This is a genomic window from Rhodobacteraceae bacterium LMO-JJ12, from assembly GCA_021555075.1.
Lineage (GTDB): Bacteria > Pseudomonadota > Alphaproteobacteria > Rhodobacterales > Rhodobacteraceae > JAKGBX01.
In genome coordinates this window covers 1-57,671 of the sequence record JAKGBX010000004.1, presented here as the reverse complement: position 1 = coordinate 57,671, position 57,671 = coordinate 1, and the positions used below count along the sequence as shown (strand labels likewise).

The following is a 57,671-nucleotide window of genomic DNA, read 5'->3' as shown; positions in this document are numbered from 1 at the left end:
CCTGAGAGGCCACCAGCGCCATAGCGCCAAGCAACATTGCACGGATCATCATTTTCGGAACACTCCAAGGGCGGCATCACGCCGCCACAAATCAAAGGCAATAGTACCTTCGGCGGCGATATTGTCGATTTCCATGACTTCGGCAAGCGGTATTTTTTGGCCTCCGGCGCCCTCCCGCCGATGGAACATAAAGCCACCGGCCGCATTGATTTTCCATAACCTCAGCATAAGATGGATCGAATGAAATATCTCCCCCACATCACCCTTCTCGCCACACTTGCTTTCGCAATCTCGCCTTTGCTCTCCACCGGCTTCAACGGGTTCGAACCGGCCCAATTCCCCATCCCCCAAGACGACCCGCCGGTGCAGCCCGCAGGATATGCGTTCTCGATCTGGGGGCTAATCTATCTCTGGCTGATCGCCTCCGCTGCCTTCGGGCTTTTGCGCCGCGCCACCTCCCCCGGCTGGCAGACCATGCGCCCGGCCCTCATCCTGAGCCTCGCCACCGGCGCGTTCTGGATTCCGCTGGCCCAAACCTCGGTGATCTGGGCCACGGTGCTGATCTTCTTCATGCTGGCCACTGCGCTCGCGGCGTTGCTCATGGCAGGCAGCCAAGATCGTCTCTGGCTGCGCGAACCCATTGGGCTCTACGCGGGTTGGCTCACCGCCGCCTCTTCGGTTTCCATCGGGTTGCTGTTGGCGGGTTTTGGCTTCATCGGCCCAACCATCGCCGCGCTGATCGCCCTCGCACTCGCGCTCGTGATCGCCCTCACGGTCATAGCCGTGCGCCCTGATACGTTGGGTTATTCGGCAGGTGTCGTTTGGGCGCTGGTCGGTGTGATCATCTCCAACCTCTCACCCACCAACTGGCCGGTTCTGGGGCTGGCGGCGATCGGGGCAATCGCTCTGATCGCCCTAACCTCGCGCCCGACGCGTTAACGTTTCTCTCATTACTGCGTCCCGGCGCACGCCGCATTAACCCATTCACGCAACACCACGCCGGATTCGTTAACCATTTCGACGGCAGCCACCCGACAGCCGAATGTCAGCCGGAAGTCACCCCACGAAATTCCGCCCCATCCCACCGCACGTTAACCTTAACCAATTCACCCGGCAGGTGTGTTCATCGCCCCCGTCGCCCCCGACCGCGCCGCGCCAAACCCCACCATCCGGCCCGCCGCCTCATCGTAAAGCTTCCAGCCATAACAACTGATTGCCTCACGAATCCCAATCTCGCGACTCTTCAGCAAATCGCCGGCATCCACATAGCATTGCTTGAGATTATAGCAGGGAATATTGGCGTTGAGATGATGCAGATCGTGATAGGCAATGTTCAACGTCAACCAATCGAAAACCTTACCAAACCGCAATACAGACGTGCCCTTCAACGCGCCCTTTTCATAGGTATATTCCGGCTTTCGCCCCCAATAAACCTGCTCGAAATTATGCACCACATAAGGGATGATCGCGCCAAAAGTCGCTCCGACATAGATCGACCCAAGAAGCACAACAACCCCGCTCCACCCGGCAATTCCATAGAGCGCGGCAGCATATCCAAGCACCATCGCGTCATGCAGAACAACCCACCAAACACCTGTTTTAAAACCATTTCTCGGAAACCGACGAAGGATCAGGTAGAGCACAAACGGCCCCACCACTAACAACGTGAAAGGGCTGCGATAAAACCGGTACCAAAGCCTGCGCAAGAGCGGCGCGCGGCGATATTCCTCGACCGTCATGATGTCGATTTCAAAGGCTTCGCGATGATCCAGATCACCGACATGCGCATGGTGCAGATTGTGATTGTACCGCGTCGCCACATATGGGCTCAGAGAGATCGGCGAAAGCACCTCGCCCAACACATCATTGCCCTTTCGCGAGGCGAAAAACGCCCGGTGCATACAGTCATGCTGGATCATGTAAATCCGGATGCCAAACAACCCCGCCAGCACCGTCAAAGGAACCACCCACCAGGTCGCCGCATAGCTGATGGCCAAAGACAGGCTCACCCCATAGCCCAGTATCGTCACCAGCAAAACGCGCCATGCCACATCATTGCGCTTGCTGGTATAACCTCTTGTAAACTTTCTTATGTCCATAATCCAAATGTCCCGCGACGACCCAGGACACCTCGATAAATAAGAAGGTTTCCCCCCCGGCCGACGTGGAAAGGGTAACGTGATGCAGATTCAAAAAAAAGTATTTATTGCTGACTGTTCCGGGAGGATGTGAACCTCCCTCATCAACACCTCAGTCGCGTCTGCCCTGTATGTGCTTGCGCAGTTTGGACGGCCCGGCCTTCTTCTTTCCCTTGTAAGGGTTGCGCGCGGATTGTGAGCGCATGGTCAACCGGATTGGCGTTCCCGGCATGTCAAAGTCGGTCCGTAAGCCATTGACAAGATAGCGCGTATAGCTGTCGGGCATCTTTTCGGGATGCGAACACATCACCACAAAACCGGGCGGGCGCGTCTTCACTTGCGTCATATAACGCAGCTTGATCCGCTTGCCTTGCGGCGCGGGCGGCGGATGCGCCTCCAGCATACCCGTCAGCCAACGGTTCAACTGCGCCGTGGTGATCCGCCGGTTCCAAACCTCATAGGCGCGCATCACCGCCTCTTGCAGCCGATCAAGCCCACGTCCGGTCTTGGCAGAAACCGTGACCAACGGTGCGCCGCGAAGCTGCGGCAGAAGTCGCTCAAAGGATTCCTTCAAATCCTTGAGTTTCTGTTGTTTTTCGTCCTCGATGTCCCATTTATTGACGGCCACGACCACCGCGCGCCCCTCGCGCTCGGCCAGATCCGCAATCCGTAAATCCTGCTGTTCAAACGGGATCGCGGCATCCAGAAGAACCACCACCACTTCGGCAAATTTCACCGCCCGAAGACCATCGGATACGCTGAGTTTTTCCAGCTTCTCCTGCACCTTGGCCTTCTTGCGCATGCCCGCCGTGTCAAACACCCGCACGGGCACGCCATCCCAATCCAGCGAGAGCGAAATCGCATCCCGTGTGATCCCCGGCTCAGGCCCGGTCAACAGGCGATCATCGCCCAGTATCCGATTGATAAGCGTGGATTTTCCCGCATTGGGGCGCCCGACCACAGCAATCTGCATTGGCCGTGCTTTGGTCGGCTTGCGCCCCCCGTCCTCTTCCGCGTCGTCGTCCGAAACATCCACTTCGGTTTCCGGCGTCTGCTCGGCGGCCCGTTCTTCAAAAGCATCCGCAAGTGGCATAAGCATGGCGTAAAGATCGTTTAGCCCTTCGCCATGCTCAGCAGACAAGCGGATCGGCTCCCCAAGCCCCAGCCCATAGGCCTCATAGAGCCCGGCGTCCGCCGCCGCACCCTCGGCCTTGTTCGCCGCCAAAATCACATGTGCGCTGCGTTTGCGCAGGATGTCGGCAAACACTTCATCGGCAGGCGTCACACCCACGCGCGCGTCAACCATGAACAGACAGATATCGGCCATATCCACCGCCCGCTCGGTCAGCCTGCGCATCCGCCCCTGAAGCGAGTCGTCGGTCGCCTCTTCCAATCCTGCTGTGTCAATCACCGTGAATTTCAGATCGCCCAACCGCGCCGCACCTTCGCGCAGATCCCGCGTTACCCCCGGTTGATCATCGACAAGCGCAAGCCGCTTGCCAACCAATCGGTTGAACAACGTGGATTTGCCCACATTCGGGCGCCCCACAATGGCGAGGGTGAATGACATTTCAAAGCTCCAGCGCAGCAGTCAGGCCGCCGCGATACAACAGTCTTTGCTCAACGGAAAGCGTAAAGCTCGCCCTTGGTCGAGACCACATACATCACACCGCCTGCAAAAACCGGGTTTGTCGTCGCCCCGCCGGGAATTTTCCCGGTCCCGATCAACGCGCCCGAACTGGGTTCGAACTTGCGAATACCCCCGTCATTGGACACCACGATCAGCTTGCCACCGGCCAGTACCGGGCCGTAATGGGCAAAGATTTCCTTTTGCCGCCGCGGGCGGTCCTTGACGAAGAAGGGCAATTTTGCGCCCCACACGCGGCTTCCATCTTCGGCATCAAGCCGCACCAGTTCATTGCGGTCCGACACCAGAAAGATCGAATTGCCAGCAACCCAGACAGGATTGAGCGCGCCTTCATTGGCGGTCCAGAGCCGCTCGCCGGTGCTGGCCTTCATCTTCACCAACCGCCCCGAATGACTTCCGACATACACATCTTGCCCAACGATCACAGGGTCACCCGTAATGTCCGAAACGCGCGTGCGTGCCAATGCAAACCGCTGTCCCGAAATCACCGCGTCCCAGACACGCAAGCCACCGCTGCGGAAGGCCGCCTGAACCTCGCCCGACCCAAATCCAAAGATCGCCACCTGATCGTTGACCGCAGGTGCGGGCGCACCCAGCACATTGTTGCGGCTCGCCGTGGCATCCAATTGCCAGCGGATACGCCCGGTATCGGCCTCAACAGCCCAGGCAGTGTTGTCACCTGCCGACAAGAAGACCAACCCGTCGCGCACCGTCGGCGGCCCCGAGGCCGTAGCCCCCAGTTTTTGTTGCCATTTCTGCGCACCGGTCGCGGCGTCCAGCGCCGTCAGAACACCAAAACCCGACGTTACGAACAGGGTGCCGTCGCCATAGGCCAACCCGCCACCCGTTGCATCCCTGGCGCGGTCCCTCTCGGGCAACAGATCAACACTCCAGACCGGGGTGCCGGTTGTCGCCGTCGCGCTGACCTTGGCCTGCGCATCAAGCGTGAAGATACGCCCGTTCGCCACCACCGGATCGGAGGTGATGCGCTGGCGGGCCCCTTCGCCCGCGCCGATCTTGGCGCTCCACAGCATTTGCATCGTGCCGGAATAGGCCGGGTGGTCGACCCGTGTCTGCGGCGTGCCATGGCGTTGAGTCCAGTTGGCGTTTGTCACCATCTTGGGCAACGTGACAGGCAATGTGCGATTTTCCGGCGTGACTTCCGGGGCGTTCGCTTCACTGTCGCTCATGATTGCGCGCAGGTCTTCGCGTTGTCCGGGTAAGATTACCTCGCGTTCGCCGCAAGCCGCGAGAAACGTCACAAGCCCCAGCCCGATCGCCCATCCGCTCTGTTTCACATCGATTGCCCGCATCATGGCCTCACCCTTGTGTCTTTTCCCAGCGTTCATCCGGTGGCTTTCCCGGCGTTTGTCGCCGTTATTCGCCGCTCTTCGCGGGGTCTTCGGGTTCCACACCCAATGCCACAATCAACTGAGACGCCCGCTGACGCAAGCCCGCGGTCGCGCCAGCATCACTCGCGATGGCCTGCAAACGCGCGGCAGCAGCTTCTGCATCACCGGTTTCGATATCGACAAGCGCCAACTGTTCCTCGGCCAGAAGCCGAATGGCCGAGCCTGGCCCGATCAGCGCTTCATACCCGCTTCTGCGTTCATCCACAGACAGCGCGTCACCCTGAATAGCCAGCAGCTTGAACGCCGCCAGTTGGCGATAGATCAACGGCAAATCAGCGTTACCCTCAACTTTCCTAAGCTGTTCAACGGCTGCATCGAACTCACCCGAATTGACTTGTTCGCTCGCCTCCAGCATCGCCACGATGGCCTGCGCTCCAGAGCTTTCGGGTGCGACTTTCGCCAATGCGCTCGCCCGCTCCAGCGGATCGTCCTGACGCAACGCCGCGATCATCGCGTCGCCCGTCGCTTCGGCTGCATTGCGCGCCTGCGCCTTGCGAAACTCGTTGAACGCGGCTCCCCCCACCAGAACCAGCACAGCCAGCACAAATATCCAACCGTAACGCTTCATCAGCGTAAACAGTCGGTCGCGACGCACCTCTTCGGTGACTTCTTCAATGAAACTGTCGGTATCGCTCACCCTGGGCGCCCCTCACTTTGGATTTGCCCCCTCTTAACGCGTGTCCCGCGCTCTGCCAAGGCCCGCCGAACGACGCGCTCACCGTTGTCGCTATACCAATTTGTAGCGGCACAGTCACACCTGCTCCGCGCATGGTAGGCAGCCTTGCACTTATTGCCCTCTCAACCTAAACTGAACCGATGAGTTCAGTTTGCCCATTGCCCACGGATTTCTTCGGGTTTTCACCTTTCCAAACGGAAGAATAACGCACCCTGGAGATCAGGACTTGCAACTTACACAGCGCAGTCTAATTGCGTGGGAATGCCACATTGGCACATAATCAGCGCGATACCGGCGCAAAAAGGACCCTATATGCGACTTCTGCCGATCATCACCGCCGTTCTGGTCAGCGTCTTTCTCTATTTTCTGATTATTGAACGCGACACATTGCTCGCACTGGCCCGTGGTGAAGATGCTGCATCGCTTGAAACGGCTGTTACAAACAACGCGTCTTCCGCTCAGGAAGTCGCCGCTGGCAAGGCCCACTCCGGCCCGGCGGAAGTCGGCGTGGTCGCGATCCATTCGCGTGCCTCGGTCATCGACAGCGCGGTCATCCTGCGCGGCCAGACCGAAGCCGCGCGTCAAGTCGATGTGCGGGCAGAAACTACGGGTCTGGTAATCTCCGAGCCGTTGCGCAAAGGCGCGTTCGTAGAAGAGGGACAGGTGCTTTGTCGTCTCGATCCGGGCACGCGCGCCTCTACCTTCGCTGAAACACGCGCCCGCCTGCTCGAATCCGAAGCTCGCGTGCCCGAAGCCGAAGCCCAATTGCCGCGCGCCGAAGCACAGCTTGAAAACGCCAAGGCCCAGCTTGAAACCGCATACGCCCAACGCGAAGAAGCCGAGATCAATTACAACGCCGCGCTAAAACTCGCGGAAGGCGGCTATGCCTCGGATAGCCGCGTCGCGTCTGCCAAGGCTGCGATGCGCGCAGCCGAGGCCGGCATCAGTTCTGCCAAAGCCAGCGTCAAATCGGCAGAAGCCGGGGTCAAAACCGCGCAATCGGGCGTGCTCAGCGTCAAGGCGGGCATTCAATCCGCCGAGGCTGCCGTTGCCACCGTCGAAAAGGAAATTTCACGGCTGGAAATCACGGCCCCATTCGAAGGGCTGCTGGAAAGCGATGCCGCCGAACTCGGCGCGCTTTTGCAACCCGGCGCGATCTGCGCCACGGTGATTCAGCTCGATCCGATAAAACTTGTAGCCTACGTGCCCGAGACCGAGATCGACCGCATCTCGGTGGGGTCTCTGGCGGGCGCACGGCTAACCAGCGGGCAGGAGTTGCGCGGGCGTGTCAGTTTCCTGTCGCGTTCCGCCGATCCGCTGACCCGCACGTTCCGCGTTGAAATCGCGGTGCCCAACCCCGGCCTTGATGTGCGCGATGGCCAAACTGTAGAGATCGTGATCGCTTCGGATGGTGCAAACGCGCATCTCGTTCCGCAATCGGCGCTTACACTCAATGATGATGGTGTATTGGGCATTCGGGTGGTCGATTCCGAAAATCAGGCGCTATTCCAGCCAATCACCCTTGTGCGCGACACGGCTGATGGGGTCTGGATCTCCGACTTGCCTGATGAAGCGGATATCATCGTGATCGGTCAGGAATATGTGGTCGATGGTGTTCCGGTGCGTGCCGCCTACGAGGAAGCCGCGAAATGACTGGTCTTGTCGACTGGGCCGCCGCGCGCGCGCGCATGGTCATGGCCTTTATCGTGCTCTCCCTGCTGGCGGGCGCATTCGCCTATATGACCCTCCCGAAAGAGGGCGAACCCGACATTCAGATCCCCGGCCTCTTCATCTCGGTCCCCTTCCCCGGCATTTCTGCCGCTGACAGCGAGACATTGTTGGTCAAGGTGATGGAAACCGAACTGGCCGATCTCGACGGGCTCGACCGGATGGTGGCCACGGCAGCAGAAAACTATGCGGGAATTTTCCTCGAATTCGAATTCGGCTGGGACAAGACGGCCACAATGGCTGACGTGCGCGAAGCGATGAACACCGCCGAAGGCAAGTTTCCCGAAGGGTACGAAAAATACTCGATCAACGAGATCAACTTTTCCGAATTCCCGGTACTGATCGTCAACCTTACCGGCGCAGTTCCCGAGCGCACGATGAACCGCATCGCCAAGGATTTGCAGGACAGACTGGAAGCGCTCGACGCGGTGTTGGAAGCCGGAATCGTCGGAAACCGCGACGAGATGCTTGAAGTGGTCATCGACCCGCTACGTCTTGAATCTTATAACGTAACCGCGGGCGAGTTGATCAACGTGGTGCGCAACAATAACCAACTGATCCCGGCTGGCGAAGTGGAAACCGCCACGGGCTCGTTTTCGGTAAAGATCCCATCAAGTTTTGATGAACCGCAGGATGTTTATTCCCTACCGGTCAAGACCAATGGCGACAGGGTGGTTACGCTGGGCGATCTGGCTGACATCCGGCTCACCTTTGAAGACCGCAAATCCACCGCCCGCTTCAATGGCGCCAACACCGTCGCCCTGCAAGTGGTCAAGCGCAAGGGCTTCAACCTTCTGGACATGGCCGAAGAGGTACGCAACACGGTGGCCAAAGCCAACACTGCCTGGCCCGAAGAGTTGCGCGCCGCGATCAAGCTTGGCACTTCGAACGATCAATCCAACGTCGTCGGCTCAATGATCGACCAGCTTGAAGGTTCGGTCCTGACAGCCATCGCTCTGGTCATGATTGTCGTGCTCGCCGCACTGGGCATCCGCCCCGCTCTGCTGGTTGGATTTGCGATTCCCACGTCATTCCTGCTCTGCTTTGTTCTGCTGGCCATCATGGGGGTGAGCGTCTCCAACATCGTGATGTTCGGGCTGATTCTTGCTGTCGGGATGCTGGTCGATGGGGCCATCGTCGTCGTCGAATATGCCGACAAGCGGATCACCGATGGGGTCGGCCCGATGCACGCCTATGTCGAAGCCGCCAAGCGCATGTTCTGGCCGGTGGTTTCCTCCACGGCTACGACACTCTGCGCCTTCCTGCCCATGTTGTTCTGGCCCGGTGTGCCGGGGCAGTTCATGGGCATGTTGCCGGTCACGCTGATCTTCGTCTTGTCGGCCTCTCTGATCGTGGCGCTGATCTATCTGCCGGTGATGGGGGGCGTGTCTGGCCGGATGACGCGCAAGTTCAGCAACAGTTCCGACTGGCTGCGCAGCCATGCGCACTGGTCCATACGGTTCGCCCTGGTCCCGCCAGCGCTTTACCTGGTCTATCTTGGCGCGCGACAGACCCTTAACCCCGGGCATCTCTTTGGCGGCACACCGCCGGGCGACGGTCTTATGGCCTACCTGCCTGGCATCGCAATTTTCCTGCTGGGTTCGATGCTCAGCTCGATCACGGTCGGCGCAGCCAAGTTCGCGCGCCGCAAGCCGCCAAGGGACAAGCGCAATCGCACTGCTTTCGGCATGTTGATCAAATTCATCGCGGGCAATCCGATCATGCCGATCATTACGGTCGTGGCGGTGGTGCTTGTGGTGGTGCAGGTTTTCACCTATTTCGGCGAGAACAACAAAGGCACCGAATTCTTCGTCGAATCCGAGCCCGAACAGGCCATTGTCTATGTTCGCGCCCGTGGCAATCTGTCGATCGAGCAGAAAGACGCTTTGGTGCGCGCCGCAGAAGACGTTGTTCTGGCGCATCCAGGGGTCAGGAATGCGTTTGCCTTCTCGGGCGAAAGCGGGCTCAATAACAACACCGGCGGCGCGCAGCCCCCGAAAGACACAATCGGGCAGGTTCAGCTCGAAACCATCGCGTGGAATGACCGCCCGGATACCAAGGCCCCTTGGTTCACTATTCCATTCCTTGGCTACACGGTCATGAGCAATATCAAGTCGCCCGCATTTGATGGTGATGTCATCATTGATGAGCTGACTGCCCAATTGGAGCAGATCCCCGGTATCAAAGTCGAGATACTGGCCCAGGCCCGTGGCCCGGCCTCGGCCAAACCGGTGCATCTGCGCCTCAAGGGTGACAATTGGGAAACGCTTACCGCCTCGGTTGACACAGTGCGGGCGAAGTTCGATGCAACCCCCGGCCTGACGCTGGTGGAAGACACCTTGCCCCTGCCTCGAATTGACTGGCAGATCAATGTCGACGTCAAGAATGCCGGGCGCTACGGCGCCGATGTCGCCACTGTGGGCGGCATGGTTCAACTGGTCACGCGCGGCATCCTGCTCGATACGATGCGCGTCGACAGTTCGGATGAAGAGATTGAAATCCGTGTCCGTCTGCCCGAGGCGGATCGCGTCCTTTCCACTCTCGACAGCTTGAAATTGCGCACTACCCAAGGGCTCGTGCCGCTCAGCAATTTCATCACCCGCGAGCCTGTGCGTGGATTAGCCGAAATCAATCGCACGGATCAGACCCGCTATTTCGACGTCAAAGCCGGGGTTGAAAGTTATCGCTCCTTTATTCAGCTCACGCTCCCCGCCGACATGGCCGAGGGCGCGGGCTTTGATCAGGAAATCCAAGAGCAGAAAGATGCCGCCGCCGCCCTTGCCGCCCAATCCGGTAGCGCGGTGGAACTGCCAGAAAGATATACAATCAAGCTGGGGTTTGGCTCCGAACTGACAGCACAGGAGATCAAGCAGGGGGCGCAGTATGACGTCGCACTGAATGTCACAACCCCCGGTTTCCTCGGGCTTGGCAAAGCCACCGAGACCACTCGCTATTTCGACTTCCAGTCTGATGGCGATCTGGCACGCGCCGGAAATCTGCAAGCCCTGATCGATGCAGGCGCGACAATCGGGACAACTCCGATGACCGCAAACGAACGGATCGCTACGCTCACCGAATGGCTCAAGAGCGCGCCACTGCCCGCAGATGTGACGTGGGAATGGACAGGGGATCAGGACGATCAGGCAGAATCCCAAGCGTTCCTGCAAACCGCTTTCGCCGGTGCCTTGGCGCTGATGTTCATCATCCTTCTGGCGCAGTTCAACAGCGTCTACAATTCGGTGCTGGTGTTGCTCGCGGTGGTGCTTTCAACCACCGGCGTGCTGATTGGCATGATCGTCATGGATCAGACGTTCTCGATCATCATGACCGGCACGGGCATCGTGGCCTTGGCCGGGATCGTGGTGAACAACAACATCGTGCTGATCGACACCTACCAGGAGTATTCCGGCTACATGCCGCGGATCGAGGCGATCATCCGCACCGCCGAAGACCGCATCCGCCCGGTGCTTCTCACCACGATCACCACTATGGCAGGGCTTGCCCCGATGATGTTTGGCGTCAGCCTCGACTTCTTCGCCGGTGGCTATTCGATCAACAGCCCAACTGCGCTGTGGTGGAAACAACTGGCTACAGCGGTGGTTTTCGGGCTCGGCATCGCCACCGTCCTGACGCTGGTGTTCACGCCGTCGATGCTGGCCCTGCGGGTCTGGTTCTCCACTTATGTCGGCTGGCTCGCCCGGCTACTCAAGGTTCTCTCGATGGGCCGCGCCAGCAAGGCCGCCCAAGACTGGGCGCTGCGACGCGCCGCCCGCCGCATCCGCGCGCCCGAACTTCTGTGGCCCGAAGATTGGGATGCCGACACACAGGCGTTCCAGCCGGAAGAAGACGAAGACGACGCCCTTGGTCTCGACGACCTCAAAGGCATTCTCGCGCGCACGGGAAAACTCGCGCCTGTCGCTGCCCCGGATGCCTCGACAACCACTGCGCCGCCTGTCTCTGAAGCCGACGAGCAAGAACCAGACGAGACAGACGAAGAAAGCCCCGATCCCGCTGACAAAGGCGACGACACGATGCGAGCAGCCGAGTAACAAGTAACCGCTCGGCTGTCCCCGCTCTCTGTTGCCCGCCCCGCTCAGCCGCCCGGCGTCATCGTATAATGAACAAAGGCCGATTTCTTTGCGATCCGGTCATAAAGCCTGCGCGCTATCGCGTTATCCTCAGCAGTCAACCAATAGATCGAAACGGCGCCGTTCTCTGTGGCGTGCCGCTCGACATACTCAACCATGGCACGCCCAGCCCCGGTGCCGCGCACTTCGGGATCGACATATAGATCGTTGAGATAGATTTTCGGCTCCGCCGCCCAAAACCAATGATGATAGAGGAAATTCACAATCCCGACGGCACGCCCATCAACCTCGGCAATCGCCGAATGCATTCCATGCGCACCATTCATGATCCAGCCCCAGCTTGACTCAAACACCTCCGGCGGGCGTGTGGTCTCGTAAAACGCAAGATACCGCTCCCACATCCGGGCCCATTCCGCCTTGTCACCGGGCATCACCGGCCGCACGTTCACGACGCTCATGTCAAGCCGCCTCCTCGCGCTCGCTCGCCTGTCTCTGCCATAGACTGGCGTACCGCCCTGCACGCGACAGCAAGTCACCGTGGCTGCCTTCCTCAACAATCCTGCCGTTTTCCAACACGATGATCCGGTCGGCATCGGCAATGGTCGACAGCCGATGCGCGATGGTAATCACTGTGCGCCCTTGCCCGGCCCGCGCCAGCGCACCCTGGATCTCTTGTTCGGTCTCGGTATCAAGTGCGCTCGTCGCTTCGTCCAACAACAATATCGGCGGGTTCTTCAACAGCGTGCGCGCAATCCCCACCCGTTGCTTTTCCCCCCCCGAAAGCTTCAGCCCACGCTCGCCCACCGTCGTCTCATAGCCTTCGGGCAAAGCCTCGATAAACTCATGGATCTGCGCCGCCTTGGCCGCCGCCACGATTTCCTCTTCGCTCGCCCCAGCGCGACCATAGGCGATGTTGTAGCGGATCGTATCGTTGAACAACACGGTATCCTGCGGCACCACACCAATCGCATCATGCAGGCTGGCTTGGGTCACATCGCGCACGTCCTGCCCGTCAATCTCAAGAGAACCACTCTGCACATCATAAAACCGGAACAATAGCCGCCCGATAGTCGATTTTCCCGACCCGGACGAGCCAACAATCGCCAAGGTCTGCCCGGCGGGCACCTCCAGCGACACACCCTTCAAAATGGGGCGTGCCGGATCATAGCCAAAATGCACATCGTCAAGCCTCACCGTGCCGCCCCTTACCTGCAGCGCCACCGCACCCGGCTTGTCGGCAACTTCGGTGGGCTGTTCCAACAGATCAAACATCTGCCCCATATCAACCAGAGATTGGCGGATCTCGCGATACACCGTGCCAAGGAAATTCAGCGGCATGGTAATCTGGATCATGTAGGCGTTGACCATCACGAAATCGCCCACAGTCAGCGCCCCGCGTTCAACCCCGATCGCTGCCATCACCATCACCACCACCAAACCGCCAGTGATCAGAAACGCCTGACCAAAGTTGAGGAAAGCCAGCGAATAAGCGGTCTTAAGCGCCGCCGCCGCATAGCGCGCCATCGCGCCATCATAGCGCTGCGCCTCAAGCTCCTCGGCACCGAAATACTTGACCGTTTCAAAGTTGAGCAGGGAATCGATAGCCTTCTGGTTGGCATCGGTATCCTGATCGTTCATTTCGCGCCGCAGCTTCACGCGCCACTCAGTCACCTTGAAAGTAAACCAGACATAAAGAGCAATGGTTAGTGCCACGACCGCGAGATACCACACGTCAAACAGGAAAAAGAGCACACCTGCGATCATCACTAGTTCAAGGATCAGCGGCCCCACGCTGAACAACATAAAGCGCAACAGAAACTCCACACCCTTGACGCCCCGCTCGATGATCCGGCTCAATCCACCGGTCTTGCGCGTGATATGATAGCGCATCGAAAGCGCGTGGATGTGACGAAATGTTTCGAGCGCGAGTTGTCGCAGCGCCCGCTGCCCCACGGCGGCAAAAATTGCGTCGCGCAACTGTTGAAACCCGTTGGTCATCAAGCGCGCCATGCCATAGGCCACGGTCAGCCCCACAGCCCCAAGCGCCAGCTCGCTGATACCCTCTCCGGCCAGAGTGTCGACGGCCCATTTATAGAGTACCGGCGTTCCGACCGCGATCAGCTTGGACGCCACAAGCGCCAGCATCGCCAACAAGACGCGCCGCTTTACCCAAGGGTGCTCCTGCGGCCAGAGATAGGGCGCAACGCGCCGGATCGTTCGCCAGCCAGAGCGGCGCTCGTCTCTCGGATCATCATCCATGTCTGGGCTGGCGTGATGCATGCGCCTCGTGTCCTTTACGTGTTCAAGACCACGTAGATAGGCCGCTCGGCGCGCGAATGCCACCCACCACATGTGTCAAAACAGGCTTCAAAGCCGGAACACATGCCCGTCACGCGGATCGGCGCGCCCTTGCGCCAGATCGCACCAGACCTGCATCGCCGGTTCCAGCCTGTCCTGCACCCGCAGATCAAGCCAGCTTTCCACATCTGCTGCAATCCGTTTCCAGGCCGCAGTGATCTGTTTCTCGATCACTCCCGGTCCCCATTCTTCGCGTCGCTTGGCCACCTGCGATGGCGCGAAAAAGAATTGTGGCTTCGGCCCCGGCAGGTTGGCGGGTGGGTTGAACTTGTCCCAATGGCTGGTTCCGACCGCCGCAGAATGTTGCAACTGATCCGTCAGATACCCATGCAACCGCGCCTTCACATCTGCATTGCCTGACATGTCGACGTAAACTGTCGGCACCCGGGCCAACTTGTCGATCTCGTCATAACTCAACACCTCGTCACAAGCCCCCAAAGCCTCGACGAACCCGCGATTTCGCTCTGAAGTCAGCCCGACAATGCGGTAAGGTCGCACAGCAGGTTCGGCCAGAAACTTGCACAGGCCTAGCCCGGTTTTCGACGACGCGCTCCCGATCACGATCTGCTCGGCTCCGAACCAGTCGTTGTCGGCCAGCCAATCAAACAACAGATAGGACGTCGCGAGCAACGGCTGCAACAACGCTCTGAGATAGTCTTCCTCGGGCGTGCCTTCACGAACACCGACATAGGTGTTGTAGATTAGCGGCAAATCGGCCCGGTGCACGCTCTGATCCAGAAATGTGCCGTCAGGTGTCGCTTTTGGCGCGATCACCAACTCCTCCGCCATCGGATAGAAACCGTAGAATCGTGCACCCTCTGACAGCTCGGCGTTGCGGCTCTCGACCACTTTCGCCACGCCCCAGACAGGCACGATCCCCTGCCCCTCCTGACCCGAAGGAAAGAACCGCCAATATCCGATAACAAACCCGACCGCGGCGTAGGTGACATTGTTTGCAGTGAGCGCAAAGCTTTCCAGCTTCAGCCGCACCTCCCCTTCGGCCAATACCCGCGACGGCACGTCCTCCAACGTCACCTTGGTGATATCACTCTGATCAACAAGTATCCGTCTTGCCATCACAGCTTTCCTTCCCATTTACACACGCGCATTTACTACGGCAACAAGCGCACACACCGCGCAACACCACTTCGCGTGACGTTTCGTCGCCTCGAAACTCCAGCTGGCGTCAGCTTACTCGCGTGGAATATCGAAAACCTGGCCCGGATAAATCAGATCCGGGTTACGAATACGGTCCTTGTTGGCTTGATAGAGCCGCACGTAAAGGATTCCCTCACCATAGTTTTCACGCGCAATGGCCCAGAGCGTATTGCCCGGCTGAACCGTAATCGCGCTCACCTGTCCGGCTTCGGCCACCACGGCTTGCGCTTCGCGTTTGAATGGCGTCTCAACCCGGCTGGTTACCTGCCCCGCATCGTCAATCTCATCAACCCGCAGGGTATAGATCCCCGTATCCACATCCGGCAGATCGGTCCTCCAGCCGCCATCCGCCGAGATCCGCGATGTGGTGATCGCCTTGTTGTCGATATAGACGCGCACGAATCCGGTGCCGCGCGCGCGCCCGCTCAGTTGCACCTCGCCATCCTCGGAATAGGTAATGGTATCAAGCGCCACCGCGCTCATTACCTCGGGCGGCGCCTCCGTCTGCTGCACCACGCGCATGCCCTCTTGTCCGGCCAACAACACCATCGGTGCGCGCGGCGGGTCCGGTGTCTCGACTGGCACTTGCGAATCCTCAGCAAGCACCGGCACTGCGATGGGGGATTCTTGCGACGGTGTTACCTGTGATTGGCTTGTTATCACGTCTTCGGCGACCTGATGGATACTCGGCGCAGCTTCCGGTTCAACAACATCCTGAACCGCAATCTCTACCGTGCCAGCCTCTTTCGTTTCCGGCAACTTTGGCTCATCGGCTTGCACAGGATCTTTCTGCATGGCCGCCAGATCGGCAGACTGATCCGTTTGCCCACGATCGTCAGTCTGAGTGGCCACCTGTTCTGCGTCCTGATCCAAGGATACTTCCCCGGCCTCTTGTGCAGTTACGGGAGTCTCTACCGGAACCGACGACAACACCTCTTGCGGATCGGCTGCCGCACTCGTCTCAGCCACCGGAGCGGGAGCCAGAATAGCATCCTCCAACGCATAGAGCCGCCCGCCCTCCGGCAGGGCCACCCATAACCTGATCATCTGCGGCACCTGTGCAATGGGCAGACTGAGAAACTGCACGAAACTGCCATCGCTCGTCGCCGTCACACGGCCAATCTCCTGCCCATCAAGCTCGGTCACGATCTCCGTGTTCGGCTCTCCCCGCCCTGCAATTGTGGCGCTGCCATCCGGCTCCACCCTGACCAGATCAATGCGTGGCGGCATCGGCGTAGTCGGGACAGGTGCATCGTCGGTTTGCTCCAAAGGTGTTGATGCCTGCGCAAGCGGAGCCTCGTCTTGGGCGGCTTCATCTGTTGCAGGATCTGTTGCAGGTTCGGAAGGGTCCTGTGCAATCTGCCCTGCCTCAACCTCAGTGTTCCGGGGAACAGTCTCATCCTTCAAGGGGTCTACCGGGGCGGGCGTGTCAGAAGCTTGCGTGATAGGCGCTTCTTCAGAACTCTCGCCGTCACTTGCTCCGGGTTGCGCCGTTTGATCTTGCGGCGCGTCCTGCTGTTCTGACACGTCCTGCACCACCACGACCGTGTCATCTGCCTTGTCAGGTGCCTTGTCAGGCGGCGTTTCTATCGCATCTCCTGTTTGCGTGCTTGGCGTCAACGCGCCGGTAGGCGTCTGCGTCACGTCGGGCGTGAACACACCTGAAAACCACGCGACCCCAACAGCCACCGCTATCGCTCCGGCTCCGGCCAAAACCGCGCCTCGCGCCCCCATCAGACCGGTCCGTTCGCTCATCTTATCCCTTCCCCTCCGCACACAGAAGTTCCAGCACGGTTGAGCCTGTTTATCAACAAGGATAACACGGGTCAAAACCCTCTCTTGCCCCTCGGGAGCTTTAACACGATGACCGCATCACCCAGCCAGCCTTCCATCTGCGTCTACTGCGGCTCGCGCGCCGGTGCACGCCCCTCCTATATGGAGACAGCCACGCGCCTGGGAACGGCACTTGCAGGTGAAGGTTGGCGGCTGGTCTATGGCGCAGGCGATATCGGGCTGATGGGTGCCGTGGCGCGTTCAGCTCAATTGGCGGGCGGCAAAACCTTCGGCGTCATTCCGGTGCATCTGATGCAGCTTGAGGTCGGCAAGCGCGACCTGACGCAATTTGTCATCACCGAGAACATGCACGAGCGCAAGAAGGTGATGTTCATGAATTCCGACGCCATCGTCATGCTGCCTGGTGGTGCCGGCTCGCTTGATGAATTCTTCGAAGCGCTCACTTGGCGACAACTCGGATTGCACGCCAAACCCATTTTCCTATTGAACACAGAAGATTACTGGGAGCCCCTCATCAAGCTGCTGGATCATGTCATCGATGAAGGTTTCGCAGAAAGCTCCCTAAAGAGTTTCATTCACGTCGCGCCTAGCGTGGAAAGCCTGATAGAAAAATTGCACGAAACCTTAACCTGACAGCTGTGGCCCCAGACTTCAAAGCGCCGGATCCAGCTCTTCCTTGAGCATTTCCTCAACCTTGTCGAGCGGGTGGTTCGTCAGATCCTTGTCGAGCTCCGCAACCACCCGATCCTGCACCTCTTTGTGCAATTCCTTGCGCAACGCGCCAAGCACGTTGGGTCCTGCTACCAACACAATGCGATCAAACGCGCCCTTATGCGCAAACTCATAGAGCCGGGCGGCAAGATCGTTTGCAAAACGTTCCTTGGCCAACTCGTGCCAATCGGTGTCATCCATCGCCGAGAACTGATTGACCCCGGTATCAGGCTTGCGCCCGGGCCGGTTGGCGGATTGCTCCCTGTCAGATGGATTATCCTGTTCGTCTTTGCGAACAACGTTCAAATCGGGATCTTGCGCATCAAGGTCATTGCGCAAGAAAAGCGCCTTTTCGCTGTTGGCGATCAACACCCAAGTGCCTTTTGTCAAAATAGCCATTCATTCGCCTTTCCGATCTGTGCCTGTATCAATCTCATCTTGCTTCGTGACACGCGTTACGCCTGCCGGACGCTCATTCGATCGTTTTTCCTCGTCTCGCGTCGCAACTTTGCGCGCCAAGTCGCCACCCGACCTGCCTTGCTGGCTGATCGCTGTTTGATCGCCCAGAATCTTCTCGCTATCGCGGCTCTTGTCCTTGGAACGTTTTCGTTCTGCCATGATATCTCTCCTTTCAAAGCAGCTTAACGAACAAACGCAGCGCCCGCCGGTGATGTTCCAAGTGCGTCAAAAGAAAACGCCCCCCGATGAGTATCGGAGGGCGCAGAAACTCTTTTTTGGTTTGCGGAAAGGCTCAGAGGCGCGAAGCCACGTTTTCCCAGTTCACCAGCTTGTTGAGGAAGTTATCCAGATAAGCCGGACGCTTGTTGCGGAAGTCGATGTAATAGGAATGCTCCCACACGTCACAACCCAGAAGCGCGGTTTGCCCAAAGCAGAGCGGGTTAACGCCATTCTCTGTCTTGGTCACCTTCAGGCTGCCATCCGTGTCTTTCACCAACCAGCACCAGCCAGAACCGAACTGCCCGGCACCCGCAGCAGCAAATTGCGATTTGAATTCATCGACAGAACCGAAGCTCTCGGTAATTGCCTTGTCCAACTCACCCGGCATCTTGCTCGCGCCCGGTCCCATCATCTCCCAGAACTGGTTGTGGTTCCAAAGCTGGCTGATGTTGTTGAAAATCCCGCTTTGCGCCACCGCACCCTTGTCATAAGTGCCGGTGATGATTTCTTCGAGGCTCTTGCCCGCCCATTCCGTGCCTTCAATCAGCTTGTTGCCGTTGTCGACATAGGCCTTGTGGTGCAGGTCGTGGTGATACTCCATCGTCTCGGCGCTCATGCCATCTGCGGCCAGTGCGTCATGCGCGTAAGGAAGATCAGGAAGTTCGAAAGCCATGGGTCAGCCCCTTCTTGTTCATGTTAATCTATTAACCTCATGTGGGGGACAACCCGGTGAAAGGTCAAGAGGGCCGCGCAGATTTCCGGGTAAAACACTCAAGGTTTACCGCTGACAGCAATCTATCCCAAGGCCTGTCCTTTACTGGACGGCCCACCGAGTATCCATGCACCGACAGGTTACACTCAAGCGTGCAAGCCCACCTCGCTGCCCGGCGCGGCGGCTACGCTCAGAACATCAAAGGCGTATTGCGCGACGGAACGGAAACAGACAACGCGGAACCGGTCTGCACCTTCCATCCACAAAGCCGCCGGAACCTGCGCCATGCGCGAGCGTCGGATCATGCCCATCCCAAACGCGTCCGTCGAGAGATCCACGGGAAACAGCTTGGCCAGCACATCACGCGCCTGCGCGCCGCTTACGTCAAAAACTGCGCGCGCATCCGATACGTTGACCGCCAATGTATGCGTCCCGCTCAGCGCCTCGTTTAGCGCTGCAATCTCCGTATCTGCCGCGTCATACGGCAGAACCAACAAAAGCTCGTCCGGTGACATCCAGATCAACGTCTTGCCGCCACCCTGCACCACTTTGCGTTGCCCCGGCACGGCTAGACCACACTGTTTTTTCAAGACCTTCGCGAAACCCTTATCGCTTAACCTGCCGCGAATGGTGATCATCCCCACCGGCCCAGCCTCCTCAACAAGGGCAATCCCGTCAAACCGGGCCCCGGGCAGCGCACTGACAACCTCAGACATTCTGCTTCTCCCCTTCCTTGTCATAAAACACCGGATCAACAATCCGCGCCTCATAGGTCGTCCCGTCGGTGCCAGGGAAACTCAGAACCTCACCCATGCGATCAGGCCCATGCAACACCAGCCCCATTGCGATGCCCTTGTCCAACGTTGGACTGTAATAGGTCGAGGTAACGCGACCCTGCACATTGCGCTGACCGTTGAGGTTTTCACCTGCCCCCACCGCATAGGCCCCATCAGGCAGAACCGCACCATCCAACGTTTCAAGTCCGACAAGCTTCCAACGGTCAGGGTCGGCCATGTGACTGCGTGTTTGTGCGCGTTTCCCGAGATAGTCGTCTTTTTTCTTCGACAGCGCCCAGTGCAGCCCGAGATCCTGTGGGATCACAGTGCCATCGGTTTCATCCCCGATCATTATAAAACCCTTCTCAGCCCGCATCACATGCAGGGCCTCCGTTCCATAAGGTGTCACGCCAAACTCATTACCGGCCGCCAGCAACTTGTCCCAAATGGCGCGACCATGGCTGGCGGGCACGGCAATTTCGTAGCTCAACTCACCAGAGAACGAAATCCTGAATGCTCTCGCCTTGACGCGGCTTAGCGTCACATCCTTCCAGGTCATGAAAGGCAACGCCTCGGCGCTCAAATCATCCTCGCTCAGCTTTTCCAAGACTTTCCGGGCATTTGGACCGACCACCGCGATCTGCGCCCATTGCTCGGTCACGTTGGCGACATAGACTTGCCAATCCCACCACTCGGTTTGCAACCATTCTTCCATATGGCCGTGAATACGTTCAGCGCCCCCCGTTGTGGTGTGGCACAGGAAGGTATCCTCATCCAGCCGCGCCACCACGCCGTCATCCATCAGAAAGCCGTTTTCACTGCACATCAGCCCATAGCGGCATTTGCCCGGTTTCAACGTGCTCATCATATTGGTGTAGAGCATGTCGAGAAACTTGCCCGCATCCGGCCCCTTTACGATCAGCTTACCCAGCGTCGAAGCATCAAGCAGCCCGAGACTCGACCGGGTCTGATTGATTTCCCGGCTCACTGCGTCGCCATGGCTTTCCCCGGTTTTGGGATAGCAATAAGGCCGTCGCCATTGGCCCACCGGCTCCCAATGCGCCCCGGCCTCCACATGCCAGTCATGCATCGGCGTGCGTCTGAGCGGCTGGAAGGTTTCGGCGCGCGCCTCGCCGGCAATCGCGCCAAACGAGATCGGCGTATAGGGAGGGCGGAAAGTGGTGGTGCCGACCGCTGGGATCGGCGCATTCAATGCCCCGGCCAACGTGGCCAATCCATTGACATTACTCAGCTTCCCTTGATCCGTCGCCATGCCCAGCGTCGTATACCGCTTGGTGTGTTCGACGCTCTCATACCCTTCGCGCGCTGCCAGTTGCACATCACTGACCTTCACATCGTTCTGATAATCCAGCCAGGCCTTGGCGCGCAGCTTGGGTCCTGCCCCATGTGGCATCAACCAGACAGGTTCCATGGGAGCCTCGTCACTTCTCTCCGCCTGAGGTGTAGCAGCGCGCTTCGACTTATGCCCTGTCTGCGCCGCGGCCCGTTCCCCCGCCTGGCTTGCATCGGCAAGGATCGCCCCCAGCGACATCTCGCCATTGGCAGCCCCTGCGGCCAGAACGAACCCGGCGCCATCCGCTCCCAGCGGCGGCTTATCCCCATCCGGGCGGAAATTCGCCTGTTGCTCGTCCCACCTCAGCTTGCCACCGCAATGTGACCACAGATGCACCACTGGCGACCATCCGCCCGACATCGCCACCACGTCACAGGCAATTTCCTCTTCCACCGCGCCTTCGCCGGCCTGCGAACAGATTGCCACACCGGTCACGCGCTTGTTGCCCAGCACCTTGGAAATTGCCTTGCCGCATTCGACGCGAACACCCAAGTCGCGCGCCATATCGGCCAACGCCCCGCCACCATTGTTGCGGGCATCAATCACGACCGGCACAGCCAAACCGGCATTTTTAACGGCAATCGCAGTGCGATAGGCGTCGTCATTGTTGGTAACAACCACCACACGGTCGCCCGGGCTAATACCGTAATCGACAATATAATCGCGCAATGCACCGGCCAGCATCACGCCAGGAATATCATTCCCGGCAAAGCTCAGCGGGCGCTCGATGGCGCCGGTGGCGGTGATGATCCGCCCCGCCCTGATCCGCCAAAGCCGATGCCTCGGCCCGGCCTCCTCGGGGCAATGATCGCGCAACCGCTCATAACCCAGCACATAGCCATGGTCATAAACTCCTGCCCCCATCATCCGGTTGCGCAGCGTCACGTTGGGCATTGTTTTCAGCTCTGAAACAATTCCCTCCACAAACTTCTCCACAGGCGCATGGTCAACCTTGCCGCCATCCACCGGCGCGCGCCCGCCCCAATGCGCAGTCTGCTCCATCAACAGCACTTTGGCCCCGGCCCGCCCGGCCAACTTCGCGGCCTGCAACCCGGCCACACCACCGCCGATCACCACCACGTCAAAGAATGCGTAGTAATGCTCATAGGTATCGACATCGCGCTCTTTGGGCACCCGGCCCAGCCCCGCCGAATGCCGCACGATCGGCTCGTAAAGATGTTTCCAGGCAAACCGCGGAAACATGAAGGTCTTGTAGTAAAACCCCGCAGGAAGGAAGCGCGCGACCGCGTTGTTGATTGCGCCCACATCAAACTCCAGGCTCGGCCAATGGTTCTGGCTCGTGGCGGTCAGCCCATCGAATATCTCGGTGGTCGTTGCGCGCTGGTTCGGCTCAAATCGACCGCCCTCACCCAGATTGACCAGCGCATTGGGCTCTTCGGCCCCGCTCGCCACCACGCCACGCGGGCGGTGGTATTTGAACGACCGGCCCATCATCATCTGGTCATTGGCGAGCAAAGCCGCCGCCAGGGTATCACCCTCATACCCGACCATCTGCTTGCCGTTAAAACGGAAAGAAACCTGTTTCGAGCGGTCAATCAGCCGCCCACCCGTGGCAAGGCGTGTGCTCATGCGAACTCCCTCCATGACCATCCCGGACGTTTGGCCGAAATCTTGTCGCGTAACTCTTTAGGCGGCTCGAAGGTCTGCGCGCTATAAGCCCCAAACACCTCCAGCGTCGCGGTGCAGCGCGCAAGATGGAACCACTTGCCACAGCCATTCACGTGCCGCCAACGCTCGAAATGCACACCCTTGGGGTTTTCCTTGGCAAACAGGTAATCATGGAAATCCTCATCCGAAGATCCCGGCCCAAACCGCTTGATATGCGCTTCGCCACCCGCATGAAATTCGGTTTCTTCCGCTGTCACCCCACAGCAGGGGCAGTCAAGGATCAGCATGACAAGATGCTCCTCTGATTGGACTTCCCATGAACACCCTCGCGGGTATTCAGGCACAAAAAATGGGCAGGCGCCAAATGGCACCCGCCTGAAAGCATGTGATTGTGGATTGATCCGGGGTTAGTCGACCGCCGTTGCGGGTGCGACCGGCGCACCTGTTTGCCCCGAGACATCCGGCGCGCCGCCGCCCCCAAAGAAGCTGAACAGCGCCAGAAGCCCGATAACGACAAGCAGCAAAAGCAATAGCCCGAGGCCGCCTGACGTGCCGCCCATTTCGGGTTTCCGGGCGTTGGTTTCATAGTCGAAGTTTGACATGGTGTATCCTCCTTTCGAGAACACACCCATGCTGCGCCACCCCGCCCCGTCCGTCCAATATGAGCGGAAATCCCCGGTCGATCCACGCTGAAACCCGCGCTTTTCTGCACCTGCAATCGGCCAAGCCCTGCCGAATAATGAGTTTCTTCAACTTTCATAGGCGTATTCCTGAAGCGATCCATCTTGGCCACATCACCCAACACCGCGTTCAATGCGCCACTCCCGCCGCAACGCTTTCATCGATAAACCGTCCCTCGTGGAACCGGTTCAACCCAAATGCGTCGCAGAGCGGTGACTGCCCCTTGGCAATCAGCTCAGCAAAGCCCCAGCCCGAGCCGGGAATCGCCTTGAACCCGCCCGTGCCCCATCCACAGTTGATGAATACGCCATCCACCGGCGCTTTCGACAGGATCGGTGAGCGGTCCCCAGTTACATCAACAATCCCACCCCATTGGCGCAGCATCTTGAGACGGCTGATCATCGGGAAAGTCTCAACCAACGCGCGCACCGTTTCCTCGACATGATGAAAACTGCCTCGCTGGGTATAGTTGTTATAGCCATCCGTGCCGCCACCGATCACCATCTCACCCTTGTCCGACTGGCTCATATAGCCATGCACCGTGTTGGCCATTACCACCACGTCCATGCAGGGCTTGATCGGCTCACTCACCAGAGCCTGCAACGCCACGGATTCAAGCGGCAGGCGAAACCCTGCCTTCTCGGCCAGAACCCCGGCGTGACCCGCCACAACCATGGCCAGCTTGTCGCAATCAATCGCGCCCTTGGTGGTATCAACGCCAACCACCTTGTGACCCTCACGGCGCACGCCGGTGACTTCGCATTGCTGAATAATATCCATGCCCATGTCCGAACATGCCCGCGCATAGCCCCAGGCCACGGCGTCATGCCGCCCGGTACCACCACGCGCCTGCCAGAGCGCGCCCAGAACCGGATAGCGCGGCCCATCAATCGAAATGATCGGCACGATCTCCTTCACCCGCTCAGGCCCGACAAACTCGGTCACGACCCCTTGCAGCATATTGGCATGCGCTGTGCGCTTGTAGCCGCGCACCTCATGTTCGGTCTGAGCCAGCATCAGCACCCCACGCGGGCTGAACATCACGTTATAGTTCAGATCCTGCGACATCGTCTCATAGAGCGAGCGCGCTTTCTCATAGATCGCGGCCGAGGGGTCTTGAAGATAATTCGACCGAATGATTGTAGTATTGCGCCCGGTATTGCCGCCCCCCAGCCATCCCTTTTCGATGATCGCCACATTGGTGATGCCGAAATTCTTGCCCAGATAAAACGCCGTGGCCAGCCCGTGACCGCCTGCGCCCACGATGATGACATCATATTTTTTCTTCGGTGTGGGCGAGCGCCAGGCGCGCTCCCATCCGCTGTGAAAACGTGCCGCTTCTCGCGCCACGGCAAAAGCTGAATACCGTCTCATCGGACCCCCGATTCCATGGGTGGATTCCCTTGATCAGATTACTGCCTCCTGTGCCGGAATTCACCCCGCCTCCATCCGTCATAATGCAATACGATTGCGACATCTGTGCAGTTCCTCACCATTTGCCCTTCCATGCATGACCGCGGGCCATTACATGACCCTGAACTCGACGACAAAGTGGGATGTTCGATGGTTTTCTGGATTACTGCCGCTGCCCTGGCCATTGCTGTGGCCACCATTCTTGTTCTGACGCTCCTGCGCACCAAGACCGCCGAAGCGCACCCGGCAGAATACGACCTGCGCGTCTATCGCGACCAACTCAGCGAAGTCGAGCGCGATCTCGCCCGTGGCATCATCGCCCAGGACGACGCCGAGCGCATCCGTGCCGAAGTGGGTCGCCGCATTCTGGCCGCAGATACCCAGTTGAAAAAGGCGATGGTCGGCACCTCTCAACCCCGCACCGCCACCATAACCCTATCGGCGATCGTGGTCCTGGGGCTTGTGGGGGGCACTGCACTCCTCTACCCGCTCTTGGGCAATCCCGGTGCGCGTGACACGCCCCTAACGGCACGTATCGAAGCGTCCGATCAGATGCGCGCCGAGCGCCCATCCCAGGCTGAAGCCGAAACGCAGTTCCCAACACAGCCCTCGACAGCACCGGAGCCGAGATTTGCCGACTTGATGGAAAAACTCCGCAAGACCGTGGCCGACCGCCCCGATGATCTTCAGGGCCAACAACTTCTGGCGCGCAACGAAGCGTCGATTGGAAACTACAAGGCCTCCTATGCTGCGCAATCCGCGGTAATCCGCATTAAGGGCGACTCGGCCACCGCCGCAGATTATGCAACCCTGGCTGAAATGATGATCCGCGCCACCGATGGCTACGTCTCACCCGAGGCAGAAGACGCTCTGAGACAGACACTGACACGCGATCCTCGCTTTCCCCCCGCGCGCTATTTCACTGCCCTCATGCACGCTCAAAATGATCGCCCCGACATTGCCTTTCGCCTGATGGAACAGCTGCTGTCAGACAGCACACCTGACGCGCCCTGGGTGCCCGCCATCCGTGCCCAGATCGAAGAACTCGCCTGGCGCGCTGGCGTGCGCTACAGCCTACCCGAAGCGGTCGGCACACCCGCTGGCCCCTCCGCCGACGACTTGGCCGCCGCCGACGATATGTCGCCCGAAGAGCGCCAGGAAATGATCCAGGGCATGGTCGACGGTCTGGCCGAACGGTTGAACAGCGAAGGTGGCACAGCCGAAGAATGGGCGCGCCTGATTTCATCGCAATCCACTCTTGGCAACCGCGATGCTGCTCAGGCTGCCTTGGCTCAGGCAGAACAGGCACTCGGCGATGACGCCGCCGCGATGGCCACGCTTCGCGCCGCCGCTGTGGCGGCTGGCCTGAGCGAATGATCTTCGAGGATTCTGTCGAGTTCGCCACCTCCCTGCCCGCCATCGGCGCACTGGCCGGTCTCGATCTTGGGGAAAAGACCATCGGCATCGCGGTGTCCGATGGGCTGCGCTCCGTTGCGACCCCTCTCGAAACCATCCGCCGCCGCAAATTCTCGCTCGATGCCGCCCGTCTGATCGAGATCGTGACGGATCGCACCCTCACCGGGCTCGTGCTTGGTCTGCCGCGCAATATGGACGGTTCCGAAGGTCCGCGCTGCCAATCCACCCGGGCATTTGCGCGCAACCTCACACGTCTCACCGATCTGCCGATCAGCTTCTGGGACGAACGCCTCTCCACTGTCGCCGCCGAACGCGCGCTCCTAGAGGCGGATACGTCACGAAAGCGTCGCGCCGAGGTGATCGATCATGTCGCCGCCTCATATATCCTGCAAGGGCTGCTGGACCGACTGGGACACATGAAAAATGAATGATGACATCTGGAGCCGTAACGAAATCGAAAGTCCCTGCGTCAATATCTGCGTCATCCACCCCGAAGCACGTATTTGCATCGGCTGTCACCGGACCGGCGAGGAAATAACCTGTTGGTCACGCCTTAGCCCCGAAGCGCGCCGCACAATCATGGCCGACCTGCCGTCACGCGGCACGCGTCTGCAGCAACGCCGCGGTGGCCGTGCCGCCCGTCTCAAGCAAAGCTGATCGACGCGCGATGTTCTGACGAAGGGCCTGCTCTTCATTTTTCCCAAAATACTCATCTTTCGCCTCTTCAGACCGCACCGCATCAGCCGGTTGCGTGCCAAGCCCCTTATCGCCACGTGGTGTTTGGAGACGCACGCCGCAAAAAGGGGCACTTCAACAAAGATTTTCTACCCCCAGAGCGTCTTGCGCAACATGTTCAACGCCACCAGCGTCAGGAACACCGCAAAGATCCGCTTCAGAGGTTTCGGGTCCATCGCATGGGCCAGCTTGACGCCCACAGGCGCCGTGATCATCGTCATGGTGACAACAATGGCAAACGCGACAAGGTTCACTGCGCCTATGGTCAGCGGTGGGCGCACAGCCGGATCGACCCGCAGAAACAGAAACCCGATCACCGAGGGCACCGCAATAATCACGCCAAACCCCGCCGCCGTTGCCACCGCCCGATGAATCGGTGTGCCGTACAGGCTCATGACGGGAACACCAAAACTCCCTCCCCCGATTCCCATTAGCACCGACATAAAGCCAAGCGCCGGAGACATAGCCGCCCGCGCCACCCCCTTGGGCATTTCTTCGCCCAGCCGCCAATATTGTCGCCCAAAAGCCAGATAGAACGCGACGATCAAGCCCAGCACGCCGAAGATGGCCTGCAACGTCGATGACCGAAGGCTTGACGCTACCAGCATGCCCAATATCGCGCCCACCACAATTCCCGGAGCCCAGCCGCGCAGGATCGACCATTCCACCGCGCCCTTCTTGTTGTGGCTCAAGACGGATCGCACCGAAGTGACAATGATCGTTGCCAGAGATGTCGCCAGACAGATCTGCATCAGTTGGGGGCCGTCATATCCAAGCGTTTGAAACGCATAAAAAAACGCTGGCACCAATACGATCCCGCCACCAACCCCCAAAAGCCCCGCGAGAACCCCGGCAATCCCTCCGATCACCACCAGCAACCCCGCCATGGCGACGAGTAACGAGATCTCCGACATGTTCAATTCCCCTTGGTCTTGCCCACCCACTCAGCATTCCTTGCGGGCAAAGGCAAGCCATTGCAAGCTCATGCGGCGCCACGCATGCCGGTGATCTGCTCCAACGCGGCTTCCACCAATTCTGGCCCGGCCCCATTTCGATGCGCCCCTTCCGACAATACCCGACGCCATGCCCGCGCGCCCGGTCGCCCTGAGAAAAGCCCGAGCATGTGCCGCGTCACCTGCGCCAGCTTCCCCCCCTGCGCCAAATGTGCCTCGATATAAGGCAGCATCTTACGCGCCACCTCGACCGGATCGGCCGGGGGCGTCTTGATCCCGAATATCTCGGCATCTGCCCGGGCAAGTATATCCGCAGGTTGATGATATGCCGCCCTGCCAATCATTACCCCGTCCATTCCCTTGTCCAGAAACACCTTGGCTTGGTCCAGCGTCTCTATCCCGCCATTGACCGACAGGTGCAGCTCTGGAAAGCGCGCCTTTATCGCCAGCACCAGGTCATAGTCCAGCGGCGGAACATCGCGGTTTTCCTTGGGGCTTAGCCCCTCAAGCCACGCCTTGCGCGCATGGATTGCAAAGCGGTTCACACCCACCGCCGCAACCCTTTCGATGAAATCAGGCAACACCGTGGACGGGACTTGGTCGTCCACGCCGATGCGGCATTTCACGGTGATCTCAACATCAACTGCGTCGCGCATCGCGTCACAACAGCGCGCCACCAGATCGGGATCGCGCATCAACACTGCACCAAAGGTCCCCGATTGCACCCGGTCACTGGGGCAGCCCACATTGAGGTTGATCTCGCCATACCCCGCCCGCTCCGCCATTCGTGCGGCTTGTGCCAACTCACCGGGGTCCGATCCGCCCAATTGCAGTGCCAAAGGTTGTTCTTCTTGCGAAAACCCCAACAGATGCACCGCACCGCCCCTTACCAGAGCCGCAGCCGTCACCATTTCCGAATAGAGCAATACCTCGCGGCTCAACAACCGATGCAGAAAGCGGCAATGCCTATCCGTCCAATCCATCATGGGTGCCACGGAAAGCCGCGCTGCCCGCCGGATGCGCGTGTTCACTTGTTTTGTTCGCTCCGCGTGCTCAGACATATTTTCCGTTTTCCTCGATTTCGGCGCTGTTTGCCCTCTTTATAGCCGGTGCTGCAATACGTTGTTGCACCAGACCCAAAATGTTGCACCGCTTTTTGGCCAATATCCCCCACCGCCGGACCAGACATCACCGCCACGGCCTTGTCCACCGCACCCACCGCAAGGTCTAGCCGCTGATCGGAACATGCAATGAGATGCGACCCGCTCTCCATCATGTCTGACTGAGCGCGACTGGCGACAGACCAGCCGAGAGCGATCCACGCCAGAGTGCAGGCTGCGATCCACCTAGTCCACACATGGGCCAATGCTCAGTCCGCAAGTCAGCTCTGTTTGCGCAGCGCTCTTGCTGTCGCTTCCAATCCGTCACCCATCGCGCGGTAATAGGCAGCATACTCGGCAACGCGCGCGCGCGCGCCTTTCTCCGACGCAGGAATATCTTTCAGGGACTCTTCGATTTCAGCAGCTGCACGACGAACACGCGTCACTGACGCCTCAACCATGTTGGCGAACGCACTTTCAACCATCTGGAAATAATCCTGCCGGTCGCCCGGCTTGGCCACGCGCTTGATCAACTGCTGGCTTTCAAGCAATCGCACGCTTGAACTGACGCTACCCCGGCTGACCTGCAAGGCATCTGCAAGCTGCCCGAAGGAGACCCGCTCTCCATCATAAAGCAACATGGCCAGAACCCGGCCCGCTATACGTGGCACCCCCTCGGATTGCGCAATCACGCCAATCTTCTCGATGAAGTCCGCTCGTGCCGACTCTGCGGCGGCTGTCCTTTTGACCTTGTTCACCCAACGTCTCCTACGTGGTACGGTGTTGACAAGACAGTTTTCAACCCCGCACCCGTCCAGTACGTTCAGCAATACTTGAACGGCATATATGCGAGCATGGCATGAGCAAGACCACATTTTCAACCAAGGGACTGACCAAGGTCTATGGTGAAGGTCGCTCGGCCGTTCATGCCCTGAGAGGTGTCGATCTGGATATTCCCGAGGGCGAGATCGTGGTGTTGCTCGGCCCTTCCGGCAGCGGCAAATCCACCTTGCTGAACATTATTGGCGGACTCGACCGCGCCTCCGAGGGAGAGGCCTACTTTCAGGACCAGAACCTCAGCGGAATGACCGACAAACAACTGACCCGCTACCGGCGCGATCACGTTGGCTTCGTGTTTCAATTCTACAACCTGATGCCCAGCCTCACCGCGCGCGAAAACGTCGAGCTTGTTACCGAGATCGCCCGCGATCCGATGGATCCCGACGAAGCCCTCGCAATGGTCGGCCTGCGCGAGCGGGTTGATCATTTCCCCGCGCAGCTCTCGGGCGGCGAACAACAGCGCGTGGCCATCGCGCGCGCCGTCGCCAAGAATCCTACGGTGCTGTTTTGCGACGAACCCACCGGCGCACTTGACAGCAAGACCGGGCGCGCAGTGCTCAATGTGCTGAAAAACGTCAACGAGAAGCTGGGCGCCACGGTCCTGATCGTCACCCACGCCGCCAGCCAGGCAGGCATGGCTGATCGGGTGATTCACTTCGCCGATGGCAACATCCGCAAAGTCGTGGTGAACAAGAACAAGCTGACACCAGAGGAGATCGACTGGTGAGCCCGCTCGATCGCAAACTTCTGCGCGACCTGTGGCACATGAAGGGCCAGGCAAGCGCAATCGGCATGGTCATCGCCGTCGGTGTGGCGATGCTGGTCATGATGACCGGGCTGGTGACCTCACTGAGCGAAACCAAGGCCACCTATTACGAACGCTACCGCCTGGCCGATGTCTTTGCACCAGTCACGCGCGCACCGAACCATCTTGCCACGCGCCTGGCAGCCATCAACGGGGTCAGCGCAGTCGAGCCCCGCGTCGTCGGCGGCGCGCTGATCGACCTGCCCGGCCGGGATTTACCGGTGCAGGCCCAGGCGGTGTCCCTGCCCGATCTGCGCACACCGCGCCTTAACGATGTTTTTCTCACCGACGGGCGGATAATCGACAGCGACCATAGCGACGAAATCCTGCTGTTACAGTCGTTTGCACGGGTTCATGGCCTCAAGCCGGGCGACAGGATCGAAGCCACGATGAACGGCGCGCGGCGCAGCTTTCGCATTGTCGGCCTGGCCCAAAGCCCCGAGTTTCTCTATACGACCGCCCCGGGCGAGCTCATGCCCGACGACGCGCGTTTCGGTGTGATCTGGATGAGCCGCTCGGCGCTTGCCGCGGCCTATGACATGAAAGGCGCCTTTAACGAGGCGCTGCTGTCTCTGTCGCGCGACGCGAACGAGGCGGCAGTACAAGGTGCCGTCGACCGTATCCTTGACCCCTTCGGCGGTACCGGCGCCTATCCTTTGGCCGACCTGATGTCCAACCGGTTCATCACCGAAGAGATCAACGGGCTTGAGGTATCCGCCGCCGTGGTGCCCCCGATCTTCCTCGCGGTGGCGGCCTTCCTGCTCTACATCGTCATCAACCGCATGGTACAGTCCGAGCGCGAAGAAATCGGCCTGATGAAGGGCTTCGGCTACACCAACGCCGAGGTTGGCTCCCATTACTTCAAGATGGTGCTGGCAATTGCCATCGGCGGCGCTTTGTTGGGGTGCCTCTTGGGCATAGCCGGGGGGCGGGCGCTGATCGAAGTCTATACGGCCTACTACAAGTTTCCTTTCCTGGTGTTTCAGCTCGATCCTGCCTCTTTCATCATCGGGGTCACCGTCAGCGTCCTTTCGGCGTCGGTCGGCGGATTGTTGGTGCTGCGCCGGGTCTTCGCGTTGACCCCGGCCTCGGCGATGGCCGCCCCGACACCGCCCGACTACAGTCGCGCGGGCGGTGTCGCACGCTCCCTGACCGGCTGGATGGATCAACCCTCGCGAATGGTGGTGCGCCGCATCACCCGGCAGCCGGGCCGGATGGCCGGTGCGATGATCGGAATTGCCTGTGGCATGGGGCTGAGCGTTTCGATGATCACCATATATGCCGGGTTCGACCGGACCTTCGATCTCACCTTCAGCGTCATTGATCGCAGCGACGTATCGGTCAGCTTCACCCACGCGGCTTCGGAAAAGACGATATTCGAGTTGCAGCGGATGCCCGGCGTGTCGCGGGTCGAGCCGGTGCGCCAAGTTCCTGCGGTGCTGCGCAACGGTCTCTTCACACATCGCGGCGCAATCACCGGGCTGGTGCCACATGCACAACTCAACCGCGCGCTCAAGTCCGACCTGTCGGAAATCCAGATGCGCGAAGGCGGCATCGTCCTCTCCACCGGGCTGGCGGATATCCTGCATATCAGACCGGGGCAGATGCTGACCGTCGAGGTGCGTGAGGGCCGCCAACCTGTCTTGCAAATCCCCGTCACCGGTGTGGCCGAAAGCCTGCTCGGTTCACCGGCCTACATGGATCTTGACGCGCTGAACCGCGCATTGCGGGAACCAAACCGCGTCTCAGGGGCCTATCTGGCCATCGACGAAGCCCTTGCCGGCGAAATCTACTCGGCATTGCAGGATATGCCCACCGTCGCTGGGGTCAGCCTCAAGTCCGACGCCCTGAAGGCGTTCAAGAACCTGATGAATTCCGGAGCCGGCGCCATTCGCTATGTCATGGGGGCGATTGCCTTCGTCATCACCTTCGGTATCGTCTACAACGCCGCACGGATCGCCTATGCGGAACGTGCGCGCGATCTGGCAAGCCTGCGCGTGATCGGCTTCACCAATGGCGAGGCCGCTTTCGTGCTTCTGGGCGAACTGGCGGTCGTCACTTTGGTTGCTTTGCCGATCGGCGCGGTGATGGGCTATTACCTGTCCTTCGCAATTGCCGCCGGATTCTCGACTGAACTCTATCAAATTCCTGCGATCTTCCACCCAGAAAGCTATGGCTTTGCCGCGATGGTGGTGGTCGGTGCCGCCATCGCCTCTGGCTGGCTGGTGAAACGCGATATCGACCGGGCCGATCTGGTATCGGCGCTGAAAACGAGGGAGTAGCCACTATGGCCAAAGCCAAGAAACGATCTCGCCTTTTCCTGACCATCGGTGCGATTGCGCTGGTCGCGGGTGCTCTTGCGGCGGCCTTCTGGCCCAAGCCCACGATGGTCGATATGGGCGAGGTGACACGCGGCACCATGCGCCTGACTATTGATGAAGAGGGCCGCACCCGGGTGCGCGATGCCTATATCGTCTCGACCCCGGTTGCCGGGCAGCTTCAACGCGTCAGCGTGCAACCGGGTGATCCGGTTACGCGCGGTAAGACCATTGTGGCACATATGCGCCCCTCCAATCCCGCCGCGCTCGACATTCGCACCCGCGAACAGGCCCTTGCCGCCGTAACCGCTGCACAAGCCGCCTTACGCGTCGCACGCGCCGATCTGAATGCAGCCCTGGCCAATCGCGATCTGGCGCAAGCCGAACTTGCAAGGATAGAACAACTGGTTCAACGCGGCATCTCGACCGACGCAGCGCTTGAACGTGGCCAACAGGCGGCGCGCGTGGCACAGGCCAAGGTCGATACCGCTGAGGCCGCGATTGCCATGCGCGAGGCCGAAATCGCCAACGCACAGGCACAGCTGATCGGCTTTGACGATCAGCGCCTTGCCGCCGCCATAGGCGCTTCCGCTGATGATATCCCGCTCTACGCCCCCGCAGATGGCCGCATTCTCAGGGTCATCCAGCAGAGCGAAACCTTCCTCCCCGCCGGTGCGCCCATCATGGAAATCGGCGACATTGCCAGTGATCTGGAAGTGGTCGTCGACTTGCTTTCCACCGATGCAGTGCAGGTCGCCATCGGTGATCCGGTGATCATTGCGGATTGGGGCGGCCCCAAAGAACTGACCGGCAAAGTCATCCGGGTCGACCCGTTCGGGATCACCCAGTATTCAGCCCTTGGCGTCGAAGAGCAGCGCGTGAACGCAGTGATCGCCTTCGCCAGCCCGCCCGCAGATTACTCCGGTCTTGGTCATGGCTTCAGGGTCGAGGCCCGGATCATCGTATGGGACTCCGAAGACACCCTGATCGTCCCCGCCAGTGCCCTGTTTCGAAGCCGCGATAACTGGGCTGTTTTCGTCGTCGAGAATGACATCGCTCAACGTCGCAACATCGAGATCGGCCCCAACAATGGAATCGAGGCACAGGTCAAAAGCGGATTGTCCGAAGGCGACCGCGTTATCCTCTATCCTTCCTCCGGCCTCTCCGAGGGGATGCGCGTGGCCGAGCGGGTGATCAATTGAGCAGCCCCACCACGCGCTGAACACACAGCCAACCAACGCTCCCTGACGGCCGCGCCGCGAAACGGATTGTTCCGACCCGCCTGCGTTTGTTCGCCTGGCACAATCACGAACGTCGCCCTGCCCTGACCTGTTGGTTTCAGCCGGTTGTCGCAGCACTTCCCGATCCTCATATTGACCCATCTCATGGCGCAACCCGGCTTTTCATGTTCTCAGGCATGCAATCAAAAGGCCACGCCGTTCGCCGATTGCACACGGCGGCGCGTCTTGCAAAGCTTGCCTCTGTCCAGACGGAAGGGGACGGTCAATGACGATGAATGGGAGTGGAATGAATAAAGCTCGATCAGATACGGATCAAGCGGGGCCAACGGCTCCATGGGGCGCAGGGGGCGCAGGGGGCGCTCGGCGATGCTAAAGAAACTCCTTTTGCCGGTCATCCTTCTGGTGCTTTCGCTCGGCTTCTGGGCCAGCTCCGACTTTCAGGAGATCGCCGCAGGTGTGGCGATCTTTCTGTTCGGCATGTTGATGCTCGAAGACGGGTTCAAGCTGTTCAGCGGCGGGTTTCTGGAACGCACCCTCGAAAAGGCCACCAGATCGGTGACGAAATCCATAGCCTTCGGAATTGCGACCACCACGATCATGCAATCAAGCTCGCTGGTCTCAATCATCACCATCTCGTTCCTGTCAGCGGGGCTGATCTCGCTCTTGAGCGGCGTCGGAATCATCTTCGGCGCCAATATCGGCACCACAACAGGCGCCTGGCTCGTGGCCGGGTTTGGCCTCAAGGTGAACATATCGGCCTATGCCCTGCCGATGCTGGCGATTGCCATCGTGCTGGTGTTCCAGAAATCGAAACACCTGCGCGGCGCGGGCTTCGTTCTGGCCGGGCTTGGCTTCCTGTTTCTCGGCATCCACCACATGAAAGAAGGGTTTGAAGCTTTCAAGGACCAGTTCGATCTGACCCGCTTCGCGCTGACCGGGCTGCTCGGGCTCACGGTCTATACGCTGCTCGGGGCCGCCACCACGGTGGTCATGCAATCAAGCCACGCCACGATGGTGCTGATCATCACTGCGCTGGCCGCAGGACAGATCTCTTACGAAAACGCGCTGGCGCTGGCCATTGGTGCCAATATCGGCACCACGATCACCGCAATCATCGGCGCTCTCAGCGCGAATTTTCAGGGCAAGCGACTGGCCCTTGCGCATCTGATCTTCAATCTTGTGACCGCCGGCGTTGCGTTGATCTTCATCAGCCCAATTCGCCTGGCCGTCGATTTCATCAGCTCCGGCGTGGGCATTGCCGACACCGATTACGCGCTGAAGCTCGCGGTGTTTCACACCATCTTCAACCTTCTTGGCCTCATCATCATGCTGCCGCTCATACATCGCCTGATCGCGCTTCTCGAACGCGCTATCTTGCAACCTGCCCATGATTTGAGTCAGCCGAAGTACCTCTCCGAAGCCGTTGACGAATTTCCCCAGACCTTCAAGACCGCGATGCGCCACGAGGTTCAGCACCTCTATGACAATGCGGTTGAGCTGATCATTCATGGGCTCAACCTTCACCGCCATGAGATCTTTACGTCCCGCGATATCGCCGCGACCGTCGCCGCCAGCCGCACGCCGGTCGAGTTCGACATCGATGAACGCTACGAACAGCGGGTCAAGACGCTCTATTCAGCGATCATCGAATTCGCCACGCGGGTCGGCGCCAAAGATATGCCCCCCGAGGTGATGGAAGATGTCTATTCCATGCGCGATGTCTCCGGGCGCATCGTGCGGGCGGTGAAATCCGTCAAACACCTGCGCCGCAACGCCACGCGCTATAGCGAGCGGCCGCAGGGCGTGATCACTGATCTTTACAACGGGTTGCGCACGGAAATCGCGCGCATCCTCGTGGAAATCGACAAACTTGCTCAGGCCGATCCCGACGATCGCTCCAGCCTATGGCTGGAGCTGGAGCGCATTCAGGTCGAACGCGACGCCCAAGAGACCAACAGCTCGATCGACGGGTTGATCCGCGCCCGCCAGATCGACGCCAAGATGGCAACTTCGTTCTTGAACGATTCCAACTATGCCTACAGCGCGATGCGCGATCTTCTGGGGGCCGCATGGGCCTATTACATCGAACCTGAACAGGCGATGGCCGAGGTCGAACGCATTCTTACGCTGGACGACGAAGAAGTTAAGGAATTGGCGGACACCCCTCCGGCGCAACAGACGCAAACTCACCCCTGACCTCGCCTAGAAGCGTCACACAACTGTTTCATATCGGAGCCATACAAGGCCTGAACGCACACCAGTCAGCAGGAGAACAGCATGGGACTTGAGAAAATCGCCGAAAAGCTCGACTCGTATTACCGTCGCCTTGAGGACGGCAAGGCCGCGAAAATCAAGCCTTCGCATGTCGATAAAGCCATAGCCAAACTCGAAGCCAAGCAGAATGACCTATTGCGCGACCTGCACGACACCGAGAAGGCCTCAAAGAAAAGCCGGATCGAAAGCAAGCTCACCACGGTGCGCGACCAGATCGCGCGCGCCGAATGGCTTCTGACACAGATCGAGCCCTGACGCGGGCTCAGACCAGCGACGGCAACCAGAGTACGATCCCCGGAAATGCAACCAATCCGGCAATGGTCAACGCATCGGCAATGAAAAACGGCGTCACACCACGAAACACGTCCTGCACTGTCAGGTCGTCACGCACCCCGGCCACCACGAAACAATTGAGCCCGATAGGCGGCGTGATCAGACAGAACTCGGCCATCTTCACCACCAATATCCCGAACCAAATCGCGCACATCGGCCCCGACATGCCAAAGGCGCTGTCCGCCGCACTGACCATCTCGCCGCCATTCAGCGCCATCACCGCCGGATAAACCACCGGCAGCGTCAGCAGCAGCATCCCGATCGCATCCATGAACATGCCCAGCACCGCATAAGCCAGAAGAATGCACACAAGGATCAGCATAGGCGAAAGCGTCAGCGAGGTGATCCACGCGGCAAAGGCCGCGGGCAGTTCGGCAAAGCCGAGAAAGCGCACATAGATCAACACGCCCCAGATGATCGAGAAGATCATCACGGTAAGCTTCGCAGTCTCCAACAGGGCCGCTTTCAGTTCGGACCAGCGCATACCGCGATAAAGCGCCATCAAGAAGACGATGAACGCGCCCACGGCGCCGCCTTCCGTGGGCGTGCCCCAGGCCTCGCCAAACGGGTTGTAGACAAAGAAGATGATGATCACGACCACAGCCACAATCGGCAAGGCGGGCGGCAGAGAAGCAAACCGCTCGCGCCAGGTAAACCCGCCCACCGGCGGGCCGACATTCTTCCAAATCATCGCGATCCCGATGATCAGAGTGGCATAGACCAGCGCCGAAAACGCCCCTGGAATAAAGCCGGCAAGCAAGAGTTTACCAACATCCTGCTCAACAATAATGGCATAGATCACCAAAATCGCCGAGGGTGGGATCAGGCTCGCCAACGTGCCACCTGCGGCCACAACCCCGGCGGCAAACTGCTTATTATAACCGATTTTCAGCATCTCGGGGATGGCAATGCGGGCGAACACCGCCGCCGTCGCAACGCTGGCACCCGACACCGCCGCGAAACCAGCCGTGGCAAACACCGTCGATACCGCAAGGCCTCCCGGCACCCATGCGATCCATTTCTTGGCTGCCTCAAACATCGCCTTGGTCAGATTGGCGTAATAGGCCAAATAACCGATCAGAATAAACACCGGGATAAGGCTGAGCACCTGTGCGCTCACCTTGGAATGCGGCGTCAGCCCGGCAATCCGAACGCTGATCTCCAGCGCCTTGCCAAACCGCGCAGGATCATAATCAAACCCGTTCCAGCGCAGCCAGACCAGCCCGACAAACCCCGCCATCGCGGCGGCAAAAGCCACCCGCATACCGATCAAAACCATCACCAACAGCCCGCCAGTGGTCCAAAGGCCAATTTCAATCGGTTCCATCAATCATGCCCCGCCAGAATTTCGGCCTCGGCCTTGGCTTGTTCTTCCACGCTCATGTGCAACGGCACCGCCACCGGATTTTCCAGCCCCAGCACGAACGCCCGCCCATAGCCGACAATTTGAATGAGCAACCGCACAATCAACACGCCAAAAGCTACCGGCACCACCAATTTTGACGGCCACGTCGGCAGCCCAATATCAATCGAGCTATCGCGGCTGCACCACGGGCGCGAACAATCAAACGAGCGATCAAAATGCTCCCACGCTCCCCATGTCAGCGCGATCATCAACAACAGGATCAACAACACCGAGACCAGCTCAAAAAGCCAAAGTGTGCGCCCCTTCAGCGCCCCAACCAGCATATCCATGCGCACATGTGTGCCGTCACGCTGAACATAGCTGATCCCCATAATCGCAATGATCGGCATCGCCGCCTCGATGTAATCGACATAGCCCATCAGCGGCGAGCCGAAGAATTTGCGCCCCGTAACCGAATAGGCGGCCAAAAACATCAGCGAAAATATCGCCAACCCACTCAGCAGCGCACAAAATCGCTCGACCGGCAATAAAGCGCGATCCAGCCGACTAAGCAGGCTGTCATCTTCCAGAACTGCGGCTGATCCGGCCATCTTCCCCGCCTCTGATTAGGAATGGGTATAGGGCCGCGCACCCGGCGCAGCCCCGTTTTTCATGTCATGACAGTCGCGGCTCAGTTTGCCGCCTTGGCATCAGCCAGCGATTTGACCAGCAAATCATAGAGTTCCTGCCCCGGCAGGCCCTGGGTCTCGATATCCTTGATCCAGGCATCTCGGCTCGGATCAGCGGCCAAGGCGCGGAACTTGGTCAGCTCATCTTCGCTGATCGTCACCTTCTGCACGCCCTTTTCGTCCAGGATCGAATCCCAGCGCTTCAAAAGCTCGCCATAATTGGCAAGGTAATGGGCAATCGACTCATCAACCGAACTATCAAGCGCCTCGCGCTCGTTGTCTGACAGTGATTCATAGGCGTCGATATTCACCACCACAGGGCAATTCACCGTGCCGGGGTTGAGGTTCGCCGTCCACCAATCGGCCTCGTTGATTGTCCCAAAGCTCAAATGCGCGTGCTGGGCAAAAGCCACGGTATCGACCACCCCCGATTCCATTGCCTGATAAGCCTCCGAGGCCGTCACTGATGTGGGCACCGCGCCAACAGCCTTGAACGCTTCGCCAAGGCCGCCGGTGGCACGAACCCGCATACCTTCCATCTTGGCCAGCGTGTCGCGTGGCTCACCCGTGCCGACGATATTGTACTGCGGCATCGGCGAGGTCATGATGATCTTGGCATTCCACTGCGCCATTTCTTCCTGCACAGCCGGGTGGGCATAAACCGCATGGCTCACGGCTACTTCCTGCTTAAGGTTCTCAACCCCGAGGAACGGCAGCTCAAGCACGGTAATCAGACGGTTCTTGTCCGGGTGATACCCCGCACAGAACTGCGCCATTTCAAACGCACCAATCGAAATCCCATCAAGGTTCTCGCGGTTCTTCGACAATCCGCCATAGCTCACGTTCATCGTGAACTCGCCGTCGGTCTTTTGCGAAACCAACTCGGCCAGCTTCTCGATGTGCTCAGTAAAGGCGCGCCGCTTCCCCCAGACCGAAACGTTCCATTCGGTGGCCACAGCTTCGCTTACGAACCCAAAGGTAAGAGCCGCCACAGTGGCGGTTGTCATCAATTTCATATGTCTCTCTCCCATTATTGCGGTCGCTCTGCGGCGCCGCTTGGGATTGAGCCTAGCTTGACAGGCCCCACCTGCCAACCCCCACGTCAGAACACGCCCCCAGATACCACCATGCGCCGCGATCCATCGGACAAAAACGGTCTTTGCAACAGCGATAGCTTTCCACCTCACCCATGCCGCTTGGCGCTTTCCAAAGCGGCTCCCACAACATATAGTGTGCGCAATGACAACACGCGCAGGCAGGCGCGGAAATCTCGAAGGGGCGTTCGGGCTATGGCGCATATTATCGTCGTGGGGAATGAAAAGGGCGGCGCGGGCAAATCGACCGTGTCGATGCATGTCGCCACCGCGCTGGCGCGCATGGGGCATTCGATCTCTGCGCTCGATCTCGACCTAAGACAGAAAACCTTTGGCCGCTACGCCGAAAATCGCGCCCGCTTCATGCAGAAATCCGGGCTTTCCCTGCCCGGCCCCGACTATCACGACCTCCCCGAGATCGACAAATCCAAGCTCAAGCCGGGCGAAAACATCTATGATCACCGGCTTTCCGCTGCCGTGGCCACTCTCGACCCCGACAATGATTTCATCCTGATCGATTGCCCCGGCTCGCACACGCGACTTTCCCAAGTGGCGCATTCGTTGGCCGATACATTGGTCACGCCGCTCAATGACAGCTTTGTCGACTTCGATCTGCTGGCCCATATCGACGGCGATGGCGAAACCATCCTCGGCCCCTCGGTCTATTCCGAAATGGTCTGGTCAGCGCGCCAGCTTCGCGCTCAGGCAGGTTTGAAACCGATCGACTGGGTCGTACTGCGCAACCGGCTCGGTGCCCAGCGCATGGTCAACAAGGAAAAGATGGAGGTCGCGCTTCATAAGCTCTCCAAACGCATCGGTTTCCGCGTCGGACCGGGCTTCAACGAACGGGTGATCTTCCGCGAATTGTTCCCGCGTGGCCTCACCTTGCTCGACCTCAAGGACATCGGGGTGAAACAGCTCAATATCTCGAATATTGCCGCGCGGCAGGAATTGCGCGACCTTATGAAAGCGCTGAATCTTCCGGGTGTTACGATCGACTTCTAATCAATCACCGCAACCGCACGAGTGGATAGTGAATTACCCCGGCACGCGCCTGCGCTGCAGCATCGCCAGATTATAAACCGCCAACGCCCCGATCACGATGGCCCCTCCGGTAAAGGCATAAAAGCCAGGGTATTCCCCCACCACAGACCAGACCAATAGCGGCGCCAGCACAGATTCCAGCAGGATCAACAAGCCCACCTCGGCGCTAGGAATATAGCGTGGGCCCAGCGCAAGTCCGACCGCGCTCATCACAATCACAATACCATGCAGCGCAACCAACCCCCACTGCCCATCGGGCACATCAAGCGGCGCGATGAATGGCAACAGCGCAAAAGACGCCAGCACATAGCCAAGCGCCACCCCCGGCACCATCGACACATGCTTGACCTTGCGTGCCGCCGTCAGCCCCGCAGCAAACAGCGCCGCAACCGACAGCGCCACCAGATCGCCAGACCAATGCGCCCCCACGGTTTCGCCCGAACCATAGGCGATCACCGCCAGCCCCACGGCCACAGCCACCATCGTCATTACCATCCGACGTGATATGCGCTCGCCCAGAAAGATGCGGCTGTAGATCGCGGCAAACACAGGCATCGCCGCAATGATCAACACAACATTTGCCACCGACGTCAGGCTGACCGCGAGGACAAACAGAATTCCCGCCGTGCCTGCCGCGACCATATAGAAAAGCCCGTAAAACCCGGTGGCAAATACCGCCCGAAAAGGCCGCAACCCGCCCGTAGCCAATACGAAAAGCAGGATCAGACCGCCTGAAATCAGATTGCGCCAAAACGACACCACCAGCGCATCTGCCGAAATCAGCCGCACGAACAGCGAATCGGGAACCACGAACAGCACGCCCATCAGCGTGATCAACAGCCCCTTTGCCTGATCACTCATGCGCCACCCGCAGGTCGCGCCATGTCCTTTGTGAAACACGCACCGCGCGACTCATCCTGGCACCACTCATTCTTCCTCGGCATGCGCCAATTTCCGCAATAGCCGCCGCAACACCTTGGCCTCTTCATCGGTAAACTGCTCCAGAAGCCCGGCATTATACTCCAACGCAACCTCGCGCAGATCACGATACGCCCGCATCCCCGCTGTTGTCAGGTCCAGGTATTCCAACCGCCGATCCGCCTCGTCGCGCGTTCGCGTAAGATACCGCCGTTCAGACAGCTTGGCGACCGCCCGGCTGATCTTGGTTTTGTGCATTTTTGAGCGCCGCCCGATTTCCCGCGCCGTCATCTGCCCATAAATCCCGAGGTGAAACAGCACCCGCCATTCGGTGCGCAACATGCCGTATCGCCCCTTGTAGACCTGCTGAAACCCAAGCGAGCTTTCCTCGGCCGCCTGGTTAAGCAGATAGGGCAGAAAATCCTGCAAATCGAACTGGTTTTGATCTGGCATCACATCTCCTTTACTTTTGGTTACATATGAACCCGTCCCGATAGCAACCAGCTTTTGCTATCAACGTAACGAATCTGCGGCCCACTTTCCTGCCGACTGGCACTTTTTCCCTCGTTTCGATACCATTGCCCCCTGCGAACAACGGCCACCACGAATCTGCAAATTCCAAATCCGGTCTCACCGATCCAAGCCTTCCCTACCTAGGCCATTCGCGGCAAGTCATGGGTATCTTCAAATCCAGGCGTTGTTAGTTACAAAACAGACTGTTAACAGCGCAACCACCTGACAGGAGACGCGCAAAATGAACATTGAAACCAAACCCTCCGGCATGGTTCAGGCCCCTTCACTGGCCGGCCCGCATCAGGGCTACATGCCCGGCTTCGGCAATGATTTCGAGACCGAAGCCCTGCCCGGCGCCCTGCCCCAGGGCATGAACTCACCACAGAAATGCAACTATGGGCTTTACGGCGAGCAGCTCTCGGGCACCGCTTTCACCGCCCCCAGCCACCAAAACGAGCGGACCTGGTGCTATCGCATCCGCCCTTCGGTAAAGCATTCACATCGCTACGAGAAAATTGATCTCCCCCTTTGGAAATCTGCCCCCAACGTCGACCCCGACGTGGTCTCTCTCGGCCAATACCGCTGGGATCCCGTGCCTCATTCCGAAGAAAAGCTGACATGGCTCACCGGAATGCGCACCATGACCACAGCAGGCGACGTGAACACCCAAGTCGGCATGGCATCCCACATCTATCTCGTCACCGAATCGATGCGCGACGCTTATTTCTATTCCGCCGATTCAGAACTGCTGATCGTGCCGCAAGAAGGCCGCCTGCGCTTCGCCACCGAGCTGGGAATTATCGACCTTGCACCGCAGGAAATCGCCATCATCCCGCGCGGCCTGCTCTACCGCGTAGAAGTGCTCGAAGGCCCGGCGCGCGGCTTTGTCTGCGAAAACTACGGCCAGAAATTCGAGCTTCCGGGCCGCGGCCCGATCGGCGCCAACTGCATGGCCAACCGGCGCGATTTCAAATCCCCCGTGGCCGCTTTTGAGGATCGCGACGCCCCCTCGACCGTCACCATCAAATGGTGCGGTCAGTTCCACGAGACAAAAATCGGCCATTCTCCGCTCGACGTGGTGGCGTGGCATGGCAACTATGCGCCGGTAAAATACGACCTATCCACCTATTGCCCGGTCGGCGCGATCCTGTTCGATCATCCCGACCCGTCGATCTTCACCGTGCTCACCGCCCCCTCGGGTCAGCCCGGCACCGCCAATATCGACTTTGTGCTCTTCCGCGAACGCTGGATGGTGGCCGAAGACACCTTCCGCCCGCCATGGTATCACAAGAACATCATGTCCGAGCTGATGGGCAACATCTATGGTCAGTATGACGCCAAGCCCAAGGGCTTCATCCCCGGCGGGATGAGCCTGCACAACATGATGCTGCCGCACGGCCCCGACAAGAACGCTTTCGAGGGCGCGTCGAATGCCGACCTCAAAGCCGAAAAGCTCGACAACACCATGTCGTTCATGTTCGAAACCCGCTTCCCGCAGCATCTCACCGGTTTTGCCGCCAACGAAGCCCCGCTTCAGGACGACTACATCGACTGCTGGAGCGATATCGAAAAGAAATTCGACGGCACACCCGGCAAGAAATAACATCTGGCGGCGCGCCGAATGCGCACCCTACACCAACACCGTAGGGTGTGCTTCTTGCGCACCGTTCACACAAGGAAACGCGAATGTCTCTTATGAAATCTTGGGTCTCTTCGGCCAACGATCCGAAACACCCTTTTCCGCTCAACAACCTGCCCTACGGCGTCTTTTCCACCGACACGCTTGAGCCACGCTGCGGCGTTGCCATCGGTGACATGATCCTCGACATGGCTGCCGCAGAAGAGGCCGGGCTGATCACCCTCACCGACGCGCCGCTGTTTGACGTGCCGTTCTGGAACGAGGTGATGGAAGAAGGCCCCGAACTCTGGGCCGCCCTGCGCGCGCGTCTCACCGAAATTCTGGCCGAAGGCTCCGTCGATCACTCCGAGGCTGAAGCCATGCTCGTGGCACAGAAAGACGCCGAGATGCACCTGCCCATTCTGGTCTCGGAATATACCGATTTCTACGCTGGCAAGAACCACGCCGTAAACGTCGGCACAATGTTTCGCGGCGCCGAAAATGCACTGCCGCCCAACTGGTTGCACATCCCCATCGGCTACAATGGCCGCGCCTCTTCGGTGGTGATCTCCGGCACCGATATTCGCCGCCCCTGGGGTCAGCTCAAATCACCCGATCACGATCTGCCTGCCTTCCTGCCCTGCCGTCGCTTCGATCTCGAACTTGAAATGGGCGCCATCGTCGGCCAGCCCTCGGATGGTCCGATCACGGTGGATGAGGCCGACGCCAACATCTTCGGCTACGTGTTGCTCAACGACTGGTCCGCGCGCGACATCCAGGCCTGGGAATACCAACCGCTCGGCCCGTTTCAGGCCAAGGCAACCGCTACCTCGATCAGCCCATGGATCATCACTACGGCAGCACTTGAGCCGTTCCGCTGTGACACCCCCGCGCGCGAAGTCGAATTGCTGCCTCATCTCAAAGATACCGGCCCAATGCTCTACAACATCGACCTCAAGGTGACACTCGCGCCAGAAGGCAAAGCGCCCACTACCATCGCCGAGACCAACTACAATCAGATGTATTTCTCCGCGCCGCAACAACTCGCACATCACACCACCTCAGGCTGTCCGATGAACCCCGGCGATCTCCTCGGCTCCGGCACCATCTCGGGCGCCACCAAATCCGAACGCGGCTCGCTTCTCGAGCTTAGCTGGGGCGGCAAAGAACCCCTCACGCTCGACACCGGCGAGACCCGCACCTTCCTTGAAGATGGCGATACGCTCACACTCGAAGGCGCGGCCTATGGCGACGGCTACACCATCGGTTTTGGCGCCTGCACCGGCACGATCCTGCCCGCGCTGAAAGACCCTTACGCACGCTAAAGCGTTTCATCTTGCCCAAAATATCCCCGCCGGAGGCTCCCCTACCTCGCCCCGGCGCAACCGAACAAAGGAAACACACCATGGCCAAAGCATTCGCATCCCAAGGCGACATGTCCGAGAAAAAAATCACTTTCGAAGAAGTCGGCAAGGATCTCTATGCCTTCACCGCCGAAGGCGATCCCAACTCAGGCGTCATCATCGGCGATGAGTCAGTGATGATCGTCGAGGCCCAGGCAACCCCCCGTCTTGCCCAGAAAGTCATCGATTGCGTGCGCACCGTCACCGACAAGCCGATCTCTCATGTCGTGCTCACCCATTACCACGCCGTGCGCGTGCTTGGTGCTTCCGCTTATGGCGCCGATCAGATCATCATGGGCGACGCTGCCCGCGCCATGGTGGTAGAGCGTGGTCAAGAAGACTGGGATTCCGAGTTCCAACGCTTCCCGCGCCTTTTTGAAGGCCACGAGAGTATCCCGGGCCTGACCTTCCCCACCACCACCTTCAGCGAAGACATGACCGTCTATCTCGGCAACCGCCGGGTTGATCTCATGCACCTTGGCCGCGCCCATACGGCGGGCGATATCGTCATCCACGTGCCCGATGAAAACGTGATGTTTACCGGTGATATCGTTGAATATCATTCGGCCTGCTATTGCGGCGATGGGCATTTCTCCGATTGGGGCGACACGCTCGACAACATCTCCTCGTTTGATGTCGATGCCATTGCGCCGGGCCGTGGCGACGCACTTATCGGGCCCGATATGGTCAACGCCGCCATCGAAAACACCCGCGATTTCGTCGAAAGCACCTATCGCCCCGCCGCCCGCGTCGCAGCCCGTGGTGGCAGCCTCAAAGACGCCTGGGACGCCGTGCGCGCCGAATGCGATCCCAAGTTTGCCGACTACGCGATTTATGAGCATTGCCTGCCGTTCAACGTCGCGCGCGCCTATGACGAAGCACGCGGCATCGACACCCCACGCATCTGGACCGCTCAGCGCGATCTTGAAATGTGGGACGCCCTGCAAGGCTAAGCCGGTTTGACGCTGAAAAACCAGCTCACGCCGCCCTGACAGCGCGCCTGGCTTGATCATTATCAAGCCTGATCGAAATCAAGGGCATAAAAATTCCGGCATGTGAGGATGGTGCAAGGCCATCCCACATGCCGCCCCCGGAGGAGAAACCATGAATAAAATCTTCGAAATCCCGCTCTACGCCTACGAGCGTTCGCCAGATCAGGACGCAACCAGCCCCGTGCGCCATCCCGTCGTGATCATCGGCGCGGGCCCTGTCGGCCTCGCGGCGGCCATTGATCTCGCGCAACACAACGTGCCCGTCGTCATTCTCGATGACAACGACAAGGTCAGCTTCGGCTCGCGCGCCGTCTGCTATGCCAAGCGCCCGCTGGAAATTCTCGATCGTTTGGGGTGCGGTCGCGAAATGGTCGACAAAGGCGTTGAATGGAACCTCGGCAAGGTCTTCTTTGACGAACGCCAGGTCTATGATTTCAACCTGCTGGCAGAAGACGGCCATGAATTCCCCGCCTTTATCAATCTGCAACAATATTACTTCGAAGAATACCTGGTGAACCGCCTGCGCGAGCTGCAAGCGCAGGGTGCCGAGATCGACATTCGCGGCAAGAACAAGGTCGAGGCAATCGGCAATCACGTCGATCACGCCCGCATCGAAGTCGAAACCCCCGAAGGCCCTTATATGCTTGAGGCCGATTGGCTGATCGCTTGTGATGGTGCCAATTCCCCCACCCGCCGCATGTTGGGGCATGATTTCGTCGGTCGCGTATTTGAAGACAACTTCCTCATCGCCGACGTGATCATGGAGGCCAAATTCCCGACCGAGCGTTGGTTCTGGTTCGACCCACCGTTCAATCGCGGTCAATCGGCCCTCTTGCATAAACAGCCCGACAACGTGTGGCGGATCGACTTTCAACTCGGCTGGGACATCGACAAGGAAGAAGAGCTCAAGCCCGAAAACATCGACAAACGCCTGCGTGCCATGCTGGGCGACGACATCGAATATGAACTCGAATGGTCCTCGATCTATACCTTCCAATGCCGCCGGATGGAGCATTTCCGCCATGGTCGCGTGCTCTTTGCCGGCGATTCTGCGCATCAGGTCTCACCATTTGGCGCGCGCGGTGCAAATTCCGGCCTGCAAGACACTGACAATCTGGTCTGGAAACTGAAACTCGTGATGGATGGCAAGGCCCCCGAGGCATTGCTCGACAGCTATGATTTCGAGCGGGTTTACGGCGCGGATGAGAACATCCTCAATTCCACCCGCTCAACCGATTTCATCACCCCCAAATCCGAGATGAGCCGCCTCTTGCGCGACGCCGTGCTCGACCTTTCCGAACATCACGAATTTGCCCGCCCTCTGGTCAACTCTGGGCGTCTTTCCCTGCCTTGCACCTATGACGGCTCACCGCTCAATTCGGCCGATGCCCTGGAAGGTGCACCCAAGCGCACCCGCCCCGGTTCGCCCTGCCCCGATGTGCCGCTGAAGGACGGCTATCTGCTGAAGCAACTGGCGGGCCGCTTCACCCTGCTGACCATCGACGCCGACGCGCCCGATGATTTCGAGGAAGACGGCATCGCGGTCACCCGGCTGGCGCTCTCCTCCACGGATGACACAACCATGGCACTCAAGGCCCGTTATCTCGGCGATGCGCCTTCAGGCGTCTATCTCATCCGCCCGGATCAGCACGTGGCCGCGCGCCGCGATACATGGAACGAAAACCTCTTCCGCGCTGCCCTACGCCGCGCCACGGGCAAGGAGCAACTGCAATGAGCGATCTCAACCTGACCCCGAACATCGACAAACCCGATGATTTCTATGCCGAGTTGCTGGCCGCTCACGAGCCGCTGAGCAAAGAACAGAGCGACGCGTTCAATGCCCGGCTCATTCTTATTCTGGCCAACCATATCGGCGATCGCGACGTGCTTCGCGCCGCGCTCAAGGCCGCCGCACTTAAAGGCTAAAGCGCGCGCCCCGCGCGCCTTGCCCCCACAAAAACAGGTCGGCTCGCTCACATGCGGGTCGGCCTTTTTTCGATCTGCGCCGCCATCGCATCTTCATCCCATACCTTGCACCCTTGCCACGCGCCGCATTCCACGCTTCACTGATCATTAACACGCAACACCCGCTGGCTCTTTGCTGCGGCAACCCGGCAGGTATCCATGACCGATTTCCTCCTCCTCGCCTTCGTCTTTCTCGTCGCCGGGGTAGTGTCGGTTCCCATCGCTTCGCGCCTCGGGCTGGGCTCGGTGCTGGGCTATCTCATCGCCGGAATCGTAATCTCGCCGCTTCTCGTGCTGCTCAATGTCGATATCGTTTCGATTCAGCATTTCGCCGAATTCGGCGTGGTGATGATGCTGTTTCTCGTCGGCCTCGAACTCGAACCGAAACTGCTCTGGGACATGCGAATGCGCCTTCTGGGTCTGGGTGGAGGTCAGGTCGGCCTGACCACGCTCGCCGTCATGGCCATCGCCATGGCACTGGGCCAGCCCTGGTCGGTCGCACTTGCCATCGGTCTTGTCTTTGCGCTCTCCTCCACCGCTATCGTGCTGCAAACCCTTAATGAAAAAGGGTTGATGAAATCCGACGGTGGACAATCCAGCTTTTCGGTCCTGCTGACCCAGGACATCGCCGTCATTCCCATGCTCGCTTTCATCCCGCTTCTGGCCCTGCCCGAGCTGATGCACAGCGCGACGGCCGTAGCAGATCACGCCGCCGCAGCGGCTACTGAGGGCGATCACGGCCCGGGTCTCAGCCTCGTTGATGGCCTCAACGGTTGGCAGACCGCTCTCGTTACGCTCGGGGCCATCGCCGCCGTGGTCATCGGCGGCTCGTTTCTCACCTCGCCAATTTTCCGCTTTATCTCAGCCGCTAACCTGCGCGAGCTCTTCACCGCCGCTGCCCTGATGATCGTCATCGGCATTGCCCTGTTGATGAGCCTCGTTGGCCTCTCTCCCGCGCTTGGCACGTTCCTTGCGGGCGTGGTTCTGGCCAACTCGGCCTACCGTCACGAACTTGAAAGCGATATCGACCCATTCAAAGGCCTGTTGCTCGGCCTCTTTTTCATGACCGTGGGCGCTGGCATCAACTTCACGCTTCTTGGCGAACACCTCCTGCTGATCGTCGGCCTGACCCTCGGACTTATGGCACTCAAAACCTTTGTCCTTTTGATCCTCGCCTATGTGTTCAAGCTGCGTGGCACCGACAAATGGCTCTTTGCCCTCGGCCTCGCACAGGCCGGGGAATTCGGCTTTGTGCTGCTCTCCTTCACCGTCGCCAATGGCGTCATCCCTCCCGATCTGGCCGACCGCCTGCTCTTGGTGGTGGCACTTTCGATGTTGCTCACGCCCGCACTTTTCATCCTCTATGATCGCGTTCTCGTCCCGCGCTACAGCGTTGAAACCACCCGAGAAGCCGACGATATGCCCGAAGGCTCCAAGATCCTTATCGCCGGAGCGGGCCGTGTTGGAGGGTTGTTTGACCGGATCATGCGCGTCGCAGGCATCGCCACCACCGTGATTGATTTCAACTCCCGCCGCCTCGACGCCATGGCCGCCTTTGGGGTGAAGCATTATTACGGCGACGCCACCCGCCCCGATCTGCTGCACGCCGCAGGCATTGGCGAGGCCGCCATTTTCGTCATCGCCATTGATGACCGTGAAAAGATCACCGAACTGGCCCACTACGTCACTTCAAACTATCCCAAGGTGCATGTCATCGCCCGCGCGATGGACCGCGATCATGTCTATGATCTCTGGCAGGCAGGCTGTCGCGACATCATTCGCGAGACTTATGACAGCACACTCAGAATGAGCCGCTCAGCATTTGAAGCCTTGGGGATCGACCCCACCACCGCCGAGCGCATGGTTGATGCCTTCAACGAAACTGACCGTCGTGCAATGATTGCCGTGGCCGACGTCCACAAACCCGGTGTTCCGCCACATGAAAACGAAGAATACGTGGCCCGCGTGCGCGAACTCCTCGTCCCGTGGGAAGCTGAACTGGCCGAGACGATAGCCGAGATCCGCGCCACCTCAAAGCAGGCCGACGCATAACACCCAACCCAACGCCCACCTATTGTCTCAACCAATCAAATGCCATATCGTTAACAGATTAACTAAAACTTGGGAGCAACCGATGCGCTGGAGCGAATTCCCGAAATGGGGTAAATGGGCCGCCGACTGGGCGGCAAATTATCACGCCACATTGCGCGACCGGCCCGTGCGAGCCCGGACCAAACCGGGCGAGATCGCCGCACAACTGCCCGCGTCGCCCCCCGACGCGCCCCAGCCCATCGAAGACATCATTGCCGATTTCGAATCCATCGTGATGCCCGGCATGACCCATTGGCAGCACCCGCGCTTCTTTGCCTATTTTCCCTCCAACGCCTCTCCCGCCGCCGTGCTGGCCGACAATCTGATCGCCGCCACCGCCGCGCAATGCATGCTCTGGCAGACCTCCCCGGCCGCGACCGAAATGGAAACCCGCATGATGGATTGGCTGCGTCAAGCGCTCGGCCTTCCGCAAGCCTTCCACGGCGTCATTCAAGACAGCGCCTCCTCGGCCACACTCGCCGCCGTGCTGACCATGCGCGAACGCGCGCTAGATTGGGACGGCAACAAATCCGGCCTGCCGGGTCAGAAAACCCTGCGCGTCTATGCCAGCGCCGAGGTCCACACCTCGATCGATCGCGCCATCTGGATATCCGGCATCGGTGCGGCCAACCTTGTGCGCATCCCCACCCAAGGCCCCCTGCGCGGAATGGATCCACGCGCCCTCAACGACGCTATCGAACGTGATATCGCCGCCGGGCACATCCCGGCTGGCATCATCGCCTGCACCGGCGGCACCGGCACCGGGGCTTGCGATGATATCGCCGCCGTGATGGATGTCGCCGAAGCCCATGGCATCTTTACCCATGTCGATGCTGCCTGGGCTGGCTCCGCCATGATCTGCCCCGAATATCGCGAGCTTTGGACCGGGGTCGGGCGCGCCGACAGTGTCGTACTCAATCCGCATAAATGGCTCGGCACGCAGTTTGACCTTTCGGCCCATTTCATCCGCTCGCCTGAAGATCTCACCCGCACGCTGGCGATTCAGCCCGAATACCTCAAGACCCACGGCGCAGACGGCGTCATCAATTATTCCGAATGGTCGATCCCGCTTGGCCGCCGGTTCCGCGCGCTGAAACTCTGGTTCCTGATCCGCGCCTATGGCCTCGATGGTCTGCGTGAAATGCTGCGCAACCACGTAAACTGGACGCACGGCCTCGCAGAAAAACTCCGCGCCAACCCCGATTTCGAAATCATTACCGATCCGGTTCTCGCGCTCTTTACTTTCCGCTTCGCCCCCAAAGGTGCGCGAGACCTTGATGATCTGAACCTTCGCCTGATCAATGCGATCAACGACGATGGCCGCATCTATCTCACCCAAACCCGCACGCAAGACAAATTCGTGATCCGCTTCACCGCGGGGCAATTCAACGCTACCGAAGTCGACATAAACACCGCCCACAACGTGATCCTCGAGATCGCAGCAAGCCTCAAGGAGTAAGCCATGCCCGCCCCCATCAACCGCTTCAAACAGGCCTTGAACGAAGACAAGGTCCAGATCGGCTGCTGGGCCGCTTTCGCCGATGGCTACGCCGCCGAAATCATGGGTACCACAGGCTTTGACTGGTTGGTGATCGACGGCGAACACGCGCCCAACGATCTGCAAACCATCTCGGCGCAAATTCATGCCTTGAAACACACCGAAACCGAAGCCGTGGTGCGCCTGCCCATCGGCAATGAATGGCTGATCAAACAGGTGCTTGATGCGGGCTGTCAGACGGTCCTCGTCCCACTTGTCGAAACCGCCGAGCAAGCCGCGCATCTGGCCCGCGCCATGCGTTACCCACCCGATGGCATTCGCGGCATGGGTGGCGCTGGCGCGCGCGCCACCGGCTTCTCGGGCATCCCCGATTACGTTACCACCGCCAATGAACAGGTTTGCCTGCTTGTGCAGGTTGAAACCGCCAAGGGCATGGAAAACCTCGACGGAATCCTCAACGTTGAAGGCGTCGATGGAGTCTTTATCGGCCCCGCCGACCTTTCCGCCGACATGGGCCACCCCGGCAATCCCACGCACCCGGACGTGGTCGAGGCGATCCGCACAGGCCTTGGCAAAATCGCCGCCTCCGACAAATCCGCCGGCATCCTCGCCTTCAAAGATGAGGTCGCACAGGACTATCTCAAATGGGGCGCACAATTCCTTGCCGTGGGCATGGACGTTGTGCTTTTGGTCAACACCGCACGCGCGCTAAGCAGCAAGTGGCACGACCGCCTGAAAGATTAAAAAGACAATGGCCCGGCATTGCTGCGGGGCCACCGTCAACCTATTGCTCAGCCGTCGTCCTGCCCCAACTTCGGGCTGGCCCGTTTCAGCTTCAATTCTGCCTCGCTAAACCGAAACGGCGCACGCACACCCGGCACGCCGTCCAATTCGATCTGCATACCGCGCGCCTGCACTTGCGGGTCGGCAAACACCTCGGCCATATCGTTGATCGGCCCGGCGGGAATCCCCTCGGCTTCGCACCCCGCCAAAAGCTCGGCCTTGGTGCGTTTCACCGTCTCGCCCATCAACAGATCAATCATCTCAGGCCGGTTCGCTACCCGGTCGGCATTCTTGAGAAACTTCACGTCCTCCGCCATCCAAGCCAGTCCCAACAATCCGCAAAGCCGCTGATATTGCGCGTCATTTCCCGTTGCGATGATGATATGCCCGTCCGCACAATCAAACACCTGATAGGGCGTCAAATTGGGATGATAATTCCCGGTCCGCCCCGGCGGTGTGCCGGTGGTCAGATAATTCATCGCCTGATTGGCCGTCACCGAAACCGCAACATCCAAAAGCGCCATATCAACTTGCTGCCCCCGCCCCGTACGCTCGCGCTGATAAAGCGCCGCCAACACGCCCGAGACCGAATAAACCCCGGTGAAAATATCCGTCACCGCCACGCCAACACGCTGTGGCTGGCCATCGGGTTCGCCCGTAATCGACATCAACCCAGACATACCCTGAATGATATAATCATACCCGGCGCGATGCGCATAAGGCCCCGTCTGCCCGAACCCGGTGATCGAGCAATAGATCAAACGCGGATTGAGCGCAGATAGGCTCTCAAAATCCAGCCCGTATTTCTTCAAGCCCCCGACTTTGAAATTCTCGATCAGGATGTCGGCATCAGCAATCAGCGCCCTAAGCCGTTCCAAATCGCTTTCCTCACGGAAATCCACCGTGATCGAGCCTTTGCCGCGATTGCACGAATGAAAATAGGCCGCCGTCCGGTCGCCCTCGCGCTCAACAAAAGGCGGACCCCACTGGCGCGTATCATCGCCCTGCGGAGCCTCCACCTTGATCACATCCGCGCCCAGATCGGCCAGCGTCTGACCAGCCCAGGGGCCAGCCAGAATCCGCGCCAACTCAACAACCTTCAAACCCTCAAGTGGCGCCGACATTCAGCCCTCCAGCTTCGCGTCGATCGCTTCCTTGATGGCGTTCCATGAATTCCCGTCAAGCTTGACACCATCCACAAGCACGGTCGGCGTAGCCTCGATATTGTCAGCCTCGGCGTTCGTCTCAAACCAATCAACCAGAGCCTTGGCCTTGTCAGCATCCTGCATGCAGGCATCAACCCGCTCTTCGCTCAGGCCCGCAATCTTGCCCATCTTGCGCAGACTGCCCGCCAAAACCACGGGATCGCTCGACGCCAGCCATTCAGACTGCTTGGAGTAGAGCATATCGGTAATGCCAAAGAAGCGGTCACTTTCACAACGCGCCAGCATTGCCGCCCAGAGCCCGACCCGATCAAAATAGACATCGCGGTAGATAAAGCGCACCTTGCCGGTGTCGATATATTCCGACTTCAGCTGTTTACCCTGATTCATGTGAAAATTGGCGCAATGCGGACAGGTGAACGACGCATATTCGATCACCGTCACGGGCGCATCCTCGGCTCCCATGACCATCTCGACAATCTCGCCAGCTTCCGCCGCTTTTTCCATCGTGTCACCATTTTGTGACGCCGCAGCGGTATCCGAAGCAGCATGGCTCTCAGCCACACTTTTCCCCGTGCCGAGGACAACCGCGGCCCCACTGGCAAGGACGATCAGCGCGACGGCAGGCAATGTAAGGTGTTTCATGATCATTCAATAGGCCCTTTCTGGCGTTTCGATCTGGATAGAACGTTTTGACCCAAAGCTTCAAGCGCCGCGCGCAAGCCGTCGTCACCCACAGGTGCCGCGACATCCGCCACGCGGCGTTTTATAACCGGATCAGGTGCTTTTTCGGAGTTTTTGGGCGCGCGATGCTCAAAGTTGGCTTGGCCCTCGGCAAAGCCCGTGGCGTGGGTCTGGGTGATCCTCACCCTTGAGATGGCGTTATAGCCATAGACCGTATTGACCCGCTCGCGCAGTTTTTCCTTTTGCATTTCCAAAAGCGGCGCATTGGCCCCCGTGGTCAGCAGCGTCAAGGTCGCACCAAAGCCACCACGCCCATAGGAAATCTCGACAGGGCGCGACATCGCTGACGTTTCTTCGCCCACGATTTCAACCCAATGGGTCAAAAGCCGGGTCACGGCAAAACCCCGCGTCTCCCCGGCCTTGCGGATCTGTCCGCTCAGCAAGACAGACGCACGGGCAAACCCCTTGCCCCTGCCTTTCGCTTTCATACCCGCGCGCGGCGCCATGCACCCCTCCCTTGGTTCCTTCCCAGTTTAGTGGCAGGAAGGCACCGCGAACAGGGAAAACCCCGCAAGAAGGGATAACACATGCGTGACACGCCACCAGACAAGACAGCCGAGCTTCTAAGCTGGTATGACGCCCACGCCCGCACCCTGCCTTGGCGGATAAGCCCGGCTGATCATGCGCGCGGTCTGCGCCCCGATCCTTATGCGATCTGGCTTTCCGAGGTGATGTTGCAACAAACCACCGTCGCCGCCGTCAAAAGCTATTTCCAACGCTTCATGACCCTCTGGCCCACGGTGGGCACGCTGGCCGCGGCGCGCGACGAAGATGTCATGGCCGAATGGGCCGGCCTTGGCTATTACGCCCGCGCCCGTAACCTCTTGAAATGCGCCCGCGCCGTCACTGCGCTCGGCGCGTTCCCCAACACACGCGACGAATTGCTCAAGCTCCCCGGCATCGGCCCCTATACCGCCGCCGCCATCGCCGCCATCGCCTTTGATCGCCCCGAAACCGTAGTCGATGGCAATGTCGAGCGCGTCATTGCGCGACTTTATGACGTGCAAACGCCCCTGCCCGCCGCCAAACCCGACCTCACGGCGCTGGCCGCCGCGCTCACGCCGAAAAATCGTCCCGGCGATTATGCTCAGGCCGTGATGGATCTCGGCGCCACCATCTGCACGCCAAAAAGCCCGGCCTGCGGTATCTGCCCATGGTCGCCACACTGCCTTGCCCGCACCAATGGCACCGCCGCGACCCTACCGCGCAAGACCCCGAAAAAACCCAAACCCACACGCCTCGGCATCGCCTATGTCGCGCGCCGCGCCGATGGCGCGTGGCTGCTTGAGCGCCGCCCCGATCGCGGCCTGCTTGGAGGTATGCTCGGCTGGCCCGGCGGACCATGGGGCGACACAGCCGACGATCTGCCCCCCCTTAAAGCCGACTGGCAGGAAATCAACGCCGAAGCCCGCCACACCTTCACACACTTCCATCTGCGTCTTGCCATCCGTGTCGCCATCCTGCCGCAAGACACGGCACCCGATACCGGCACCTTCCTCACAAACAACGAATTTCGCCCCTCAGACCTGCCCACCGTGATGCGAAAGGTCTATGATCTCGCCAAAGACGCCCTATCTTCGCCAAACGCCTAAGAACACCTGTACCGGAGCAACCCGATGATCACCGCCCAAGAGCTTGCCCGCCCGCAAAACGCCCTGCCGTTCTGGCTCTCGCTGCTGCTCATTCCCATCGCCTGGCTCGGCGCTATCCTGGGTGGCTGGTATGTGCTGCTCCTGCCGGTTGTCACCTGGTATCTCTTCTCTGCACTCGACGCGGTGCTCGGCCTCAACCTCGAAAACGCCGACCTCGAAACAGACGACGATGACCTCACGCTCTACAAGGCAATCACCACGCTCTGGGTGCCGTTGCAATTTCTCACGCTCTTCGGCCTGATCTGGTATGCTGGCCACACCGACCATCTCTCAGCCCTTGAGAAAATAGGCCTGTTCTTCGGCGTCGGCGTCATCACCGGCACAGTCGGAATCAACTATTCCCACGAACTCATGCACCAAAAAAGCCGCGCTGAACGCTGGCTCGGCGACCTCCTGCTCGCCATGGTGCTCTATTCACATTTCCGCTCCGAGCACCTCCTGGTGCACCACCGCTATGTCGGCACGCCGCGCGATCCAGTAACAGCGCGCTACAACGAAGGGTTTCATCGTTTCTACCCCCGCGTTCTAATTTCATCGCTCAAATCCGCGTTCCGCGCCGAGCGCGAAAAACTCGCCAAGGCAGACCGCGACTGGAGCGATCCCTCAAACCCGTTCTGGCGCTATTGGGCGCTTCAACTCATCATGCTCGCGCTCGCCTTCCTGCTCGCAGGCTGGCTCGGTCTGCTCCTCTTCATCTTTCAGGCCGGCGTCGCAATCTGGCAACTTGAACTGGTTAATTACGTCGAACACTACGGCCTTACCCGAAAACACCTCGGCGACGGCAAATACGAACACGTCATGCCACATCACAGCTGGAACGCCGCTCACAAAGCCTCAAACTGGCTGCTGATCAACCTCCAGCGCCATTCCAATCACCACTATAAACCCAACCGCCGCTTTCCCTTGCTGCAAAACTACACCGACGCCCAAGCGCCCCAGCTGCCCTACGGCTATCCGGTCATGACCATGGCGGCGATGGTCCCGCCGCTCTGGCGCCGCATCATGAACCCGCGGGTCAAGAAATGGCGCGCCATGTATTACCCCGAAATCACCGACTGGAAACCCTACAACAAGGCGCAAAACCCAATGCCGCGCTGAGCAACCCGCGCGCCCACCCAGTCGTCCTATATTCATCTTGCCAAAAATATCCCGGGGGTGCGGGGGCAGCGCCCCCCCGACAGCCCCCCCCC

General features: G+C 59.5%; 52 protein-coding genes (1 of these 52 running past the window's edge). 23 read left to right on the top strand and 29 right to left on the bottom strand.

Going from position 1 to position 57,671, the window contains the following annotated elements:
• Nucleotides 1-52, bottom strand: partial view of an EF-hand domain-containing protein gene (locus LZG00_19040; protein ID MCF3596083.1) — the 5' portion only. Its footprint begins 182 nt before the window's first position; 52 of the gene's 234 nt are visible here — the first part of the coding sequence; its start codon is at nt 50-52; its stop codon lies off the left edge, out of view.
• Nucleotides 49-258, bottom strand: coding sequence for a hypothetical protein (locus LZG00_19035; protein ID MCF3596082.1), 210 nt, complete (start codon nt 256-258; stop codon nt 49-51). The genes LZG00_19040 and LZG00_19035 overlap by 4 nt, the downstream gene beginning before the upstream one ends.
• Between LZG00_19035 and LZG00_19030 the strand changes: the two genes are divergently transcribed.
• Complete coding sequence (locus tag LZG00_19030) at nt 241-939, top strand: hypothetical protein (GenBank protein ID MCF3596081.1); 699 nt, start codon at nt 241-243, stop codon at nt 937-939. The genes LZG00_19035 and LZG00_19030 overlap by 18 nt on opposite strands.
• Nucleotides 940-1,106: 167 nt before the next feature.
• Here the strand turns inward: LZG00_19030 and LZG00_19025 are convergent, their stop codons facing one another.
• From LZG00_19025 to LZG00_19010, 4 genes are all read right to left on the bottom strand, one after another.
• Nucleotides 1,107-2,099 (bottom strand): fatty acid desaturase, encoded by a 993-nt coding sequence (locus LZG00_19025; GenBank protein ID MCF3596080.1) that lies wholly within the window; start codon nt 2,097-2,099, stop codon nt 1,107-1,109.
• A gap of 151 nt (nt 2,100-2,250) precedes the next feature.
• Complete coding sequence (gene der, locus LZG00_19020; GenBank protein MCF3596079.1) at nt 2,251-3,708, bottom strand: ribosome biogenesis GTPase Der; 1,458 nt, start codon at nt 3,706-3,708, stop codon at nt 2,251-2,253.
• 50 nt (nt 3,709-3,758) lie between these two features.
• Entirely contained in the window at nt 3,759-5,099 is a 1,341-nt protein-coding gene (locus LZG00_19015; GenBank protein ID MCF3596078.1) for a PQQ-like beta-propeller repeat protein, read from the bottom strand.
• Nucleotides 5,100-5,163: 64 nt separating this feature from the next.
• Nucleotides 5,164-5,835 (bottom strand): tetratricopeptide repeat protein, encoded by a 672-nt coding sequence (locus LZG00_19010; protein ID MCF3596077.1) that lies wholly within the window; start codon nt 5,833-5,835, stop codon nt 5,164-5,166.
• A gap of 351 nt (nt 5,836-6,186) precedes the next feature.
• On the opposite strand from LZG00_19010, the gene LZG00_19005 reads away from it, so the two are divergent.
• Together LZG00_19005 and LZG00_19000 are read left to right on the top strand one after the other, a co-directional pair.
• Entirely contained in the window at nt 6,187-7,527 is a 1,341-nt protein-coding gene (locus LZG00_19005) for an efflux RND transporter periplasmic adaptor subunit (GenBank protein ID MCF3596076.1), read from the top strand.
• Complete coding sequence (locus LZG00_19000; GenBank protein MCF3596075.1) at nt 7,524-11,651, top strand: efflux RND transporter permease subunit; 4,128 nt, start codon at nt 7,524-7,526, stop codon at nt 11,649-11,651. Before LZG00_19005 ends, LZG00_19000 begins: the two co-directional genes overlap by 4 nt.
• Before the next feature lie 44 nt (nt 11,652-11,695).
• On the opposite strand, the gene LZG00_18995 is transcribed toward LZG00_19000, so the two are convergent.
• The 4 genes from LZG00_18995 to LZG00_18980 all read right to left on the bottom strand — a co-directional run bounded on the left by LZG00_18995 (nt 11,696) and on the right by LZG00_18980 (nt 16,961).
• Nucleotides 11,696-12,148 carry a GNAT family N-acetyltransferase gene (locus tag LZG00_18995; GenBank protein MCF3596074.1) on the bottom strand — a complete coding sequence of 151 codons (453 nt, stop codon included), beginning with the start codon at nt 12,146-12,148 and terminating at the stop codon, nt 11,696-11,698.
• A gap of 1 nt (nt 12,149) precedes the next feature.
• Nucleotides 12,150-13,970 carry an ABC transporter ATP-binding protein/permease gene (locus tag LZG00_18990; GenBank protein ID MCF3596073.1) on the bottom strand — a complete coding sequence of 607 codons (1,821 nt, stop codon included), beginning with the start codon at nt 13,968-13,970 and terminating at the stop codon, nt 12,150-12,152.
• An 87-nt stretch (nt 13,971-14,057) separates the two neighbouring features.
• On the bottom strand, nt 14,058-15,125 hold the full coding sequence (locus LZG00_18985) for a DUF2855 family protein (GenBank protein ID MCF3596072.1): 1,068 nt from the start codon (nt 15,123-15,125) through the stop codon (nt 14,058-14,060).
• A 114-nt stretch (nt 15,126-15,239) separates the two neighbouring features.
• Nucleotides 15,240-16,961, bottom strand: a complete 1,722-nt coding sequence (locus LZG00_18980; protein MCF3596071.1) for a LysM peptidoglycan-binding domain-containing protein — start codon at nt 16,959-16,961, stop codon at nt 15,240-15,242.
• Nucleotides 16,962-17,069: 108 nt separating this feature from the next.
• On the opposite strand from LZG00_18980, the gene LZG00_18975 reads away from it, so the two are divergent.
• Entirely contained in the window at nt 17,070-17,633 is a 564-nt protein-coding gene (locus LZG00_18975; protein MCF3596070.1) for a TIGR00730 family Rossman fold protein, read from the top strand.
• 18 nt (nt 17,634-17,651) lie between these two features.
• Here the strand turns inward: LZG00_18975 and LZG00_18970 are convergent, their stop codons facing one another.
• The 8 genes from LZG00_18970 to LZG00_18935 all read right to left on the bottom strand — a co-directional run bounded on the left by LZG00_18970 (nt 17,652) and on the right by LZG00_18935 (nt 24,915).
• Nucleotides 17,652-18,110, bottom strand: a complete 459-nt coding sequence (locus LZG00_18970) for a host attachment family protein (protein ID MCF3596069.1) — start codon at nt 18,108-18,110, stop codon at nt 17,652-17,654.
• Entirely contained in the window at nt 18,111-18,329 is a 219-nt protein-coding gene (locus LZG00_18965) for a hypothetical protein (protein MCF3596068.1), read from the bottom strand.
• 133 nt (nt 18,330-18,462) lie between these two features.
• Nucleotides 18,463-19,062, bottom strand: a complete 600-nt coding sequence (locus tag LZG00_18960; protein ID MCF3596067.1) for a superoxide dismutase — start codon at nt 19,060-19,062, stop codon at nt 18,463-18,465.
• Nucleotides 19,063-19,247: 185 nt separating this feature from the next.
• Nucleotides 19,248-19,817 (bottom strand): sarcosine oxidase subunit gamma, encoded by a 570-nt coding sequence (locus LZG00_18955; GenBank protein ID MCF3596066.1) that lies wholly within the window; start codon nt 19,815-19,817, stop codon nt 19,248-19,250.
• A complete protein-coding gene (locus LZG00_18950) occupies nt 19,810-22,821 on the bottom strand; it encodes a sarcosine oxidase subunit alpha family protein (GenBank protein MCF3596065.1) in 3,012 nt (1,003 codons plus the stop codon). The genes LZG00_18955 and LZG00_18950 overlap by 8 nt, the downstream gene beginning before the upstream one ends.
• Nucleotides 22,818-23,147 (bottom strand): sarcosine oxidase subunit delta, encoded by a 330-nt coding sequence (locus LZG00_18945; protein ID MCF3596064.1) that lies wholly within the window; start codon nt 23,145-23,147, stop codon nt 22,818-22,820. The genes LZG00_18950 and LZG00_18945 overlap by 4 nt, the downstream gene beginning before the upstream one ends.
• A 120-nt stretch (nt 23,148-23,267) precedes the next feature.
• Nucleotides 23,268-23,462 (bottom strand): hypothetical protein, encoded by a 195-nt coding sequence (locus LZG00_18940; GenBank protein MCF3596063.1) that lies wholly within the window; start codon nt 23,460-23,462, stop codon nt 23,268-23,270.
• 208 nt (nt 23,463-23,670) lie between these two features.
• Nucleotides 23,671-24,915 carry a sarcosine oxidase subunit beta family protein gene (locus LZG00_18935; protein ID MCF3596062.1) on the bottom strand — a complete coding sequence of 415 codons (1,245 nt, stop codon included), beginning with the start codon at nt 24,913-24,915 and terminating at the stop codon, nt 23,671-23,673.
• Nucleotides 24,916-25,104: 189 nt separating this feature from the next.
• On the opposite strand from LZG00_18935, the gene ccmI reads away from it, so the two are divergent.
• From ccmI to LZG00_18920, 3 genes are read left to right on the top strand one after another with little or no spacing between them, the layout of a single operon-like run.
• The gene (gene ccmI / locus LZG00_18930; protein MCF3596061.1) at nt 25,105-26,331 is read left to right on the top strand and encodes a c-type cytochrome biogenesis protein CcmI; all 1,227 of its coding nucleotides are present in this window, start codon (nt 25,105-25,107) and stop codon (nt 26,329-26,331) included.
• Nucleotides 26,328-26,801, top strand: coding sequence for a Holliday junction resolvase RuvX (ruvX, locus tag LZG00_18925; protein MCF3596060.1), 474 nt, complete (start codon nt 26,328-26,330; stop codon nt 26,799-26,801). The genes ccmI and ruvX overlap by 4 nt, the downstream gene beginning before the upstream one ends.
• On the top strand, nt 26,794-27,027 hold the full coding sequence (locus tag LZG00_18920; GenBank protein MCF3596059.1) for a DUF1289 domain-containing protein: 234 nt from the start codon (nt 26,794-26,796) through the stop codon (nt 27,025-27,027). The genes ruvX and LZG00_18920 overlap by 8 nt, the downstream gene beginning before the upstream one ends.
• Nucleotides 27,028-27,194: 167 nt before the next feature.
• Here the strand turns inward: LZG00_18920 and LZG00_18915 are convergent, their stop codons facing one another.
• The 3 genes from LZG00_18915 to LZG00_18905 all read right to left on the bottom strand — a co-directional run bounded on the left by LZG00_18915 (nt 27,195) and on the right by LZG00_18905 (nt 29,916).
• Complete coding sequence (locus tag LZG00_18915) at nt 27,195-28,019, bottom strand: sulfite exporter TauE/SafE family protein (protein ID MCF3596058.1); 825 nt, start codon at nt 28,017-28,019, stop codon at nt 27,195-27,197.
• A 68-nt stretch (nt 28,020-28,087) separates the two neighbouring features.
• Entirely contained in the window at nt 28,088-29,119 is a 1,032-nt protein-coding gene (dusA, locus tag LZG00_18910; protein ID MCF3596057.1) for a tRNA dihydrouridine(20/20a) synthase DusA, read from the bottom strand.
• Between the two features lie 320 nt (nt 29,120-29,439).
• The gene (locus LZG00_18905; protein MCF3596056.1) at nt 29,440-29,916 is read right to left on the bottom strand and encodes a MarR family transcriptional regulator; all 477 of its coding nucleotides are present in this window, start codon (nt 29,914-29,916) and stop codon (nt 29,440-29,442) included.
• A gap of 101 nt (nt 29,917-30,017) precedes the next feature.
• Here LZG00_18905 and LZG00_18900 point away from each other — a divergent pair, with 101 nt between their 5' ends.
• The 5 genes from LZG00_18900 (at nt 30,018) to LZG00_18880 (ending at nt 36,891) form a co-directional block, all read left to right on the top strand.
• Entirely contained in the window at nt 30,018-30,725 is a 708-nt protein-coding gene (locus LZG00_18900; GenBank protein MCF3596055.1) for an ABC transporter ATP-binding protein, read from the top strand.
• Complete coding sequence (locus LZG00_18895) at nt 30,722-33,085, top strand: FtsX-like permease family protein (GenBank protein MCF3596054.1); 2,364 nt, start codon at nt 30,722-30,724, stop codon at nt 33,083-33,085. Before LZG00_18900 ends, LZG00_18895 begins: the two co-directional genes overlap by 4 nt.
• Before the next feature lie 5 nt (nt 33,086-33,090).
• Nucleotides 33,091-34,323: an HlyD family efflux transporter periplasmic adaptor subunit gene (locus LZG00_18890; GenBank protein MCF3596053.1), complete on the top strand. Its 1,233-nt coding sequence runs from the start codon at nt 33,091-33,093 to the stop codon at nt 34,321-34,323.
• A gap of 405 nt (nt 34,324-34,728) precedes the next feature.
• Nucleotides 34,729-36,558, top strand: coding sequence for a Na/Pi symporter (locus LZG00_18885; GenBank protein MCF3596052.1), 1,830 nt, complete (start codon nt 34,729-34,731; stop codon nt 36,556-36,558).
• A gap of 81 nt (nt 36,559-36,639) precedes the next feature.
• The gene (locus tag LZG00_18880; GenBank protein MCF3596051.1) at nt 36,640-36,891 is read left to right on the top strand and encodes a hypothetical protein; all 252 of its coding nucleotides are present in this window, start codon (nt 36,640-36,642) and stop codon (nt 36,889-36,891) included.
• A gap of 7 nt (nt 36,892-36,898) precedes the next feature.
• Here LZG00_18880 and LZG00_18875 read toward each other — a convergent pair whose 3' ends face one another.
• The 3 genes from LZG00_18875 to LZG00_18865 form a co-directional block, all read right to left on the bottom strand.
• On the bottom strand, nt 36,899-38,296 hold the full coding sequence (locus tag LZG00_18875) for a TRAP transporter large permease (GenBank protein ID MCF3596050.1): 1,398 nt from the start codon (nt 38,294-38,296) through the stop codon (nt 36,899-36,901).
• On the bottom strand, nt 38,296-38,925 hold the full coding sequence (locus LZG00_18870) for a TRAP transporter small permease (protein MCF3596049.1): 630 nt from the start codon (nt 38,923-38,925) through the stop codon (nt 38,296-38,298). The genes LZG00_18875 and LZG00_18870 overlap by 1 nt, the downstream gene beginning before the upstream one ends.
• Nucleotides 38,926-39,005: 80 nt before the next feature.
• Nucleotides 39,006-40,019, bottom strand: coding sequence for a C4-dicarboxylate TRAP transporter substrate-binding protein (locus tag LZG00_18865; GenBank protein MCF3596048.1), 1,014 nt, complete (start codon nt 40,017-40,019; stop codon nt 39,006-39,008).
• 273 nt (nt 40,020-40,292) lie between these two features.
• Between LZG00_18865 and LZG00_18860 the strand changes: the two genes are divergently transcribed.
• Nucleotides 40,293-41,102, top strand: a complete 810-nt coding sequence (locus LZG00_18860; protein ID MCF3596047.1) for a division plane positioning ATPase MipZ — start codon at nt 40,293-40,295, stop codon at nt 41,100-41,102.
• Between the two features lie 33 nt (nt 41,103-41,135).
• On the opposite strand, the gene LZG00_18855 is transcribed toward LZG00_18860, so the two are convergent.
• Nucleotides 41,136-42,002: a DMT family transporter gene (locus tag LZG00_18855; protein MCF3596046.1), complete on the bottom strand. Its 867-nt coding sequence runs from the start codon at nt 42,000-42,002 to the stop codon at nt 41,136-41,138.
• A 66-nt stretch (nt 42,003-42,068) separates the two neighbouring features.
• Nucleotides 42,069-42,512 (bottom strand): MarR family transcriptional regulator, encoded by a 444-nt coding sequence (locus tag LZG00_18850; protein MCF3596045.1) that lies wholly within the window; start codon nt 42,510-42,512, stop codon nt 42,069-42,071.
• 301 nt (nt 42,513-42,813) lie between these two features.
• On the opposite strand from LZG00_18850, the gene hmgA reads away from it, so the two are divergent.
• From hmgA to LZG00_18810, 8 genes are all read left to right on the top strand, one after another.
• Nucleotides 42,814-44,175, top strand: a complete 1,362-nt coding sequence (gene hmgA / locus LZG00_18845; protein MCF3596044.1) for a homogentisate 1,2-dioxygenase — start codon at nt 42,814-42,816, stop codon at nt 44,173-44,175.
• Nucleotides 44,176-44,258: 83 nt separating this feature from the next.
• A complete protein-coding gene (gene fahA, locus LZG00_18840; protein MCF3596043.1) occupies nt 44,259-45,515 on the top strand; it encodes a fumarylacetoacetase in 1,257 nt (418 codons plus the stop codon).
• A gap of 80 nt (nt 45,516-45,595) precedes the next feature.
• Nucleotides 45,596-46,546, top strand: a complete 951-nt coding sequence (locus tag LZG00_18835) for an MBL fold metallo-hydrolase (GenBank protein MCF3596042.1) — start codon at nt 45,596-45,598, stop codon at nt 46,544-46,546.
• A 151-nt stretch (nt 46,547-46,697) separates the two neighbouring features.
• Nucleotides 46,698-48,320 (top strand): FAD-dependent oxidoreductase, encoded by a 1,623-nt coding sequence (locus LZG00_18830; GenBank protein MCF3596041.1) that lies wholly within the window; start codon nt 46,698-46,700, stop codon nt 48,318-48,320.
• Nucleotides 48,317-48,511, top strand: coding sequence for a DUF2783 domain-containing protein (locus LZG00_18825; GenBank protein MCF3596040.1), 195 nt, complete (start codon nt 48,317-48,319; stop codon nt 48,509-48,511). Before LZG00_18830 ends, LZG00_18825 begins: the two co-directional genes overlap by 4 nt.
• 198 nt (nt 48,512-48,709) lie before the next feature.
• Nucleotides 48,710-50,602: a cation:proton antiporter gene (locus LZG00_18820; GenBank protein MCF3596039.1), complete on the top strand. Its 1,893-nt coding sequence runs from the start codon at nt 48,710-48,712 to the stop codon at nt 50,600-50,602.
• Nucleotides 50,603-50,684: 82 nt separating this feature from the next.
• Nucleotides 50,685-52,100, top strand: a complete 1,416-nt coding sequence (locus tag LZG00_18815; GenBank protein ID MCF3596038.1) for a pyridoxal-dependent decarboxylase — start codon at nt 50,685-50,687, stop codon at nt 52,098-52,100.
• Between the two features lie 3 nt (nt 52,101-52,103).
• Nucleotides 52,104-52,883 carry an HpcH/HpaI aldolase/citrate lyase family protein gene (locus LZG00_18810; GenBank protein ID MCF3596037.1) on the top strand — a complete coding sequence of 260 codons (780 nt, stop codon included), beginning with the start codon at nt 52,104-52,106 and terminating at the stop codon, nt 52,881-52,883.
• A 47-nt stretch (nt 52,884-52,930) separates the two neighbouring features.
• Here the strand turns inward: LZG00_18810 and LZG00_18805 are convergent, their stop codons facing one another.
• From LZG00_18805 to LZG00_18795, 3 genes are read right to left on the bottom strand one after another with little or no spacing between them, the layout of a single operon-like run.
• The gene (locus tag LZG00_18805) at nt 52,931-54,046 is read right to left on the bottom strand and encodes a CoA transferase (protein ID MCF3596036.1); all 1,116 of its coding nucleotides are present in this window, start codon (nt 54,044-54,046) and stop codon (nt 52,931-52,933) included.
• Nucleotides 54,047-54,736: a DsbA family protein gene (locus tag LZG00_18800; protein MCF3596035.1), complete on the bottom strand. Its 690-nt coding sequence runs from the start codon at nt 54,734-54,736 to the stop codon at nt 54,047-54,049. It lies immediately after the preceding gene.
• A complete protein-coding gene (locus tag LZG00_18795; protein MCF3596034.1) occupies nt 54,733-55,275 on the bottom strand; it encodes a DciA family protein in 543 nt (180 codons plus the stop codon). The genes LZG00_18800 and LZG00_18795 overlap by 4 nt, the downstream gene beginning before the upstream one ends.
• An 81-nt stretch (nt 55,276-55,356) precedes the next feature.
• Here LZG00_18795 and LZG00_18790 point away from each other — a divergent pair, with 81 nt between their 5' ends.
• Nucleotides 55,357-56,421 (top strand): A/G-specific adenine glycosylase, encoded by a 1,065-nt coding sequence (locus LZG00_18790; GenBank protein ID MCF3596033.1) that lies wholly within the window; start codon nt 55,357-55,359, stop codon nt 56,419-56,421.
• A gap of 24 nt (nt 56,422-56,445) precedes the next feature.
• Entirely contained in the window at nt 56,446-57,579 is a 1,134-nt protein-coding gene (locus LZG00_18785; protein MCF3596032.1) for an alkane 1-monooxygenase, read from the top strand.
• The last annotated feature ends 92 nt before the right edge of the window (nt 57,580-57,671 follow it).

Excerpts from the sequence above, each read along its gene's own strand:
- LZG00_19030 (MCF3596081.1), top strand. The coding sequence starts at position 241 with ATGAAATATCTCCCCCACATCACCCTTCTCGCCACACTTGCTTTCGCA.
- LZG00_19025 (MCF3596080.1), bottom strand. The coding sequence starts at position 2,099 with ATGGACATAAGAAAGTTTACAAGAGGTTATACCAGCAAGCGCAATGAT.
- der (MCF3596079.1), bottom strand. The coding sequence starts at position 3,708 with ATGTCATTCACCCTCGCCATTGTGGGGCGCCCGAATGTGGGCAAATCC.
- LZG00_19015 (MCF3596078.1), bottom strand. The coding sequence starts at position 5,099 with ATGCGGGCAATCGATGTGAAACAGAGCGGATGGGCGATCGGGCTGGGG.
- LZG00_19005 (MCF3596076.1), top strand. The coding sequence starts at position 6,187 with ATGCGACTTCTGCCGATCATCACCGCCGTTCTGGTCAGCGTCTTTCTC.
- LZG00_19000 (MCF3596075.1), top strand. The coding sequence starts at position 7,524 with ATGACTGGTCTTGTCGACTGGGCCGCCGCGCGCGCGCGCATGGTCATG.
- LZG00_18995 (MCF3596074.1), bottom strand. The coding sequence starts at position 12,148 with ATGAGCGTCGTGAACGTGCGGCCGGTGATGCCCGGTGACAAGGCGGAA.
- LZG00_18990 (MCF3596073.1), bottom strand. The coding sequence starts at position 13,970 with ATGCATCACGCCAGCCCAGACATGGATGATGATCCGAGAGACGAGCGC.
- LZG00_18985 (MCF3596072.1), bottom strand. The coding sequence starts at position 15,125 with ATGGCAAGACGGATACTTGTTGATCAGAGTGATATCACCAAGGTGACG.
- LZG00_18980 (MCF3596071.1), bottom strand. The coding sequence starts at position 16,961 with ATGAGCGAACGGACCGGTCTGATGGGGGCGCGAGGCGCGGTTTTGGCC.
- LZG00_18975 (MCF3596070.1), top strand. The coding sequence starts at position 17,070 with ATGACCGCATCACCCAGCCAGCCTTCCATCTGCGTCTACTGCGGCTCG.
- LZG00_18970 (MCF3596069.1), bottom strand. The coding sequence starts at position 18,110 with ATGGCTATTTTGACAAAAGGCACTTGGGTGTTGATCGCCAACAGCGAA.
- LZG00_18965 (MCF3596068.1), bottom strand. The coding sequence starts at position 18,329 with ATGGCAGAACGAAAACGTTCCAAGGACAAGAGCCGCGATAGCGAGAAG.
- LZG00_18960 (MCF3596067.1), bottom strand. The coding sequence starts at position 19,062 with ATGGCTTTCGAACTTCCTGATCTTCCTTACGCGCATGACGCACTGGCC.
- LZG00_18955 (MCF3596066.1), bottom strand. The coding sequence starts at position 19,817 with ATGTCTGAGGTTGTCAGTGCGCTGCCCGGGGCCCGGTTTGACGGGATT.
- LZG00_18950 (MCF3596065.1), bottom strand. The coding sequence starts at position 22,821 with ATGAGCACACGCCTTGCCACGGGTGGGCGGCTGATTGACCGCTCGAAA.
- LZG00_18945 (MCF3596064.1), bottom strand. The coding sequence starts at position 23,147 with ATGCTGATCCTTGACTGCCCCTGCTGTGGGGTGACAGCGGAAGAAACC.
- LZG00_18940 (MCF3596063.1), bottom strand. The coding sequence starts at position 23,462 with ATGTCAAACTTCGACTATGAAACCAACGCCCGGAAACCCGAAATGGGC.
- LZG00_18935 (MCF3596062.1), bottom strand. The coding sequence starts at position 24,915 with ATGAGACGGTATTCAGCTTTTGCCGTGGCGCGAGAAGCGGCACGTTTT.
- ccmI (MCF3596061.1), top strand. The coding sequence starts at position 25,105 with ATGGTTTTCTGGATTACTGCCGCTGCCCTGGCCATTGCTGTGGCCACC.
- ruvX (MCF3596060.1), top strand. The coding sequence starts at position 26,328 with ATGATCTTCGAGGATTCTGTCGAGTTCGCCACCTCCCTGCCCGCCATC.
- LZG00_18920 (MCF3596059.1), top strand. The coding sequence starts at position 26,794 with ATGAATGATGACATCTGGAGCCGTAACGAAATCGAAAGTCCCTGCGTC.
- LZG00_18915 (MCF3596058.1), bottom strand. The coding sequence starts at position 28,019 with ATGTCGGAGATCTCGTTACTCGTCGCCATGGCGGGGTTGCTGGTGGTG.
- dusA (MCF3596057.1), bottom strand. The coding sequence starts at position 29,119 with ATGTCTGAGCACGCGGAGCGAACAAAACAAGTGAACACGCGCATCCGG.
- LZG00_18900 (MCF3596055.1), top strand. The coding sequence starts at position 30,018 with ATGAGCAAGACCACATTTTCAACCAAGGGACTGACCAAGGTCTATGGT.
- LZG00_18890 (MCF3596053.1), top strand. The coding sequence starts at position 33,091 with ATGGCCAAAGCCAAGAAACGATCTCGCCTTTTCCTGACCATCGGTGCG.
- LZG00_18885 (MCF3596052.1), top strand. The coding sequence starts at position 34,729 with ATGCTAAAGAAACTCCTTTTGCCGGTCATCCTTCTGGTGCTTTCGCTC.
- LZG00_18880 (MCF3596051.1), top strand. The coding sequence starts at position 36,640 with ATGGGACTTGAGAAAATCGCCGAAAAGCTCGACTCGTATTACCGTCGC.
- LZG00_18875 (MCF3596050.1), bottom strand. The coding sequence starts at position 38,296 with ATGGAACCGATTGAAATTGGCCTTTGGACCACTGGCGGGCTGTTGGTG.
- LZG00_18870 (MCF3596049.1), bottom strand. The coding sequence starts at position 38,925 with ATGGCCGGATCAGCCGCAGTTCTGGAAGATGACAGCCTGCTTAGTCGG.
- LZG00_18865 (MCF3596048.1), bottom strand. The coding sequence starts at position 40,019 with ATGAAATTGATGACAACCGCCACTGTGGCGGCTCTTACCTTTGGGTTC.
- LZG00_18860 (MCF3596047.1), top strand. The coding sequence starts at position 40,293 with ATGGCGCATATTATCGTCGTGGGGAATGAAAAGGGCGGCGCGGGCAAA.
- LZG00_18855 (MCF3596046.1), bottom strand. The coding sequence starts at position 42,002 with ATGAGTGATCAGGCAAAGGGGCTGTTGATCACGCTGATGGGCGTGCTG.
- LZG00_18850 (MCF3596045.1), bottom strand. The coding sequence starts at position 42,512 with ATGCCAGATCAAAACCAGTTCGATTTGCAGGATTTTCTGCCCTATCTG.
- hmgA (MCF3596044.1), top strand. The coding sequence starts at position 42,814 with ATGAACATTGAAACCAAACCCTCCGGCATGGTTCAGGCCCCTTCACTG.
- fahA (MCF3596043.1), top strand. The coding sequence starts at position 44,259 with ATGTCTCTTATGAAATCTTGGGTCTCTTCGGCCAACGATCCGAAACAC.
- LZG00_18835 (MCF3596042.1), top strand. The coding sequence starts at position 45,596 with ATGGCCAAAGCATTCGCATCCCAAGGCGACATGTCCGAGAAAAAAATC.
- LZG00_18830 (MCF3596041.1), top strand. The coding sequence starts at position 46,698 with ATGAATAAAATCTTCGAAATCCCGCTCTACGCCTACGAGCGTTCGCCA.
- LZG00_18825 (MCF3596040.1), top strand. The coding sequence starts at position 48,317 with ATGAGCGATCTCAACCTGACCCCGAACATCGACAAACCCGATGATTTC.
- LZG00_18820 (MCF3596039.1), top strand. The coding sequence starts at position 48,710 with ATGACCGATTTCCTCCTCCTCGCCTTCGTCTTTCTCGTCGCCGGGGTA.
- LZG00_18815 (MCF3596038.1), top strand. The coding sequence starts at position 50,685 with ATGCGCTGGAGCGAATTCCCGAAATGGGGTAAATGGGCCGCCGACTGG.
- LZG00_18810 (MCF3596037.1), top strand. The coding sequence starts at position 52,104 with ATGCCCGCCCCCATCAACCGCTTCAAACAGGCCTTGAACGAAGACAAG.
- LZG00_18805 (MCF3596036.1), bottom strand. The coding sequence starts at position 54,046 with ATGTCGGCGCCACTTGAGGGTTTGAAGGTTGTTGAGTTGGCGCGGATT.
- LZG00_18800 (MCF3596035.1), bottom strand. The coding sequence starts at position 54,736 with ATGATCATGAAACACCTTACATTGCCTGCCGTCGCGCTGATCGTCCTT.
- LZG00_18795 (MCF3596034.1), bottom strand. The coding sequence starts at position 55,275 with ATGGCGCCGCGCGCGGGTATGAAAGCGAAAGGCAGGGGCAAGGGGTTT.
- LZG00_18790 (MCF3596033.1), top strand. The coding sequence starts at position 55,357 with ATGCGTGACACGCCACCAGACAAGACAGCCGAGCTTCTAAGCTGGTAT.
- LZG00_18785 (MCF3596032.1), top strand. The coding sequence starts at position 56,446 with ATGATCACCGCCCAAGAGCTTGCCCGCCCGCAAAACGCCCTGCCGTTC.